This is a genomic window from Streptomyces gobitricini (assembly GCF_039532985.1).
GTDB lineage: Bacteria > Actinomycetota > Actinomycetes > Streptomycetales > Streptomycetaceae > Streptomyces > Streptomyces gobitricini.
In genome coordinates this window covers 115,344-173,014 of the sequence record NZ_BAAASR010000049.1, presented here as the reverse complement: position 1 = coordinate 173,014, position 57,671 = coordinate 115,344, and the positions used below count along the sequence as shown (strand labels likewise).

The window sequence follows — 57,671 nt, the reverse complement described above, 5'->3', positions numbered from 1 at the left end:
CGACCCGCAGACCCTGATCCGGCGCGCGGACGAGTACGTCGACGCCAAGATCAGCGCCTTCGAGGCCGTCCTCACCAAGACCCTGGAGGCGGTCGGCCGCGGCCGGCAGAAGCTGCACGGCCGGATCGCCAGCGATGAACTCGGTGCCCACATGGCGGCCCAGGACGCGGCGGCCGGCGGCCGGCGGCACACCAGCGACGCCGACTACCTGGCGGGCCTGGCCGAGCTGGCGGACCCGGAGCCGGGCAGGCGGGCCGCCCAGGACCCCGTACAGCCCACCGCGCACATCCCGGCCCAGCAGCCGGACCCGTACGCCTACCAGCAGCCCCAGGACGCGTACGCCTACCAGCAGGACCCGTACACCTACCAGGGGTACGACCAGGGCCAGGGCTACGCCCAGCAGCCCTACACGTACGACCAGCAGCAGCCCGCGCAGCCGCAGCAGGCCGCGGCGCTCGACGAGACCAGCTTCTTCGACACCAGCATGATCGACCTGGAGCAGCTCCGTCAGTACGAGCAGGGCCACGGCCACGGCCAGGGCCATGGTCAGGGGCACTGACCGGCCCGGATTGGGCTGTGGGCTGAGCGTCCAGTATCCTGGCTCTTCGGTCGCGAGTACGTCCGCGATCCCGCGTGCCCGCATCGGCTCCGATGCCGGGCCGCCCCCCTGGACGATCCGAAAGCAGGAAGAACCCTGAGTACGCGCCTCGACCACCGCAACCCCCTCGTGTTCGACACGCACGAGCTGGGTCGGCGTCCCGGTGCCCTCCAGCGGATCTCCCGCACGGTCGAGGCCCCCGCGGACCTCGGCATCGACGGGGTCATCGGCGTACCCCAGGGCTCGCCCGTCGAGCTCGGCCTCCGTCTCGAGTCGGTCATGGAAGGGGTGCTTGTCACAGGCACCGCCCGTGCGTCGGCCGAGGGGGAGTGCGTAAGGTGTCTGGAGCCGCTGCGCCAGGATGTCGCGGCGGACTTCCAGGAGATGTTCTCGTACCCCGACACCGACGACCGGGGCCACCGTCAGGCGGCCGCGGACGACGATGCCGAGGACGACGAGGACATGACCCCGCTCGAGGACGGCATGTTCGACCTCGAGCCCGTGCTGCGTGATGCGGTGGTGCTCGCACTGCCGATGCAGCCGGTGTGCCGGGAGGACTGTGCCGGGTTGTGCGCCGAATGCGGGGCCAACCTGAACGAGAACCCGGACCACCACCATGACGCCGTCGACATTCGTTGGGCGGCACTGCAGGGACTCGCCGATTCACTCGGGACCGGCGAGAAGGACAACATGAGCGGCGCCGAACCGGGCGTCGACGAGAAGCAGGAGAAGTAGCCGTGGCTGTTCCGAAGCGGAAGATGTCGCGCAGCAACACGCGCCACCGCCGGTCGCAGTGGAAGGCTGCGGTCCCCACCCTGGTTTCGTGTGAGCGTTGCCAGGAGCCGAAGCAGCAGCACATCGCGTGCCCGAGCTGCGGCACGTACAACAAGCGCCAGGTCCTCTCGGTCTGAGCGGGCTGGTGAGAGGCACCGTGTCCAGCCAGAAAACGGCAGAAGACGCCAAGAAGCAGGCGGAGAACACGGCCTCGTCCCACACGCTTCTGGAAGGGCGGCTCGGGTACCACCTCGAGTCCGCCCTTCTGGTGCGTGCGCTGACCCACCGTTCGTACGCGTACGAGAACGGCGGCCTGCCCACCAACGAGCGCCTGGAGTTCCTCGGGGACTCCGTGCTCGGCCTGGTGGTCACGGACACGCTGTACCGCACCCACCCCGACCTGCCGGAAGGCCAGCTGGCCAAACTGCGGGCCGCGGTGGTCAACTCGCGTGCGCTGGCGGAGGTCGGCCGCGGCCTCGACCTGGGCTCCTTCATCCGGCTCGGCCGGGGCGAGGAAGGCACCGGGGGCCGGGACAAGGCATCCATCCTCGCCGACACCCTCGAAGCGGTGATCGGCGCGGTCTATCTCGACCAGGGCCTCGGCGCGGCGTCCGAGCTGGTGCACCGGCTCTTCGACCCGCTGATCGAGAAGTCCTCGAACCTCGGCGCCGGCCTGGACTGGAAGACCAGCCTCCAGGAGCTCACCGCGGCCGAGGGCCTCGGCGTTCCGGAGTACCTGGTCACCGAGACCGGACCGGACCACGAGAAGACCTTCACTGCTGCTGCCCGCGTCGGTGGTGTCTCGTACGGCACCGGCACCGGCCGCAGCAAGAAGGAAGCGGAGCAGCAGGCGGCGGAGGCCGCCTGGCGCGCCATCCGGGCCGCCGCGGACGAGCGGGAGGCGGCGGCGAAGGCCGCGGCCGAATCCGGCTCGGACACCGGCGTGGCTCCCGGTACGGGCACGCGCAACGGCGACGGATCCGACGCCGCAGAGGTCGCCGACACCTCTTCGGTCTCCGAAGCCCCGCAGGCCACGGCCTGAGCTGCTCGTTCCTGCCCCGTCGCACTCCCCGTGCGGCGGGGTTTCCCCATGAGCCCGCGAGATCGTGAAGGAGCGCCGTGCCGGAGCTTCCCGAGGTCGAAGTCGTACGGCGCGGCCTGGAGCGCTGGGTCAGCGGCCGGACCGTCTCCGACGTCCAGGTCCTGCACCCGCGTGCCGTGCGGCGGCACCTCGCGGGCGACGAGGACTTCGCCGGCCGGCTGAGGGGGCACCGCTTCGGCGTCGCGCGGCGGCGCGGGAAGTACCTGTGGCTGCCGCTGGAGGACACCGACGCGTCCGTCCTCGGGCACCTGGGCATGAGCGGGCAGCTGCTCGTGCAGCCGGAGGACGCGGCGGACGAGAAGCACCTGCGGGTCCGTATCCGCTTCGGCGACGGACTCGGCACCGAGCTGCGCTTCGTCGACCAGCGCACCTTCGGCGGGCTCTCCCTGCACGAGAACACCCCCGACGGACTGCCCCTGGCCATCGCGCACATCGCCCGCGACCCCCTGGACCCCGAGTTCGACGAGGCCGCCTTCCACACGGCGCTGCGGCTGCGCCGTACGACCGTGAAACGCGCCCTGCTCGACCAGTCGCTGATCAGCGGCGTCGGCAACATTTACGCGGACGAGGCCCTGTGGCGCGCCCGCCTGCACTACGACCGGCCCACCGGGACGCTGACCCGCCCCCGGTCGGCCGAACTCCTCGGGCACGTACGGGACGTCATGACGGCCGCCCTCGCGGTCGGCGGCACCAGCTTCGACAGCCTGTACGTGAACGTCAACGGCGAGTCCGGATACTTCGACCGGTCCCTGGACGCCTACGGCCGCGAGGGCGAGCCCTGCCGGCGGTGCGGCACCCCGATGCGCCGCCGCCCCTGGATGAACCGGTCCAGCTACTTCTGCCCGCGCTGTCAGCGGCCGCCGCGTACCTCTCCGCCGCGCGCCCTGCCGTAGCGCTCCCGGCCGTCAGGACCACCGGCTCCCGGCCCCCGACCGGCCCGACCGCCCGGGAAGCCGCCCGGCGGCGACGTGCGGGCCGGAGCGGCGCCGCCCCGTGTCCGCCGCGCGCGGCGAACCGGTGGTCGCCGCGTGACGGACCCTCGGCCCCCCCCCGGCGTGACGGGCCCGTCGGCCGGGCGCCACGGTGGGCGAGGCCGCCCCGCCCCGGTGCCCCGCCGTCCCGTTCCGGGGCGTGCGGCGTCCGAGCGCGCGGGCACTGCCGGGAGGAGGCGCCGGACGCCGACCGGTCATCCACACCCGCCGGCCCGGCGTACCGCGCGTGGCCGGACGGTCAGAAGCCGAAGTTCTGGGTCCACCAGGGGCCGCCGTCGGCGAAGTGCACTCCGACGCCGAGCCGCGTGTAGTCGCAGTTGAGGATGTTGGCGCGGTGGCCGTCGCTGTTCATCCAGGACTCCATCACGGCCCGTGCGTCGGCCTGTCCGCGCGCGATGTTCTCCGCGGCGAGTCCTTCGACGCCCGCCTTGGCGGCGCGGTCCCAGGGCGATGCCCCGTCGGGGTCGGTGTGCGAGAAGAAGCCGCGCTCCGCCATGTCCTCGCTGTACGCGCCGGCCAGGGCCGACAGCCCGCGGGAGGCCCGCACCGGGACGCAGCCCACCTTGGCGCGCTCCGCGTTGACCAGGGCGAGCACCGCGGCCTCGGCGGCCGCCTCCCGGCCGGTGCCGGCGGCGGCAGGGGCCGAGGGCGGGACGGAGGGGACCCGGGGCCTCTCCACGGTCCGCTCGGGCGAGGGCGTGGCCGTACGCGTGGGCGGCGCGCTGCTGGGCGCCGTCTTCTTCGGCGCCGGGGCCTTCGTCCGCTTCGACGGTGCGGAGGCCGGCGGCGTGGACGGCGTGGCGGACGGCCTCGTCGAGGGGGCTGTGGAGGAGGGCGCCCGGGAGGGGGCCGACGTCCGCTCGGCGCTCCGGCTCGCGGCCGTCGAGGGCCGCTCGGGCGTGGCGCTGGAGCCGCCCTGCGCGTTCAGCTCGGGGGCGCCACCGACGTGTACGCGTCCGTCCGCGCCGCTGCCGCCGATGGTGAAGGTGTCGCCACCGGGCAGCAGGCCGGAGGTCACGGCGACGGCGCCGACCGCCATCGCGGCGGAGGCGCCGAGCAGCCCGGTGCGTACGGGCACCACGGCCCGCTTCTTCCGGTGGCGTCCCATCTCCTGTGCCTTCCTGCTCCGACGTCCCGTCCGTACGTCCGCGTCATTCGGTCACTCGCCCGAACGGGTGAGGCTCATTTCGTCGGGACTGTACGCCATGACGTGTGGGGGAGAAGTGCTCCGAGTGCAATTGGCCGGTTAGCGTGCGGGCATGAACGAAGACGTACGGCTCACCGCCTGGGTGCGCGGCCGAGTACAGGGAGTGGGCTTCCGCTGGTTCACCAGGGCGAATGCTCTGGAGATCGGAGGTCTTACCGGCTTCGCCCTCAATCTGGACGACGGGAGGGTGCAGGTGGTGGCCGAGGGGGCGAGTGAGAATTGCCACCGTTTGCTGGAGTGGCTTCGCTCCGGCGACACACCCGGGCACGTCGAAGGAGTCACGGAGATATGGGGCGCCCCGCGTGGCGGCTATGACGGCTTCGCCATCCGTTGACGATCTTGTCACCGACACCGGTCCGCGTCGGCGCGCCGGCGCCCGGCGGAGCTGCCGCGGGCATGTGCGAAGGCAGAAATGACCTGGTGGTTGCCAAGAATGGCCGGGCGTGCCAGGCTGCGCGGGTAAGGATGATCCAAAGGGCCCGAGAGGCTCTCCGAGGATCGCCCCGAACGCCCCTGGGCACCGCAGTGAGAGGCGCCGCCGCACGTTCGCGGTCACGCGCCCCCCGGTCGTCCCTTGATGCGGGGCGTGATCGTGTTGACCGTCAAACTTTTTGGTGAGACTCTGGAAGCCCCGCGCACCTTAGCTGTTTGGCAGTGAGAACCGCAGTGGCACCAAGCACTGCCGGACACCGCGGGTGCGAAAATCCCTCACGACCCAACCGCTTCGGTCGGTCACTCAGTGTGGAGGACCAAAAGTCATGGCAAAGGCGCTTCTCGGTTATGTCGGCGGTTCCGACCCGCGACTTCTCGCCGAGATGCGACGGCTTCAGCAGCGCGTCCAGGACCTCGAGTCCGAGCTCGTACGGATTCAGTCCGAGAACGATGCGCTGAACGCGGCCGCCGCTCACAGCGAGACGTTGCTCGACGGCATCGACATCGACGTACCCAAGGCGGAGCCTGCGCTCACCTGATCCCAGCCCTCGTCGGCATGGCCCGTACCGGCACTCCGCGGTACCGGGCAGGGTGAGAAACACTCTCGCGAGATATGCAAGGGACGCTTCGGCGTCCCTTCTTTCTTTTCCTTCCCCCCGCCGCCATCCGGCGTTCAACTGATCCTTACCGTCTGATGTGCCCTGCGCATTCATGGGTCAAACGGAAGGTGACAGGTAGAGTCCGGGGGCGTGCACCTCAAGGCCCTGACCCTGCGCGGTTTCAAATCGTTCGCCTCCGCCACCACCCTCCGGTTCGAACCGGGAATCACGTGCGTCGTGGGGCCGAACGGATCGGGCAAGTCCAATGTGGTGGACGCGCTCTCCTGGGTCATGGGTGAACAGGGGGCCAAGTCGCTGCGCGGCGGGAAGATGGAGGACGTCATCTTCGCCGGGACGACCGGGCGCCCGCCGCTCGGCCGGGCCGAGGTCTCCCTCACGATCGACAACTCCGACGGCGCCCTGCCCATCGACTACGCCGAAGTCACCATCACGCGGATCATGTTCCGGGGCGGCAGCAGCGAGTACCAGATCAACGGCGACACCTGCCGGCTGCTCGACATCCAGGATCTCCTCAGCGACTCCGGCATCGGCCGGGAGATGCACGTGATCGTCGGGCAGGGCCAGCTCGACTCCGTGCTGCACGCCGACCCGATGGGACGCCGGGCGTTCATCGAAGAGGCGGCCGGCGTGCTCAAGCACCGCAAGCGCAAGGAGAAGGCGCTGCGGAAGCTGGACGCGATGCAGGCCAACCTCGCCCGCGTGCAGGACCTCACCGACGAGCTGCGCCGCCAGCTCAAGCCGCTCGGGCGGCAGGCCGCCGTGGCGCGGCGGGCCGCCGTCATCCAGGCCGATCTGCGCGACGCCCGGCTCCGGCTGCTCGCCGACGACCTCGTACGCCTCCAGGAGGCGCTGAAGGCCGAGATCGCCGACGAGGCCGCGCTGAAGGAGCGCAAGGAGCGGGCGGAGGCCGAAGTCAAGGCGGCGCTCGGGCGCGAGGCGGAGCTTGAGGACGAGGTGCGGCGGCTCACGCCCCGGCTCCAGCGCGCCCAGCAGTCCTGGTACGAGCTGTCGCAGCTGGCCGAGCGGGTGCGCGGCACGGTCTCGCTGGCCGACGCGCGGGTGAAGAGCGCCACCGCCCCGCCGGTGGAGGAGCGGCGTGGCCGTGACCCCGAGGACCTGGAGCGCGAGGCCGCCCGGATCCGCGAGCAGGAGGCGGAGCTGGAGGCCGCGCTGGAGGCGGCCCAGCGGGCGCTGGAGGACACCGTGGCCCACCGCGCCGAGCTGGAGCGGGAGCTGGCGGTGGAGGAACGCCGCCTGAAGGACGTGGCACGGGCGATCGCCGACCGGCGCGAGGGGCTGGCCCGGCTGAGCGGGCAGGTGGGCGCCGCCCGCTCCCGCGCCGCCGCCGCCCAGGCCGAGATCGACCGGCTGGCCGCCGCCCGTGACGAGGCACAGGAGCGGGCCGTCGCCGCGCAGGAGGAGTACGAGGCGCTCAAGGCGGAGGTCGACGGGCTGGACGCCGGCGACGCCGAGCTCGCCGAGCGGCACGAGGCGGCCAAGCGGGAGCTGGCCGACGCGGAGGCCGCCCTGGGCGCCGCGCGGGAGGACGCCACCGCGGCGGAGCGGAAGCGGGCCGCCACCCAGGCCCGGCACGAGGCCCTGGCACTGGGGCTGCGCCGTAAGGACGGGACGGGCGCGCTGCTGGGCGCCGCGGACCGCCTCGCCGGCCTGCTGGGCCCCGCCGCCGAACTGCTCACCGTGACGCCCGGGCACGAGGTGCCGGTCGCCGCGGCCCTGGGCGCCGCCGCCGACGCGATCGCGGTGCGGGACCCGGCGACGGCCGCCGAGGCGATCCGGATGCTGCGCAAGCAGGACGCCGGGCGGGCCGCGCTGCTGCTGGGCGGCCTGCCGGTCGGGCCCGAGGACGGCGTACGGGACGAGGGCCGTACGTACGCCGTCGACCTGGTGCGCGGGCCCGCGGAGCTGATGCCCGCCGTGCGGCGCCTGCTGCGGGACGTCGTGGTCGTGGCGACCCTGGAGGACGCCGAGGACGTGGTGTACGCCCGCCCGGGGCTCGTCGCCGTCACCGCGGAGGGGGACGTTCTCGGGGCGCACCTCGCGCAGGGCGGCTCGGCCGGGGCGCCCAGCCTGCTGGAGGTCCAGGCGTCCGTCGACGAGGCCGCCGCCGATCTGGCCGAACTGGCCGTGCGGTGCGAGGAGCTGGCGGCCGCGCAGCAGGAGGCCGCCGAGCGGCGCCGCGTCTGCGCCGCCCGGGTCGAGGAGCTGACCGATCGGCGCCGGGCGGCCGACCGGGAGAAGTCGTCCGTCGCGCAGGCGCTCGGGCGGCTCGCCGGGCAGGCGCGCGGTGCCGCGGGCGAGGCGGAGAGGACCGCCGCGGCCGCCGCCCGGGCACAGGAGGCGCTGGAGCGGGCCACCGAGGAGGCCGAGGAGCTGGCCGAGCGGCTGCTGGTCGCCGAGGAGGCGGCCCACCACGGGGACGGAGGGGAGGAGGAGCCCGACACCTCCGTGCGGGACCGGCTCGCCGCCGACGGCGCCAACGCCCGGCAGACCGAGATGGAGGCCCGCCTCCAGGTCCGTACGCACGAGGAGCGGGTCAAGGGGCTGGCTGGCCGCGCCGACGGGCTCGACCGGGCCGCCCGCGCCGAACGGGAGGCACGCGCGCGTGCCGAGCGGCGCCGTGCCCGCCTGCGCCACGAGGCCGAGGTCGCCGCGGCCGTCGCGTCCGGCGCCCGGCAGCTCCTCGCGCACGTCGCGGTGTCCCTGGTACGGGCGGAGCGGGAGCGGACGGCCGCCGAGAGCGCGAAGGCGGCTCGCGAACGGGACCTGGCGGAGGCCCGCGCCCGGGGCCGTGACCTGAAGGGCGAGCTGGACAAGCTCACCGACTCGGTGCACCGGGGTGAGGTGCTGGGCGCCGAGAAGCGGTTGCGCATCGAGCAGCTGGAGACCAGGGCTCTGGAGGAGCTGGGCGTGGAGCCGGCGGCACTGGTGGCCGAGTACGGTCCGGACCAGCTCGTTCCGCCGTCGCTCCCGGCCGAGGGGGAGGAGCTGCCGGAGGACCCGGACCACCCGCGCAATCAGCCGAGACGTTTCGTCCGGGCCGAACAGGAGAAACGCCTGAAGTCGGCCGAACGGGCGTACCAACAGCTCGGGAAGGTGAATCCGCTGGCGCTGGAGGAGTTCGCGGCGCTGGAGGAGCGTCACCAGTTCCTCTCCGAGCAGCTCGAGGACCTGAAGAAGACGCGGGCCGACCTGCTTCAGGTGGTGAAGGAGGTGGACGAGCGCGTCGAGCAGGTCTTCACGGAGGCGTACCGCGACACGGCCCGGGAGTTCGAGGGGGTCTTCTCCCGGCTCTTCCCGGGGGGCGAGGGGCGGCTCGTGCTGACCGACCCGGACAACATGCTCACCACGGGTGTGGACGTCGAGGCGCGGCCGCCGGGCAAGAAGGTCAAGCGGCTGTCGCTGCTGTCGGGCGGCGAGAGGTCCCTGACGGCCGTCGCCATGCTGGTGTCGATCTTCAAGGCGCGGCCGAGTCCGTTCTACGTGATGGACGAGGTGGAGGCGGCGCTGGACGACACCAACCTCCAGCGGCTGATCAGGATCATGCAGGAGCTCCAGGAGAGTTCCCAGCTGATCGTGATCACCCACCAGAAGCGGACCATGGAGGTCGCGGACGCCCTGTACGGGGTGTCGATGCAGGGGGACGGCGTCTCGAAGGTCATCAGCCAGCGTCTTCGCTGAGGCGTCCCTGAGACGTACCCGAGACATCCCTGAGGCTGCGGCGCTCGCCGAAAATCTCTTCAAGTCGTGAACGCAAGCCGACACGCCGTGTACCCAGATTCATGGCCCTAGGACTCTTGACTTCGAAACTTGAAGGCATAGTCTCTGCAGCGTTGCTTTTACCTTCAAGTGGTGGGCGGCGTGAAGTTGTGCGCCACTGGAAGGGCTCGCCCCCCATGCCCGGCGACGGCGCCGGGTACCAGGAGTTCACGTGACCAGCACAGCGAAGCCGCCGGTGTCGGGGGCCCGTGAGGCCCACCCCGACCACCTCGGCCATGTCATCTTCATCACGGCCGCCGCCGCGATGGGCGGATTCCTCTTCGGCTACGACAGCTCCGTCATCAACGGCGCCGTCGAGGCCATCCGCCACCGGTACGACATCGGCTCCGGCACCCTCGCCCAGGTGATCGCCATCGCGCTGATCGGCTGTGCCATCGGCGCCGCGACCGCCGGCCGCATCGCCGACCGCATCGGCCGCATCCGCTGCATGCAGATCGCCGCGGTCCTCTTCACCGTCAGCGCCATCGGCTCCGCCCTGCCGTTCGCCCTCTGGGACCTCGCCATGTGGCGCGTGGTCGGTGGCTTCGCCATCGGTATGGCCTCGGTGATCGGCCCCGCGTACATCGCCGAGGTCGCCCCCGCCGCCTACCGCGGCCGGCTCGGCTCCTTCCAGCAGGCCGCCATCGTCGTGGGCATCGCCGTCTCCCAGCTGGTCAACTGGGCCATCCTCAACATGGCCGGCGGCGACCAGCGCGGCAAGATCGCCGGCCTGGAGGCCTGGCAGTGGATGCTCGGCGTCATGGTGATCCCGGCCGTGCTCTACGGCCTGCTCTCCTTCGCGATCCCGGAGTCGCCCCGCTTCCTGATCTCCGTCGGCCGCAAGGACAGGGCCAAGGAGGTGCTCGCGGAGGTCGAGGGCAAGGGCGTCGACCTGGACGCGCGCGTCCTCGAGATCGAGACCGCCATGCACCGCGAGCACAAGTCGTCCTTCCGCGACCTGCTCGGCAGCCGCTTCGGCTTCCTGCCGATCGTCTGGGTGGGCATCGGCCTGTCCGTATTCCAGCAGCTCGTCGGCATCAACGTGGCGTTCTACTACTCCGCGACCCTGTGGCAGTCGGTCGGCATCAACCCGTCGAGCTCCTTCTTCTACTCGTTCACCACGTCGATCATCAACATCATCGGCACGGTGATCGCGATGATCCTGGTGGACCGGGTCGGCCGGCGCCCGCTCGCCCTCGTCGGCTCGGCCGGTATGGCGATCGCCCTCGCCTTCGAGGCCTGGGCCTTCTCCGCCGACCTCGTCGACGGCAAGCTGCCGGAGACCCAGGGTGTCGTCGCCCTGGTCGCCGCCCACCTCTTCGTGCTCTTCTTCGCCCTCTCCTGGGGCGTGGTGGTCTGGGTCTTCCTCGGCGAGATGTTCCCGAACCGGATCCGCGCCGCCGCCCTCGGTGTCGCCGCCTCCGCGCAGTGGATCGCCAACTGGGCCATCACCGCGAGCTTCCCGTCCCTGGCGGACTGGAACCTCTCCGGCACGTACGTCATCTACACGGTCTTCGCCGTGCTCTCCATCCCCTTCGTGCTCAAGTACGTGAAGGAGACCAAGGGCAAGGCGTTGGAGGAGATGGGCTAATCCCCGCTGCCCCTCTCCTCGATACGGAAACTGCCCCGGCTCACGCGGTGAGCCGGGGCAGTACGCGTCCGTCCGCGTCCGTCCGGCGGACGCCGGGGCAGTACGCGTCCGTCCGCGTCCGTCCGGCGGACGCCGGGGCCCACCGCCTCACCCACGGGCGTCCGCCCCGCACCGGGGGCCTCACCGCGGCGGGGGAGGAGCGGTACGACGGTGCCGCCCCCGCCGAGCACCGGCGCCTGCGCGGACGCACCTCCCGGCGGCCCGTCCCCCCGCGGCCGCACCGCCGGCCGGAGCCGGCCGGGTGCCACGAGGCGTATGTCCCCCGCCGGCCGGACGCGGTCCGCGCGGACGCCGCACGCCTGCGTGGTCCGTTCCGGCGTACGGGGCCGGTTCCGGCGTACGCGGCTTCCCGGCACCGCCGCGGCCGCGAGCCGGAAAGGGAAAACCCCCTCCGCCGGGCGGTGAGCGCGGCGCAGGGGGCGGGGGAACGGCGTGACGTCAGACGGAGACGGCGGCCGCCCGGGGCTCCGCCTCCTGGGCGGCCACGACGGACCGGTCGCGCGGCAGCACCGCGTACAGCACGGCCGCCACCACGATCGTCACCAGCCAGCCCAGGCCGTTCGATCCCACCCAGGAGCCGGCGAGCGGCCCGGCGAACCAGTCGACCCTCGTGAAGAGCAGGCCCACCACCAGTGCGACGCCCCACGCCGTCATGGCCTGCCAGGCGAAACCGCCCCGGTACCAGTAGGCGCTCGTGCGCGTGGTGTCCAGCAGCGCCTCGCCGTCGTACGACCGACGGCGCAGCATGTCGACGCCGAAGACGCCGATCCACGCCGAGAACGCCACCGCCAGCAGCGTCAGGAAGGAGATGAAGGAGCCGATGAAGCTGGTCGCCACCACCATGAGCAGGAAGCCGAAGACGAGCGAGATCACGGCGTTCACGCTGACCGCCCAGGCGCGCGGCACCGTGATGCCCAGCGTCTGCGCGGTGAACCCGGCCGAGTACATCGACATCGAGTTGATCAGCAGCATGCCGATCAGCGCGATCACCAGGTACGGCACCGAGATCCACGCCGGCAGCAGCTCGCCGATGAACGACACCGGGTCCTGCGCGGACGCCAGGCTCGGCGTCGACACCGCCATCACCGCCCCCATCAGCACCATCGGCAGGACGACGATCCCGGCGCCGCCGACGGTGGAGGCCACCATCGCCCTCGACGAGGCGGTACGGGGCAGATAACGGGTGAAGTCCGGACCGGACGGCACCCAGCTGATGCCGCCCGCCGCGATCGTGCCGATGCCCGCGATCATCATCGCCGTCGAACCGGCCGGCTTGGCGAAGACGTCACTCCAGTCGGTGTTGGCGACCAGGTGGACCAGTACCAGGACCGAGAACGCGCCGAAGAGGTACGTCGACCACGTGCTGCACACGCGCAGGGCGTTGATGCCCAGGCCCGAGACGAGGAAGGTCGCCGCCACGAAGAGCAGCAGCGTGACGATGATCAGGGGGGTGCTGCTCCGGATGCCGAAGAGCAGGTCGAGAACGGTGAGGACGGCGTACGCGCCCGTCACCGCGTTGATCGTCTCCCAGCCCCAGCGGGCCACCCAGATCAGCGTTCCGGGAAAGAGGTTCCCGCGCTGCCCGAAGACCGCGCGGGACAGGGCCATGCCGGGCGAACCACCGCGCTTGCCCGCGATCGAGATCAGACCGACGATCCCGTACGAGAGCACCGGCGCGGCGACCGCGACGGTCAGCACCTGCCAGAAGTTCAGGCCGTTAAAGACGATCAGGCCCGCGCCCATGGTGAGCAGCAGCACACTGATGTTCGCCGCGACCCAGGTGGGGAACAGCTCCCGGACGTGACCGGTGCGTTCGGCATCGGGGACGGGCTCGAGACCGCGGGTCTCTATCGCGCCTTCGGACTCGGAGGCGTTGGGCATGGATCAACTCCGTGCGGGAGGAGAGGGACTCCCGCATCGTACGTTCCGCCGCAAAGAGGTCCAAACAGGGGCCTTGGGTCCGGGTGCACGCTCCGAGACCGCTCGCCCGGGTGGTCGTGGCCGATACTGGACGGGTTATGGAAATCCTCATCCTTGCTGTAGTCATCGCTCTGGTCGCGGTCGGCGCGATCAGCGGCCTCGTGGTCAGCAGCCGCAAGAAGAAGCAGCTGCCGCCGCCCCAGGCGCCGTCGAGCACGCCGACCATCACCGCTCCGCCCGCCGAGCCGCACGTCGGCGAGGAGGCGGAGACACCGCGGGAGGAACCGCGCCGCACCATCGAGGAGGTGGACCTCCCGACGGCCGAAGAGGCCTTGCAGGCCCCCGCCGCCGTGGAGGACCCGCTCGTCTCGGCCCCGCCCGCGCCCGAGATCGAGATCCCCGAGCCGACCGCCGGCCGGCTGATCCGGCTCCGCGCCCGGCTCGCCCGCTCGCAGAACAGCCTGGGCAAGGGCCTGCTGACGCTGTTGTCGCGGGAGCACCTCGACGAGGACACCTGGGAGGAGATCGAGGACACCCTCCTCACCGCCGACGTCGGCGTCACACCGACCCAGGAACTGGTCGAGCGCCTGCGCGAGCGGGTGCGCGTCCTCGGTACGCGGACGCCGGAGGACCTGCGCGGTCTGCTGCGCGAGGAACTGCTCACCCTGATCGGTACGGACCTGGACCGCACCGTCCACACCGAGAGCGACCTCGACACCCCGGGCATCGTCATGGTCGTCGGCGTCAACGGCACCGGCAAGACCACCACCACGGGCAAGCTGGCGCGGGTGCTGGTCGCCGACGGCAAGTCGGTCGTGCTCGGCGCGGCGGACACCTTCCGCGCCGCGGCCGCGGACCAGCTCCAGACCTGGGGCGAGCGGGTCGGTGCCCGCACCGTACGCGGGCCGGAGGCGGGCGACCCGGCGTCGGTCGCCTACGACGCGGTGAAGGAAGGCATCGCCGAGGGCGCCGACGTGGTCCTCATCGACACGGCGGGCCGGCTGCACACCAAGACGGGCCTGATGGACGAGCTCGGCAAGGTCAAGCGCGTCGTGGAGAAGCACGGCCCGCTGGACGAGATCCTGCTCGTCCTGGACGCCACGACCGGCCAGAACGGTCTCGTCCAGGCGCGGGTCTTCGCCGAGGTCGTCGACATCACCGGCATCGTCCTCACCAAGCTGGACGGCACCGCCAAGGGCGGCATCGTCGTCGCGGTCCAGCGCGAGCTGGGCGTTCCGGTGAAGCTGATCGGCCTGGGGGAGGGCCCGGACGACCTGGCGCCCTTCGAGCCGGAGGCCTTCGTCGACGCCCTGATCGGGGACTGACACGCGCGGCGTCCCGCACGGACGACCGGCCGGGGCGGCACCTCCCACGCGGAGGTGCCGCCCCGGCCGTGTTCAGTTCCCCGACCGGTGGCAGATGTACGCCAGCGTGCCCAGCAGCAGCCGGGCCTGGGGCGGGGCGCCCGCGTCCAGGGACGGCGGGCGGAGCCAGCGGCAGGGCCCCAGGCCCGCGTGGTCCGACGGGGGAGCGGTGATGTGGGCGCCCGGGCCGAGGCACCGCAGGTCCAGCTCCGCGTCGTCCCAGCCCATCCGGTACAGCAGCCGCGGCAGTTCGGCCGCCGCCCCCGGCGCCACGAAGAACTGCGCCCGGCCCGTCGGCGTGACGCACACCGGGCCCAGCGGGAGGCCCATCCGCTCCAGCCGCACCAGCGCCCGGCGGCCGGCCGTCTCCGCGACCTCCAGCACGTCGAACGTGCGGCCCACGGGCAGCAGCAGCGCCGCGCCCGGGAACTCCGACCACACGTCGGTGACCGTGTCGAGCGTTGAGCTCGCCGGGACCTCGCGCGCGAAGCCGAGCGGGTGCGCGCCCGGCGCCGGGCACGCCGGGCCCCCGCAGGAACAGCGGCCGGACGCGGCCCGGGCGCCGGGGACCACGTCCCAGCCCCACAGGCCGGTGTACTCCGCCACCACGGTGCACTCCGTGGCGCGGGTGCCGCGCCGCCGCGAACCGGACAGGATGCGGGTGCCGCCGATCGTGAAGCCCATGTCCCCTCCAACGGTGGAACTCGCCCGTGGTTACGACCCGGAGTTCCGGCGTGACGCTCCGTTGCCGCGTGGGCGCCCCGACGGGCGGCGTGCGGTGGCGCGAGGGGTGGTGCGCCCTCTCGCGCACGCCTGGCCGCGCTACGGTCCGCCGACTCCCGATCGTCGTAGTGTCAAGTGAATCGCGCCTGGCGGCAGGGGAGTTCATTCGAAGGGGTGGCGAATGGTGGCGTTTATGGAAACGGCCTCGCGGGACGGGTGATCGTAGGATTACTTTCGGTGCACGAACCCCGGGGGTAGTGCCCGCGCGGACGGGTATGCCGGAGGCGCGTCGGTACCTCGTTCGAAGGGTGCAACCTCCGGACGGGCGACCGTGATCGACGGCAAGCTGATACGGGTTCGCGCAAAAGCGATTCGGCGGATGGGGGCCTTCCAGTGGGCGGCAGTGGCGCAGACGGTACGAACGCCGGGAAGCGCCCGAACGAGCGGCTGAGCTCCTGGTTCGTGCGCAGCGGCTGGTCGAAGGGCGAACTCGCGCGTCAAGTGAACCGACGGGCGCGCCAGATGGGCGCACACCACATCAGCACCGACACCTCGCGCGTACGGCGTTGGCTCGACGGCGAGCAGCCGCGCGAGCCCATCCCGAGGATCCTCTCCGAGCTGTTCTCCGAGCGCTTCGGCAGCGTCGTCGCCGTCGAGGACCTCGGCCTGCGCACGGCGCACCAGTCACCCTCGGTGTCCGGCGTGGACCTCCCCTGGGCGGGCCCCCAGACCGTCGCCCTGCTCAGCGACTTCTCCCGCAGCGACCTGATGCTGGCCCGCCGCGGCTTCCTCGGCACCTCGCTCGCCCTGGCCGCCGGTCCCGCCCTCATCGAGCCGATGCAGCGCTGGCTCGTCCCCACCCCGGCCGCCGAGCCGGCCCGGGCGGACGCGGCCGCCCCGCGCCGCCCCACCCGGCTCTCCCGCGCGGAGCTGGACCTGCTCGAGACCACCACCGTGATGTTCCGTCAGTGGGACGCCCAATGCGGCGGCGGGCTGCGCCGCAAGGCGGTTGTCGGCCAACTTCACGAGGTCACCGACCTGTTGCAGGAGCCGCAGCCCTCGGGGACCGCGAAGCGCCTGTTCAAGTGCGCCGCCGAACTGGCCGAACTGGCCGGCTGGATGAGCTACGACGTGGGCCTCCAGCCCACCGCCCAGAAGTACTTCGTCCTCGCCCTGCACGCCGCCAAGGAGGCCGGTGACAAGCCGCTGGGCTCGTACATCCTCTCCTCCATGAGCCGCCAGATGATCCACCTCGGCCGGCCGGACGACGCGCTGGAGCTGATCCACCTCGCCCAGTACGGCAGCCGTGACTGCGCGACCGCCCGCACCCAGGCCATGCTGTATGCGATGGAGGCCCGGGCGTACGCGAACATGGGCCAGCCCAGCAAGTGCAAGCGCGCCGTACGCATGGCCGAGGACACCTTCGCCGACGTGGGCCTCGACGGTGAGCCCGAGCCCGACTGGATCCGCTTCTTCTCCGAGGCCGAGCTGAACGGGGAGAACGCCCACTCCTACCGCGACCTCGCCTATGTGGCCGGCCGCAGCCCCACCTACGCCTCCCTCGCGGAGCCGGTGATGCGGCGGGCCGTGCACCTCTTCTCCGAGGACGAGGACCACCAGCGTTCGTACGCGCTCAACCTGGTCGGCATGGCCACCGTGCACCTGCTCAAGCGTGAGCCCGAGGAGGCCACCCAGCTGGCCGAGTCCGCCCTCGGCGTCGCCCGGCGGATCCGCTCCGAGCGGGTCAACACCAGGCTGCGCAAGACCGTCGACACGGCGGCCCGCGACTTCGCGGACGTGCCCGAGGTCGCCAGGCTCACCGACATCCTCACCGCCCAGCTGCCCGAGGCAGCGGAAGCGGTCTGACCAGCCACGACACCAGACTCCGGCCGCGACCGTCACCCCGTACAGCCCGACTCGGCTCCCCCATTGCCAGGTCAGCAGGGTGACTGTCGCGGCCGGTCCGCGTCGTGCGCAGAGGGTACTCCCGTGACCCTCCCGTGACCCGGCGGTTCATGGTGACGTAACACACCGGCCCTCTTCGTCACTGCGGCGAAACATCGTGCGGCATCGGCCGAAACCGCGCTGCGCGAATCTCTGGCTCATAACCGGCCACCCCTCATAGCCGCGCAAGCCCGGCTCAGCCCCGCACAGGCCGTACCGACGACGAGGAGACGCCGATGCCCCCAGGCATCACGACCCTTGCCGCAGACGCACCCACGCTGTCTGCCGCCAACACCGGGTTCATGCTCATCTGTTCCGCCCTGGTGATGCTGATGACACCGGCCCTCGCCTTCTTCTACGGAGGCATGGTCCGCGTCAAGTCCACCCTCAACATGCTGATGATGAGTTTCATCAGCCTCGGGATCGTCACGATCCTGTGGGTGCTCTACGGATTCAGCATCGCCTTCGGCACCGACTCGGGCTCCGTCGTCGGATGGTCGTCCGACTACGTCGGGCTCAGCGGTATCGGCATCACCGAACTGTGGGACGGCTACACCATCCCGGTGTACGTCTTCGCCGTCTTCCAGCTGATGTTCGCGATCATCACGCCCGCCCTGATCAGCGGCGCCCTCGCCGACCGCGTGAAGTTCACCGCCTGGGCGCTGTTCGTCGCCCTGTGGGCCACCGTGGTCTACTTCCCCGTCGCCCACTGGGTGTGGGGCTCCGGCGGCTGGCTCTTCGAGATGGGCGTCATCGACTTCGCGGGCGGCACCGCCGTCCACATCAACGCCGGTGCCGCGGCCCTGGGCGTGATCCTGGTCATCGGCAAGCGCGTCGGCTTCAAGAAGGACCCGATGCGCCCGCACAGCCTCCCGCTGGTCATGCTCGGCGCCGGTCTGCTGTGGTTCGGCTGGTTCGGCTTCAACGCCGGCTCGTGGCTCGGCAACGACGACGGCGTCGGCGCGGTGATGTTCGTTAACACCCAGGTCGCCACCGCCGCCGCCATGCTCGCCTGGCTCGCCTACGAGAAGATCCGCCACGGCGCCTTCACCACCCTCGGTGCCGCGTCCGGCGCGGTCGCGGGCCTCGTCGCCATCACCCCGGCCGGTGGTTCCTGCTCGCCGCTCGGCGCGATCGCCATCGGCGCCGTCGCCGGTCTGCTGTGCGCCATGGCCGTCGGCCTGAAGTACCGGTTCGGCTACGACGACTCCCTCGACGTCATCGGCGTCCACCTGGTCGGCGGTGTGGCCGGCTCCCTGCTGGTCGGGTTCTTCGCCACCGGCGGTGTCCAGTCCGACGCCAAGGGCCTCTTCTACGGCGGCGGCCTGGAGCAGCTCGGCAAGCAGGCCATCGGTGTGATCGCGGTCTTCGCCTACTCCCTGGTGGTCTCCGCGCTGCTCGCCTTCGTCATCGACAAGGTGATGGGCATGCGCGTCAGCGAGGACGACGAGGTCCTGGGCATCGACCAGGTCGAGCACGCCGAGACGGCGTACGACTTCAGCGGGGCCGGCGGCGGCGCCGGGTCGCGCAAGGCCGTGCCGACCGGGACGGAGACTGTGGCAGCAGCTCAGCAGCAGAACAAGAAGGTGGACGCATGAAGCTCATCACCGCGGTCGTCAAGCCGCACCGGCTGGACGAGATCAAGGAGGCCCTCCAGGCCTTCGGAGTCCAGGGTCTGACCGTCACCGAGGCCAGCGGCTACGGACGGCAGCGCGGCCACACCGAGGTCTACCGGGGCGCCGAGTACACCGTCGACCTCGTCCCGAAGATCCGCATCGAGGTGCTGGTCGAGGACGATGACGCCGAACAGCTCATCGACGTGGTGGTGAAGGCGGCCCGGACCGGCAAGATCGGTGACGGGAAGGTGTGGAGCGTACCCGTCGAGACGGCCGTACGCGTCCGCACCGGCGAACGCGGACCCGACGCACTGTAAGGAGCCCCCGGGTGACGAGTACCGAAGTGACCGGCGAAGACTCGGGACCCAGCGGCTACGCGGCGGCCCGGCTGCGCCTCCTGCAACAGGAGGCGCCGTCCGGGCCGCCGCGGCGTGCCGCCCTGGCGCGGCTCACCGACGCATGGCTGGCGGCCCTCCACGCGGCCGCCGCCCCGCCCCGCGGCACCGCCCTCGTCGCCGTCGGCGGCTACGGACGCGGCGAGCTGTCCCCCCGCAGCGACCTCGACCTGCTCCTCCTCCACGACGGCACCGTCGACCACGCCACCGTCGCGGCGCTCGCCGACCGCGTCTGGTACCCCGTCTGGGACCTGGGCCTCGCCCTCGACCACTCCGTCCGCACCCCCGCCGAGGCCCGCCGGACCGCCGCCGACGACCTCAAGGTGCAGCTGGGCCTCCTCGACGCCCGCCACCTCGCGGGCGACCTCGCGCTGGTCACCGGAGTGCGGACGACCGTCCTCGCCGACTGGCGCAACCAGGCCGCCAAGAGGCTGCCCGAACTCGACGAGCTGTGCCGCGAGCGAGCCGAACGCCACGGCGAGCTCCAGTTCCTCCTCGAACCCGACCTCAAGGAGGCGCGCGGCGGACTGCGGGACGCCACCGCGCTGCGGGCGGTCGCCGCCTCCTGGCTCGCCGACGCCCCGCGCGAGGGGCTCGCCGAAGCACGCCGCACCCTCCTCGACACCCGCGACGCGCTCCACCTCGTCACCGGGCGGGCCACCGACCGCCTCGCCCTCCAGGAACAGGACCAGGTGGCCGGCGCGCTGGGCCTGCTGGACTCCGACACGCTGCTGCGCCACGTCTACGAAGCCGCCCGCACCATCTCGTACGCCGGCGACGTCACCTGGCGCGAGGTCAACCGCGTCCTGCGGGCCCGTTCCGCACGCCCCAGGCTGCGCGCGATGCTCGGCGGCAAACCACCCGTCGAACGCAGCCCGCTCGCCGAGGGGGTCGTGGAGATGGACGGCGAGGTCGTCCTCGCCCGCACCGCCCGGCCCGAACGCGACCCGGTCCTCCCCCTCCGGGCAGCCGCGGCCGCCGCCCAGTCCGCGCTGCCCCTCTCCCCGCACGCCGTACGCCGCCTCGCCGCCGCCGGCAAACCGCTGCCCGAACCCTGGCCCGCCGACGCCCGGGAGCAGCTCGTCACCCTCCTCGGCGCGGGCGAGTCCACCGTGCCCGTCTGGGAGGCGCTGGAGGCCGAGGGCCTCATCACCCGCCTCATCCCGGACTGGGAACGCGTCCGCTGCCGCCCGCAGCGCAACCCCGTCCACACCTGGACCGTCGACCGCCACCTGGTCGAGACCGCCGTACGCGCCGCCGCCCTCACCCGCCGCGTCGGTCGCCCCGACCTGCTGCTGGTCGCCGCGCTCCTCCACGACATCGGCAAGGGCTGGCCCGGTGACCACTCCGTCGCGGGCGAGACCATCGCCCGCGACGTCGCCGTCCGGATCGGCTTCGACCGGACCGACGCGGACGTGCTGGCCACCCTCGTACGCCACCACCTCCTCCTCGTCGAGACCGCCACCCGCCGCGACCTGGACGACCCGGCCACCATCCGGTCCGTCGCCACGGCCGTCGGCTCGCCCCCGACCCTGGAACTCCTGCACGCCCTCACCGAGGCCGACGCCCTCGCCACCGGCCCCGCCGCCTGGTCGACCTGGCGCGCCTCGCTCGTCGCCGACCTCGTCAAACGGGTCGCGGGCGTCCTCGCGGGCGGCACCCCGCCCGCCCCCCAGCCGACCGCACCCGGAGCCGAGGAGGAGCGCCTCGCGGTCGAGGCGCTCCGCACCGGCGAACCGGTCCTGACCCTCCACACCGAGCACCCCGCCGACCACACCGAACCGGAACCGGTCGGCGTCGAGCTGCTCATCGCCCTCCCCGACCAGCCGGGAGTCCTCCCGGCGGTCGCCGGGGTGCTGGCCCTGCACCGGCTGACCGTCCGTTCCGCCGACCTCCGCGCCATCGACCTGCCCACCGGACTCGGCCCCGCCGCCGTCCTCGTACTGAACTGGCGCGTCGCGGCCGAGTACGGATCCCTCCCGCAGGCCACCCGGCTCCGCGCCGACCTCGTCCGCACCCTCGACGGCTCCCTGGACATCGCCGGCCGGCTGGCCGAACGCGAAGCCGCCTACCCCCGCCGTCGCGGCGGCACCGCCCCGCCGCCGCGCGTCACGGTCGCGGCGGCCGGCTCGTCCCTGGCCACGGTCATCGAGGTCCGCGCCCACGACGCGCCCGGCCTCCTCCACCGCATCGGCCGTGCCCTGGAGACGGCCGCGATCCGCGTCCGCAGCGCCCACGTCTCGACACTCGGCGCCAACGCGGTGGACGCCTTCTACGTCACGGACGCGAAGGGCGCCCCGCTCCCGGCGGAGGAGGCGTCGGAGGTCGCCCGCGCCCTGGAGGCCGACCTCCGGAACCGGTAGGCGCACAACCGCTTCCGGGCGGGGCTGATACTCCACCGCGCGAGGCGGATACCCTGGGGGACGACCGTCCGCCTGCCCCCTACACCCGAGGATCCGCGACCGCCGTGTTCGATACCCTCTCCGACCGCCTTGCAGCGACATTCAAGAACCTCCGGGGCAAGGGCCGCCTCAGCGAGGCGGACATCGACGCCACGGCACGTGAGATCCGTATCGCGCTGCTGGAAGCCGACGTCGCGCTGCCCGTCGTGCGCGCCTTCATCAAGCAGGTCAAGGAGCGGGCGCTCGGGGCCGAGGTCTCGCAGGCGCTGAACCCCGCACAGCAGGTCATCAAGATCGTCAACGAGGAGCTCGTCGGCATCCTCGGTGGCGAGACGCGCCGTCTGCGGTTCGCCAAGACCGCGCCGACCGTGATCATGCTCGCCGGTCTCCAGGGCGCCGGTAAGACCACCCTCGCCGGAAAACTCGGCCTCTGGCTGAAGGGCCAGGGCCACTCCCCACTGCTCGTCGCCTGCGACCTCCAGCGGCCCAACGCCGTCAACCAGCTCTCGGTCGTCGCCGAGCGCGCCGGGGTCGGCGTCTACGCGCCGGAGCCGGGCAACGGCGTCGGTGACCCGGTCCGGGTCGCCGAGGACTCCATCGAGTACGCGCGCACCAAGCAGTACGACGTCGTCATCGTCGACACCGCCGGCCGCCTCGGCATCGACCAGGAGCTGATGCGGCAGGCCGCGGACATCCGCGACGCCGTCAGCCCCGACGAGGTCCTCTTCGTCGTCGACGCCATGATCGGCCAGGACGCGGTCAACACCGCCGAGGCCTTCCGTGACGGTGTCGGCTTCGACGGTGTCGTGCTGTCCAAGCTCGACGGCGACGCCCGCGGCGGTGCCGCCCTGTCGATCGCGCACGTCACCGGCCGCCAGATCATGTTCGCCTCCAACGGCGAGAAGCTGGACGACTTCGACGCGTTCCACCCGGACCGCATGGCGTCCCGCATCCTCGGCATGGGCGACGTGCTCTCGCTGATCGAGAAGGCCGAGCAGACCTTCAGCCAGGAAGAGGCCGCCAAGATGGCCTCCAAGCTGGCGAGCAGCAAGGGCAAGGATTTCACGCTCGACGACTTCCTGGCCCAGATGGAGCAGGTCAGGAAGATGGGCTCCATCTCCAAGCTGCTCGGCATGCTCCCGGGCATGGCCCAGATGAAGGAGCAGATCAACAACATCGACGAGCGTGACGTGGACCGTACGGCCGCGATCATCAAGTCGATGACGCCGGGTGAGCGCCAGGACCCGACGATCATCAACGGCTCCCGCCGGGCGCGTATCGCCCGTGGTTCCGGTGTCGAGGTCAGCGCGGTCAAGTCGCTGGTCGAGCGGTTCTTCGAGGCCCGCAAGATGATGTCCCGCATGGCCCAGGGCGGCGGTATGCCGGGCATGCCGGGGATCCCCGGCATGGGCGGCGGCCCGGGCCGGCAGAAGAAGCAGCAGAAGCAGGCCAAGGGCAAGCGCAAGAGCGGCAACCCCATGAAGCGCAAGGCCGAGGAGCAGGCCGAGGCCGCCCGCCGCGAACAGGCCCAGCAGGGCGGCGCCTTCGGGCTCCCGGCCGGGCAGCCGGGCCAGGACTTCGAGCTCCCGGACGAGTTCAAGAAGTTCATGGGCTGAACACCGGCCGTGTCATGAGGGGCGCCCACCGGTCGGTGGGCGCCCTTTCGCGTGTACCGGCCCCGCGGCCCCGTCGACGGACGTGTCCGTCGTGCCGGTCGCGTCCGGCTCTCGCATGATGGCTGCGTGGCCAATTCCGTCCCCCCGCGCGACCGCCCCGACCAGCCCTGGCGCTCCGAGGGCGCACCGCCGCCGGCCCCGCCGCGCCGGCGGGTGCCCGGCTGGCTCTGGCTGCTCCTCGCCGCCCTGGCCGTCTTCGGGCTGACCAATCTGGCCCTGACCGTCTTCGGCGAGGGGGACGGGCGGACCATCTCGTACACCGAATTCAGCCGACAGGTCTCGGACGGGAACGTCGCCAGGATCTACTCCAAGGGCGACGCCATCGAGGGCGAGCTCGAGAACAAGGAGCGCTTCACCACCCAGCGGCCGGCGTTCGCCGACGACGACCTGTGGGCACAGCTGACGAAGCAGAACGTCACCGTGACCGCCGAGCCGGTCCTCGAGAGGCCCAGCCTGCTCGCCAACCTGCTGTTCTCGCTGGCGCCGCTCCTGCTCCTGGTCGTGCTGTGGCTGTTCATCGCCCGGCGCGTGAGGGGCGGCGCCGGTTTCGGGGCGGGTGGCATGCTCGGCCGCAAGGGCCCGCCGAAGCCGGTCGAACCGGAGGCGGGCCGGCGCACCACGTTCGCCGACGTCGCGGGGATCGACGAGGTGGAGGGTGAACTCAACGACGTCGTCGACTTCCTGCGCAACCCACAGGCCTACCGGAGGATGGGCGCCAAGATGCCGCGCGGCGTGCTGCTGGCCGGACCGCCCGGCACCGGCAAGACGCTGCTGGCCCGGGCCGTGGCGGGCGAGGCGGGTGTGCCGTTCTTCTCCGCGTCCGCCTCCGAGTTCATCGAGATGATCGTCGGCGTCGGAGCCTCCCGTGTACGGGAGCTGTTCAACGAGGCGCGCAAGGTCGCACCGGCGATCGTCTTCATCGACGAGATCGACACCATCGGCCGCGCCAGAGGTGGCGGCGGGGCCATGGGCGGGCACGACGAGCGGGAACAGACGCTGAACCAGATCCTCACGGAGATGGACGGCTTCTCCGGCTCCGAGGGCGTCATCGTCATCGCGGCCACCAACCGCGCGGACGTCCTGGACCCGGCGCTGACCCGGCCCGGCCGCTTCGACCGGATCGTCCACGTCAGCCCGCCCGACCGGGGCGGCCGCGAGGCCATCCTCCGCATCCACACCCGCGACATCCCGCTCGCCGGCGACGTGGACCTCGCCCAGGTCGCCCGCACCACACCGGGCATGACCGGCGCCGAGCTGGCCAACCTCGCGAACGAGGCCGCCCTCCTCGCGGTCAGGCGCCGACAGCACCAGGTCACCCGTTCCGACTTCTCCCACGCCCTGGAGAAGATCCAGCTCGGCGCCGAACGCGCCCTGGTCATGCCCCTGGAGGAGCGGCGCCGCACCGCCTACCACGAAAGCGGCCACGCACTGCTCGGCATGCTCCAGCCCGGTGCCGACCCGGTCCGCAAGGTCACCATCGTCCCGCGCGGGCGGGCCCTCGGCGTGACCCTCTCGACGCCGGACGCCGACAAGTACGCGTACACGGAGGAGTACCTGCGCGGACGGATCATCGGGGCCCTCGGCGGAATGGCGGCCGAGCACGTCGTCTTCGGCGTCGTCACCACCGGCTCGGAGAGCGACCTGGAGCAGGTCACCGGCATCGCGCGCGGTATGGCGGGCCGCTGGGGCATGAGCGAGCGGGTCGGCCGGCTCAGCGCCATCCCCGGCGACGCGCAGCAGGCGTACGGGCTGTCGGCGGCCCCGGCGACGCTGGACGCGGTGGCCCACGAGACGCGCCGCATCGTCGACGAGTGCTACGCGAGCGCCTGTCGGCAGCTCCAGGAGCACCGCCCCAGGCTGGACGCTCTGGCGGCGGCGCTCCTGGAGAACGAGACGCTGGAGGAGGAAGCGGCCTACCGGGCCGCCGGCATCACCCGTCTCGCCAAGGAGTGACCCCGGGCGGGGACCGTCACGGCACCGGCACCCCGGCCACCGGCCGTCAGGGCGTCCTGGCGACCAGGTAGCGGAACACGTTGGGCATCCATACGGTCCCGTCGGGACGCACATGCGGGTGGAGGGCCTCGATGACCTCCTTCTCCACCGTCGCCTGGTCCGAGGCGGCCACCGCCGGGTCGAACAGGCCGGTCGAGAACAGTCCGCGTACGGCGCTCCCGATGTCCGCGTACCCGAACGGGCAGGCCACCCGCCCCGAGCCGTCCGGCCTCAGCCCGGCCCGCGCGGCCACCTCCTCCAGGTCGTCCCGGAGAGCGGGCCGCCAGGTGGCGCCCGTGCGCAGCCGTTCGGTCAGCCGGCCCGCCACGCGGAACACCGCAGAGGTGGCGCACCGCTCCGGCGGACCCCAGCCCGCCAGCACCACCGCGCTGCCCCGCTCCGCCAGCCGTACGGCCGTCGCGAGGGCGGGCGCCAGCCCGTCGGAGTCGTCGGCGGTGCAGCCGATCGGCTGGAAGGCCGTGATGAGGTTGTACGCCGGACGGGTGGCATCCGCGGCGTCGGCGGGCCCGCCGTAGAGCAGCTTGGTCTCGCCGCACCCGTGGGCCTCACGCCCGCCCGTGTCCGGCAGCAGCCGCTTGCGGGCCAGGTCCACGCGCGCGTGGTCCGTGTCGACGCCCGTGACCTGGGCGCCGCGCGCCGCGGCCATCAGCAGGGCCAGGCCCGAGCCGCATCCGAGACCGAGCAGCCGCGTACCGGTACCTACCTCCAGATGCTCGTACACCGCTTCGTAGAGCGGAACCAGCATCCGTTCCTGGATCTCCGCCCAGTCGCGGGCACGGCCGGGCGCATCCGAAGCCGGAGGGGCCGAGGCCGGGTGGGGGTGGTGCTGGACGAGCATAGGTGTCATCGAAAGCGCCCCAATCCGCCGAGAGGTCCATCTGTGCGTCTGTGCCCTGATTGACAGGCCCCCGTGTACGTGCGCTCGCACTCCCCGTAGCCAGGGAACTCCGCATCCGCCCCCAAGTCCAGGGGTCGGGGCGCAATGCTTGCGTGCCCCGGTCGTGCGCCCCCGAGTGCGGCGCGAGCCACCTCCCATAGTGGAGTGGGTCGGTGATTCCCGCCATGCCAGGGAACGGTCCCGGCCCCCGCCGCCCGTCCTGGCCTGCGGTTCCACCGGCCGTGGTGGCGCCCCGGCCGGGGCGGTGCCGCGTGCCGGGCACGGCCCCGGTACTGTCACCCACGGCGCGGGTCGGCATCCCGCTCCGCGCGCCCCGTCTCCGGGTCGGCGACCGGCGCGCAAGCAGCGACCACGCGCCGGGGCGTACGCGCCGCTACGTACCACCTTGTCGGCAGCTGAGCGGCTTCTCCGCAGATCAGCGCAGTGGCCCTCGTCAAGACGCATCAGCGGCAACTGACTGGTACGTGCAAATTATTTGGGATGCCCCGGAATGGAACCCGCGGGCACTCCGGCTCGTTGTCACGACGTGAGCACGACACCACCTGTTCTCGCCGCAGAGCTGGCACAGGCGTGGGCCGACATTCAGCGGCACCACCCCGAGCTGCCCGATCTTGCCGCGCCCGAATCCCTGATCGGAGAGTCGTCGTCCGCGTGTGGCGCCGAGCTCTCCTTCGAACGACTGCTCCATGAGGCAGTCCACGGCATCGCCGCCGCGCGGGGCGTCCGCGACACCTCGCGCGCCGGTCGCTACCACAACCGCAGATTCCTGGCGATCGCCGAGGAGATGGGCCTGGACCACTCCGAGGAACCGCACCCCAGCAGCGGCTTCTCCCTGGTCACGCTCAGCCCCGAGGCGAAGCGCCGGTACCGCCCGACGATCGAGCGGCTGCAGCGCGCCCTCAAGGCGCACACGGTCGCCACGGCGGCGGACACCAAGCGCTCCTTCCGCGGGCCGGCCGCCCGGCACGGCTCCTCCGGTGGCGGTGTGCGGGTCAAGGCCGTGTGCGACTGCGGCCGCAACGTCCGGGTCGTGCCCTCGGTCCTGGCGCAGGCGCCCATCGTGTGCGGCGGCTGCGGGAAGCCCTTCCGCATTCCGGAAGCCGTGGGCGCGGCGAGCTGACCCCGCGTGATGTGGCACAATGGCTAGCTGTACTCGACAGTCGAACAGGACCCCTCTCTCCTCCGGCTGACGCGTCCATCGGGCACTCGAGTACCGCAACCCCACGCGGCATCCCGTTGTGCCCAACCACGTCAAGACCAGGAGACACCACACCCGTGGCAGTCAAGATCAAGCTGAAGCGTCTGGGCAAGATCCGTTCGCCTCACTACCGCATCGTCGTCGCCGACTCCCGTACCCGCCGTGACGGCCGGGCCATCGAGGAGATCGGCCTGTACCACCCGGTGCAGAACCCGTCGCGCATCGAGGTCGACTCGGAGCGTGCGCAGTACTGGCTGTCCGTCGGCGCCCAGCCGACCGAGCCGGTCCTCGCGATCCTGAAGCTCACCGGCGACTGGCAGAAGGTGAAGGGCCTCCCGGCCCCGGAGAAGCCGCTGCTCGCCCCGGCGGCCAAGGAAGACAAGCGCGCCTCCTTCGACGCCTTCGCCAAGGCGCTCGAGGGCGACGACACGAAGGGTGAGGCCATCACCCCCAAGGCGAAGAAGGCCGACAAGAAGGCGGACGAGGCCGAGACTGAGTCTACGGCAGCGTCCACCGAGTCGACCGAGGCCTGAGCATGCTCGAGGAGGCTCTCGAGCACCTCGTGAAGGGCATCGTCGACAACCCCGACGACGTGCAGGTCGCCTCGCGCAACCTGCGCCGGGGGCGCGTGCTGGAGGTCAGGGTCCACCCCGACGACCTCGGCAAGGTGATCGGTCGCAACGGCCGCACCGCTCGCGCTCTGCGTACCGTCGTGGGCGCCATCGGCGGCCGGGGCATCCGCGTCGACCTCGTCGACGTGGACCAGGTCCGCTGAACGAGTTGGCTGTTTTACCTTAAATGCGCCGGCACGGGCCGGGGAGGGCTACGGCCCACCCCGGCCCGTTGTCGTAGGACAGGAGAGATGAAGACGTGCAGCTGGTAGTCGCACGGATCGGCCGCGCCCACGGGATCAAGGGCGAGGTCACCGTCGAGGTGCGTACGGACGAGCCCGAACTGCGGCTCGCGCCCGGTGCCGTACTGGCCACGGACCCGGCCTCCGCCGGACCGCTGACCATCGAGACCGGCCGGGTCCACAGCGGCCGGCTCCTGCTGCGCTTCGAGGGCGTACGGGACCGCAACGCCGCCGAGGCGCTGCGCAACACCCTGCTCATCGCCGACGTCGACCCGGACGAGCGTCCGGAGGAGCCCGACGAGTACTACGACCACCAGCTGATGGACCTGGACGTCGTCCTCGTCGACGGCACCCTGGTCGGCCGGATCACCGAGATCTCGCACCTGCCGTCCCAGGACCTGTTCGTGGTGGAACGGCCCGACGGGACCGAGGTCATGATCCCGTTCGTCGAGGAGATCGTCGCCGACATCGACCTCGACGCCCAGAAGGCCGTCATCACCCCTCCGCCCGGACTCATCGACGACCGCAGCGAGATCGCCTCGTCCAGGGACGCGGAGGACGAGAGCTGATGCGGCTCGACGTCGTCACGATCTTCCCCGAGTACCTGGAACCGCTGAACGTCTCCCTCGTCGGCAAGGCGCGCGCCCGCGGTCAGCTCGACGTCCACGTGCACGACCTGCGCCGGTGGACCTACGACCGGCACAACACGGTCGACGACACCCCCTACGGCGGCGGCCCCGGCATGGTCATGAAGACCGAGCCCTGGGGCGACGCCCTGGACGACGTGCTGGCCTCCGGTTACGAAGGCGGCTCGCACGGGCCGGCGCTGGTCGTCCCCACCCCCAGCGGGCGGCCGTTCACCCAGGAACTAGCCGTCGAGCTGTCCCGGCGCCCGTGGCTGGTCTTCATCCCCGCCCGGTACGAAGGCATCGACCGTCGCGTCATCGACGAGTACGCCACCCGGATACCGGTGTACGAGGTGTCCATCGGCGACTACGTGCTCGCCGGCGGGGAAGCCGCCGTCCTGGTCGTCACCGAAGCCGTGGCGCGGCTGCTGCCCGGTGTCCTGGGCAACGCCGAGTCCCACCGGGACGACTCCTTCGCCCCCGGCGCGATGGCGAACCTGCTGGAAGGCCCCGTCTACACCAAGCCGCCCGAGTGGCGCGGCCGCGGTATCCCCGACGTGCTGCTCAGCGGGCACCACGGGAGGATCGCCCGCTGGCGGAGGGACGAGGCGCTGCGGCGGACCGCCCGCAACAGGCCGGACCTGATCGAGCGCTGCGAGGCGTCCGCCTTCGACAAGAAGGACCGGGAGACCCTCTCCCTGCTGGGCTGGGCACCGGAACCCGGTGGCCGATTTTGGCGCAGGCCTCAGGCCGTGGAAGAATAGGCCGCTGCTGTACGTCCGGCGTGCGCCCCTGCCACAGGGGGACACGACGCCCGTCCGATGTGGCCAGCACCCTTTTCTCATCCCGATATTCCGTTGATGACCTGTGGCATCAGCGAGGAAGCAGACACACATGTCTCACGTGCTCGACGTCGTCAACTCCGCGTCGCTGCGGACCGACGTCCCCGCGTTCCGTCCCGGTGACACCGTGAACGTCCACGTTCGCGTCATCGAGGGCAACCGCTCCCGTATCCAGCAGTTCAAGGGCGTCGTCATCCGCCGCCAGGGCTCGGGCGTCAGCGAGACGTTCACCGTCCGCAAGGTCTCCTTCTCCGTCGGCGTCGAGCGCACCTTCCCGGTGCACAGCCCGATCTTCGAGAAGATCGAGCTCGTGACCCGCGGTGACGTCCGTCGCGCCAAGCTCTACTACCTGCGTGAGCTGCGCGGCAAGGCTGCCAAGATCAAGGAGAAGCGCGACAACTGAGCTCCGGCTCACGCCCGTCGCGCCACGGCTTCGCACCGAGTGTCACAGGAGGGCCGGATACCATCTGGCTCCGATGGACACCGAAGCACAGCACACCGAGCGCGACCGTTCCTCCGATCCGGAGGAGCGGTCGCGCTCCGTGCTTTTCCGGCGGCGGTTCGGTCTGACCGGCCTGGCCTGCGCGGTCTTCCTGCTGCTGCTGAGCCACTTCGTGCTGCAGCCCTTCCAGATCCCCAGCGGCTCCATGGAACCCACGCTGCGGATCGGTGACCGGGTGCTGGTGAACAAGCTGGCGTACCGTTTCGGTTCCGAGCCGGGGCGCGGGGACGTGATCGTCTTCGACGGCACCGGGTCCTTCGTCCGGGAGGCGCCGGAGGGGAATCCGGTCGCCGGACTGCTGCACGGGGCGGCCGCGGCCCTCGGCCTCGCCGAGCCGGCCGACACCGACTTCGTGAAACGCGTCGTGGGGGTGGGCGGCGACCGGGTGAAGTGCTGCGACAAGGGGGGCAGGGTCGAAGTGAACGGCGTACCCGTGGCCGAGGGCTACCTGTACCCCGGTGACGTGCCCTCCCAGGTGCCCTTCGACATCGTCGTACCCCACGGCACCCTGTGGGTGATGGGCGACCACCGGAGCCACTCCCGCGACTCCCGCGACCACCTGGGCTCCCCGGGCGGCGGCATGGTGCCCGTGGACCGGGTGATCGGGCGGGCGGACTGGATCGGCTGGCCGTTCGGACGCTGGTCGGAGGTACGGCCGACGGGCGCCTTCCGCGGCGTACCGGAGGCGGGGGCGGCGGGCGGGGGCCATGGGTAACCGGGGCAAGCAGGGGAGTCACCGGGCCGACACCCGGCTGCCCACCGGGACACGGCCCACGGACGGCGGCCGGTCCCTGCCGGGGCGCGCGGAGCGGCGCAAACTGGCCCGCAAGGTCAAGCGGCGCCGGCGCCGCTCGGCCGTCAAGGAGATACCTCTCCTCATCACGGTGGCGCTGCTCATCGCCCTCGTCCTGAAGACCTTCCTGGTGCAGGCCTTCGTCATCCCGTCCGGCTCCATGGAGCAGACGATCAGGATCGACGACCGGGTCCTGGTCGACAAGCTCACCCCGTGGTTCGGTTCGAAGCCCCGGCGCGGTGACGTCGTCGTGTTCAAGGACCCGGGCGGCTGGCTCCAGCAGGAGCAGACGCCCAAAGAGGACGATCCGGTGGTCGTCAAGCAGGTCAAGCAGGTGCTGACCTTCATCGGTCTGCTCCCGTCCGAGGACGAACAGGACCTGATCAAACGGGTCGTCGCGGTCGGCGGGGACACCGTCAGGTGCTGCGACGCGAACAAGAGGGTCACCGTCAACGGCGTACCGCTCGACGAGCCGTACCTGAACCCCGGAGACGTCCCTTCCACCATCCCGTTCGAGGTGAAGGTGCCGGCGGGACGGATCTTCGTGATGGGGGACCACCGGTCGAACTCGGCGGACTCCCGGTTCCACCTCAACGAGGCGTTCCAGGGGACGGTCTCGCAGAAGGAGGTCGTCGGGCGGGCGGTCGTCATCGCCTGGCCCCTCGACCACTGGCGCAGACTGGAGGAACCGGACACGTTCGCGTCCGTGCCGGACTCGCGGACGGGGACTGCGACCGCGCTCGCCGCGTCGCATAGTGTGTCCTCTCGGAATGTGAACGGATTGACCGGGCTCCCGACCCCTGCGGAACTCCCGCTCGTTATGGGAGTGGTGGGCCTGTCCCTGTGGTGGGGCAGGCGGTTGCACGGAGTGAGGAGTGGATGTGGGGGATGTGGCGGTCGGCGCACGATCCGGACACGACGAGCCCGAGGAGCGGCCCGAGCAGCCCGGACGGTCGTCCTCTTCCGGACCCGTCGAGGAGCCTCCCTCCGCGACCGGTCCGACTGAGCCCGGAGGCGCCGACGACGACGGTCCCGGTGAGCCCAGGCAGCAGCGTTCCTTCTGGAAGGAACTGCCGCTGCTGATCGGCATCGCGCTGCTGCTGGCGCTGTTGATCAAGACGTTCCTGGTGCAGGCGTTCTCGATCCCCTCGGACTCGATGATGAACACCCTGCAGCGCGGTGACCGGGTACTGGTCGACAAGCTGACCCCCTGGTTCGGTTCCGAGCCGGAGCGCGGCGAGGTCGTGGTCTTCCACGACCCGGGCGGCTGGCTGGAGGGTGAGCCCACCCCCGACCCCAACGTGGTGCAGAAGTTCCTGAGCTTCATCGGCCTGATGCCGTCCGCGGAGGAGAAGGACCTGATCAAGCGGGTCGTCGCGGTCGGTGGCGACACGGTCAGCTGCAAGAAGGGCGGCAAGGTCGTCGTCAACGGCAAGCCGCTGGACGAGACCTCGTACATCCACCCCGGCACCACGCCGTGCGACGACCAGCCGTTCGGGCCGATCAAGGTCCCCGAGGGCCGGATCTGGGTGATGGGCGACAACCGCCAGAACTCGCTGGACTCCCGCTACCACCAGGAGCTGCCCGGCAGCGGCACGGTCGCCAACGACCAGGTCGTCGGCCGCGCGATCGTGGTGGCCTGGCCGGTGACCCGCTGGTCCACCCTGCCGGTGCCGGACACGTTCGACCAGCCGGGGCTGAACGCGGCGGCGGCGTCGAGTGCCGTCGCCCGGATGGCGGGCCCCGGGGCCCTGGGCCTCGCCGTGGCGCTGCCCGTCGTCCTGTGGCGGCGGAAGCGGCGGGACGGCTGACCGCGCGCTGCCTCCGGTCGGCACGCGGCGGGCATACCGCCGGGTAGGGGACCGCGGGTAGGGTGCCGTCCCAGATCGTCGATCTCCGAAGGTGGGGAGCGCTGGGATGGGCAAGGACAACACCACGGACGACGGCCACGGCCGTCTCGGCAGCGCGCTGTCGGGGCTGGCCGTGGCCGTCGGCTGTGTGCTCTTCCTCGGCGGGTTCGTCTGGGGGGCCGTCCAGTACCAGCCGTACACCGTGCCGACCGACTCGATGTCCCCCACCATCGAGGTGGGGGACCGGGTGCTGGCGCAGCGGATCGACGGCGCCGAGGTGCGGCGCGGGGACGTCGTGGTCTTCGAGGACCCCGCCTGGGGCGATCTGCCGATGGTCAAGCGGGTCGTCGGCGTGGGCGGTGACAAGGTCGCCTGCTGCGACGGCGACGGCCGGCTCACGATCAATGGCAAGGCTGTCGAAGAACCGTATCTGCGCCCGGGTGGGCCGGCGTCCCTGACGGAGTTCTCGGCATCGGTGCCCGACGGGCAGATGTTCCTGCTCGGTGACGAGCGCGGGACCTCGCAGGACTCCCGCGTCCACCTCCAGGGACCCGGGCACGGCTCCGTGCCGCGCAGCGCGGTGAGCGGGCGGCTGGACGCCGTGGCGTGGCCGTCCACCGCGATGGTGGAGCGGCCGCGGAGCTTCGCGGCACTGCCGGGCGGCGTGTCGCGGCCCGGGCCGGTGAAGCTGGTGGTCGGGTCGGTGGTCGCCGGGGCCGTGCTGATCCTCGGCGGGGCGGCGTACGGGCCCATCGCCAGGGTGCTGTCCCGTACGCGGGGCCGCTCCGGGACGCGGGCCGGTGCCGGTGCCTGAGGAGACGCCGCTGCGCAGGGTGGCCCGGGTGGTACTGCTGGACCCGCGGGACCGGATCCTGCTGCTGCACGGCCACGAGCCGGACGACCCTTCCCACACCTGGTGGTTCACGCCCGGTGGCGGGGTCGAGGGCGACGAGACCCGGGAGCAGGCGGCGCTGCGGGAGCTCGCCGAGGAGACCGGCCTCACGGAGGTGGAGCTCGGACCGGTGGTCTGGCAGCGCGTCTGTTCCTTCCCCTTCGCGGGGCGGCGCTGGCACCAGGACGAGTGGTACTACCTGGCCCGTACGGCGCGGACCGAGGTGGCCCTCGGCACGCTGACGGAGCTCGAAACCCGCAGTGTCGCGGGGCTGAGGTGGTGGACTTCCGCCGAACTGTCGGCGGCCCGTGAGACGGTGTACCCGACACGACTCGCCGAGCTGCTCCGCACACTGCTCGACGAGGGACCCCCGAGTACGCCGGTGGTCCTGGCCCCCGAGATCGTCTAGGGGTGCGGGAGACCGGAGCACAATGGGGTGACGCACGGCTGAAGGGGAACATGCCATGAGCGCCGAGGACCTCGAGAAGTACGAGACCGAGATGGAGCTGAAGCTCTACCGGGAGTACCGCGATGTCGTCGGTCTGTTCAAATACGTGATCGAGACCGAGCGTCGCTTCTACCTCACCAACGATTACGAGATGCAGGTCCATTCGGTGCAGGGCGAGGTGTTCTTCGAGGTTTCCATGGCGGACGCCTGGGTCTGGGACATGTACCGGCCGGCGCGGTTCGTCAAGCAGGTGCGTGTGCTGACCTTCAAGGACGTCAACATCGAGGAGCTCAACAAGAGCGACCTGGAGCTGCCCGGCAGCTGAGCCCCGCCGGCGGTGGGCTGCGGTGGTGCGGTGCGGCTGTGCGGCGCGGTGGTGCGGTGGGCGCGCGGCTGTGCGGCGCGGTGGCGCGGCGGGCGCGCGGTTGTGCGGCCCGGTGGCGCGGTGGGCGCGCGGTGGTGCGGTGCGGCTGTGCGGTGGGCTGCGGCAGTGTGGTGGGTGCAGGCGGTCCGGTGGGCTGAGGCTGTCCGGGAGGTGGGCTCCGGTCGTCCGGGGGACGGCCTTCGCGGGTGGGCTCCAGGGATGGGCTTCCGCGGGTGGGTTGTGGCGGTAGGCCCCGGCAGCCGGGCGGGTGGGCTCCGGTCGTCCGGCGGGTGGGTCGCAGGGGTGATGGGCCGCGGCAGGGGAGCCCGGCCGCCGTCCTGGCGGTGGGCCGGTCCGGTGGCGGGCCGCGCGGGTGGCGTGTCTTTTCACTGCTGTGGGTGACGGGGTTATCCACAGGGCGTCGGTTATCCACCAAGATCCACAAGTCCGGCGCCGACGCGTCACAGTCGGTGCCGGAGGTGGTGCCGAATGAACGCGACGGGGGCCCTGGGGCGGTACGGGGAGGAGCTGGCGGTCCGCCGGCTCGGCGATGCCGGGATGGCGACGCTCGCCCGGAACTGGCGGTGCGGACGGCTCGGCGAGATCGACATCGTCGCCCGTGACGGCGACACGGTGGTCGTCTGCGAGGTGAAGACCCGCAGAGAGGGCGGTTTCGAACATCCCATGGCGGCGGTGACACCCGCCAAGGCCGAGCGTTTGCGGCGGCTGGCAGCCTGCTGGCTGGAGCGGCACGGCGGGCCACCGCCGGGCGGGCTGCGCATCGATCTGGTGGGGGTGCTGCTGCCCCGGCGCGGCGCACCCGTCGTCGAGCATGTGCGGGGAGTGGCCTGATGGGGTTCGCACGCACATGCGCGGTCGCCCTCGTCGGCGTCGAGGGCGTGGTCGTCGAGGTCCAGGCGGACCTGGAGCCGGGCGTCGCGACGTTCGCGCTGGTCGGGCTGCCGGACAAGAGCCTCACGGAGAGCCGTGACAGGGTGAGGGCGGCGATCGTCAACTCGGACGCCGAGTGGCCGCAGAAGAAACTGACGGTCGGGCTCAGCCCGGCCTCCGTACCGAAGAGTGGTTCGGGGTTCGATCTCGCCGTCGCGGCAGCGGTGCTGGGCGCAGCCGAGCGCCTCGACCCCCGGACCATCGCAGACCTGGTCCTCATCGGTGAGCTCGGGCTCGACGGACGGGTCAGACCCGTGCGGGGCGTCCTGCCGGCGGTTCTCGCCGCCGCGGAGGCCGGCTACCAGCAGGTCGTCGTCCCGGAGCAGACGGCGGGGGAGGCCGCGCTGGTGCCGGGCGTCTCAGTCCTCGGCGTCCGGACGCTGCGGCAACTGATCGCCGTACTCGCCGACGAGCCGGTTCCGGAGGAGGAGCCGGACGAGGCGGGGCGGCCCGATGCCATGCTCGCCGGACTGTTGGTCCCCGGTGCCGGCGTGGGCACCGGACTCGGTCCCGACCCGGTCGACGGACCCGACCTCGCGGACGTCGCCGGCCAGCGGGCGGCGCGTGTCGCCCTGGAGGTCGCGGCGGCGGGCGGGCACCACCTGCTGCTGTCCGGACCGCCGGGAGCGGGCAAGACCATGCTGGCCGAGCGGTTGCCGAGCGTCCTGCCGCCGCTGACCCGCCAGGAGGCCCTGGAGGTCACCGCGGTGCACTCCGTGGCGGGCCTCCTGCCGCCGGGCGAGCCGCTGGTGCACCGGCCGCCGTACTGCGCGCCGCACCACTCCGCGACCATGCAGTCGCTGGTCGGGGGCGGCAACGGGCTGCCGAGGCCGGGCGCCGTCTCCCTGGCTCATCGAGGAGTGCTCTTTCTGGACGAGGCGCCCGAGTTCTCCGGCAAGGCGCTGGACGCGCTGCGGCAGCCCCTGGAGTCCGGCCACGTGGTCGTGGCGCGCAGCGCGGGCGTGGTGCGGCTGCCGGCGCGGTTCCTGATGGCGCTCGCGGCCAATCCCTGCCCCTGCGGGCGGCACACCCTGCACGGGGCGGGCTGCGAATGCCCCGCATCGGTGATCCGCCGCTACCAGGCGCGGCTGTCGGGGCCGCTGCTCGACCGGGTCGACCTCCGTGTCGAGGTGGAACCAGTCACCCGCACCGACCTGCTCTCCCAGGGAGGGCGTGGCGAGACGACGGCGGAGGTGGCCGCGCGGGTGCGGGACGCCCGGGCGCGAGCCGCCGCCCGGCTGGACGGCACCCCCTGGAACGTCAACTGCGAAGTGCCCGGCCATGAGCTGCGCACCCGCTGGCAGGTCGCGCCCGGCGCCCTCGCCGCCGCCGAGCGGGACATCGAGCGGGGCCTGCTCACCGCGCGAGGACTGGACCGGGTGCTGAGGGTCGCCTGGACGGTCGCGGACCTCGCGGGACGTGACCGCCCAAGCGCCGATGACGTCCATCTGGCGCTGGAGCTGCGCACCGGGATCGCCCGGGGCGCGCCGATGCCGGTCCGGGAGCCGCTGTGACCCGCCGCGGCCGTCCCGCCCCCGGTCTGGCGGGGATGCCGGGGATGCCGGGGGTGCCACGGGTGCGTGCGAGGGCGGGTGCGGCCGCCGGTGGCGCGCCGGGGCGTCCGGTGAGCCGAAAAAACGGGCCGGGCAGGGGCGGCGGGGGCCGCACGGACACGGGAGGTGGACGGCATGGGACGGGGGAGCGGCATGGCCGGTGGGGTGACCGAGGAGGAGCGACGGGCGCGGGCGGCGTTGACGCGGGTCGTCGAACCGGGTGATGAGCACGGCGGGCGGTGGCTGCGCGAGCTGGGGGCCGTGGGGCTGTTGCGGCGGCTGACGTCCGTGCCGCTGACGTCCGTGCCGTACGAGGACGACGCGCTGACCGGTGTGAGCGACCAGCGCATCCAGGGGTACCGGACGCGGGCGGCCCGTGCCGACCCGGAGCGGGACTTGGCGGCGGTGGAGGCGTGCGGCGGGCGCTTCGTGGTGCCGGGCGACCCGGAGTGGCCGAGTCAGCTCGACGACCTCGGCGATGCCCGGCCCGTGGGGCTCTGGGTGCGTGGCCGGTACGACCTGCGTCGCTGGGCGCTGCGCTCCGTCGCGGTGGTCGGGGCGCGGGCGTGCACGCCCTACGGGGCGCACATGGCGGCGACCCTCGCCTCGGGGCTCGCCGAGCGCGGCTGGGTCGTCGTCTCCGGCGCGGCCTTCGGTGTCGACGGCGCCGCGCACCGGGGTGCCCTGGCCGCCGGCGGCGCGACCGTCGCCGTGCTGGCCTGCGGGGTCGACCGGGCCTATCCGCGTGGCCATGCCGAGCTGATCGGGCGCATCGCCGAACAGGGCCTGGTGGTGGGCGAGTTGCCGCCCGGCTCCCATCCCACCCCGAGCCGGTTCATCCTCCGCAACCGCGTGATCGCCGCCCTCACCCGGGGCACGGTCGTCGTCGAGGCGGAGTACCGCAGCGGGTCCCTGGTGACCGCCCGTGCCGCACAGCGGCTCGGCCGGTTCACCATGGGCGTCCCCGGCCCGGCCACCAGCGGTCTCTCCGCGGGTGTGCACGAGTTGCTGCGCGGCGAGGCGGAGCTGGTCACCGACGCCGCGGAAGTCGCGGAGCTGGTGGGGAACATCGGAGACCTGGCTCCGCAGCGGCGCGGGCCGGTCCTGCCCAGGGACCTCCTCGACCCGGCCGGCGCGCGGGTACTCGAAGCCCTGCCCGCGCGGGGGACGGCCGCCACCGCGAGCGACATCGCGCGTGACGCGGGTACCGCCGTTGACGAGACGCTCGGCAGGCTGTACGAACTCCACGCCCTGGGGTTCGTCGAACGCCACGGCGAGGGATGGCAGTTGACGCGTGAGGCCGTACGTCGCCCGAACACCCGGCGAGGCGGTGCTTGACCCGCAGCAATCGGGTGAAAAAGTGATACCGATGACCTCCGCGGCTCTCTCGGTCGATGCCCCGGGGCCGACGTGCCCGCAGTCGGCCCCGTGGGCCACATTCGAAGATGCGGCCGATGACGTGCACTCATGGAGTCACCATCCAGGGGCCTTCGCTCACCGCGACTCCTCAGTCACGCTACGCTCACCAGAATTACCCCCTCCGCATACCGTCCCCCATCCCCCATTCCCCCGTCCCCCCTCGCACTCAGCAGAACGGCTCAAGGCGACGCATGCCCCAGCACACCTCCGGGTCCGACCGCGCAGCGGTGCCCCCCGCCGCCCGGGGCACCGTGCGCCCGTCCGCGCCCTCGTCGCTCGACGAGCTGTGGCAGTCGTACAAGGACACGGGCGACGAGCGGCTGCGGGAACAGTTGATCCTGCACTACTCGCCGCTGGTGAAGTACGTCGCGGGCCGGGTGAGCGTCGGTCTGCCGTCCAACGTGGAGCAGGCGGACTTCGTGTCGTCCGGGGTCTTCGGGCTCATCGACGCGATCGAGAAGTTCGACATCGGGCGGTCGATCAAGTTCGAGACGTACGCCATCACCCGGATCCGCGGCGCGATGATCGACGAACTCCGGGCCCTGGACTGGATCCCGCGCTCGGTGCGGCAGAAGGCGCGGGCCGTGGAGCGCGCGTACGCCACCCTGGAGGCCCAGCTGCGGCGCACTCCGTCGGAGGGGGAGGTCGCCACGGAGATGGGCATCGCCCTGGAGGAACTGCACGCTGTTTTCAGCCAGTTGTCCCTGGCGAACGTGGTCGCCCTGGAGGAGCTGCTGCACGTCGGCGGCGAGGGCGGCGACCGGCTGAGCCTCATGGACACCCTGGAGGACACCGCCGCCGACGACCCCGTCGAGGTGGCCGAGGGCCGTGAGCTGCGACGGTTGCTGGCCCGTGCCATCAACACCCTGCCGGAGCGGGAGAAGACGGTCGTCACGCTGTACTACTACGAGGGCCTGACCCTGGCCGAGATCGGCAACGTGCTGGGGGTCACCGAGAGCCGTGTCAGCCAGATCCACACGAAGTCGGTCCTCCAGCTGAGAGCGAAGCTGGCCGATGTAGGGCGGTGACGGCGAAGGGGCGGTCGTAAAGTGGAGCCGTGCCCAGGATTCGAGCGGCCTCCGTGGCCGAGCACCGGACCATGCAGCGCGGCGCCCTGCTGGACGCCGCGCGTGCCCTGCTGTCCGAAGGAGGGACGGAGGCGCTGACCTTCCCCGCCCTCGCCGAGCGCACCGGCCTGGCCCGGTCCTCCGTGTACGAGTACTTCCGCTCGCGCGCCGCCGTCGTCGAGGAGCTGTGCGCGGTCGACTTCCCCCTCTGGGCCGCGGAGGTCGAGGCGGCCATGGAGCGGGCGGACACCCCCGACGGCAAGGTCGAGGCGTACGTCCGCGCCCAGCTCGACCTCGTCGGCGACCGGCGTCACCGGGCGGTCGTCGCGATCTCGGCGAGCGAACTGGACGACGGGGCGAGGGAGAAGATCCGCGCGGCCCACGGCGGGCTCGTCGCCATGATCGTCGAGGCGCTGGCCGATCTCGGTCAGGAACAGCCGCGGCTGGCCGCGATGCTGCTCCAGGGCGTGGTCGACGCGGCGGTGCGCCGCATCGAGCTCGGCGCGGCGGAGGACCCCTCGTCCATCGCCGACACGGCCGTCTCGATGGCGCTCCGGGGCGTACGCGGCATCTGACCGCCACCTCCCGAGGGGCCGCGCCGGTGCCCCCGCACGGCCCCCCGCCCGCCCGGTGCCGCCCCCCCCGGGCGGCTTCCGCCCCCGGGGCCTCGTCCACCGGCCCCCGCCGCCCCTGCGCGGCTTCCCCCGGGCCCCGCCCCGCACCGCCCGCCCCTGCGCGCCTCCCCCGGCGGGGGCGTTCCGCACGGCCGTCAGGCGGGGCCGGTCAGGGGCAGCAGGCGCGAGGGCGGGCGGCGGAGCAACGCCGGGGGCAGCAGGGACAAGGGGTCGAGGTAGGCGTCGCCCCGGCGCAGGCCCCAGTGGAGGCACCCGGCCGCGCAGTGTGAGCGGGCTCCGGCGGCCACGACGGCCACCACCTGCCCCGCCGCGACCTCGGCGCCCGGGCGGACCAGGGGGCGGACCGGTTCGTAGGTGGTGCGCAGCGGCGGGGCGCCGGTGGACGGGAGCGTGACCGACAGGACGCCCCGGCCCGCCACCGGGCCCGCGAACGAGACGCGGCCGGCCGCCGCCGCGCGGACCTCGGTGCCCGGCGGGGCGGCCAGGTCCACGCCGCGGTGGCCCGGACCGTACGCCGACGCGGGCGGCTCCCAGCCGCGCACGATCACCGGACGGGGCGGGCCCACCGGCCACACGGCGGGCGGGCCGGCGGCCGGCGGGGACAGGTGGGTCGGCGCGGACAGGTGGGTCAGCACGGACAGGACCAGGGCGAACGCGGTGGAAAGCATGCGCAGAATGTCGCGCAGACGTACGCCACCGCGCTGATCATGGACCCGGCCTGTGGACCACCGGCAGGTTGTGGACAACGCCGTCACCCGGCGCTGTCGTGGTCCCGTACACTTCTTCTGGCGACCCGGGCCACCGGGTCGACTTCGCACGCCCCGCCACCACCCTCAAAAGTCGTGGCAGCGCCCTTCGGTCCACTCGTGGCACGGCGCGTCGGGGCGTCAGGACACAACCGAGAACCAAGGAGATACGGCCATGGCCGTCGTCACGATGCGGGAGCTGCTGGAGAGCGGCGTCCACTTCGGTCACCAGACCCGTCGCTGGAACCCGAAGATGAAGCGCTTCATCTTCACCGAGCGCAACGGCATCTACATCATCGACCTGCTCCAGTCGCTGTCGTACATCGACCGCGCCTACGAGTTCGTCAAGGAGACCGTCGCCCACGGCGGCTCCATCATGTTCGTCGGTACCAAGAAGCAGGCGCAGGAGGCGATCGCCGAGCAGGCGACCCGCGTCGGCATGCCCTACGTCAACCAGCGCTGGCTGGGCGGCATGCTCACCAACTTCTCGACCGTCTACAAGCGCCTTCAGCGTCTGAAGGAGCTTGAGGCGATCGACTTCGAGGACGTCGCGGCCTCGGGTCTGACCAAGAAGGAGCTCCTGGTCCTCTCCCGCGAGAAGGCCAAGCTGGAGAAGACCCTCGGTGGTATCCGCGAGATGCAGAAGGTGCCCAGCGCCGTCTGGATCGTCGACACCAAGAAGGAGCACATCGCCGTCGGTGAGGCGCGCAAGCTCCACATCCCGGTCGTCGCGATCCTCGACACCAACTGCGACCCCGACGAGGTCGACTACAAGATCCCGGGCAACGACGACGCGATCCGCTCCGTCACCCTGCTCACCCGCGTGATCGCCGACGCCGTCGCCGAGGGCCTCATCGCCCGTTCCGGCGCCGCTGCCGGCGACCAGAAGCCGGGCGAGAAGGCCGCCGCCGAGCCGCTGGCCGAGTGGGAGCGCGACCTGCTCGAGGGCGAGAAGAAGGCGGACTCCGACGAGGCCGCCGAGAAGCCGGCCGAGGCCGCTGCGGAGGCTCCGGCCGAGGCCCCGGCCGCCGAGGCCACCGAGGCTGCTCCGGCCGCCGAGGCTCCCGCCGCCGAGGCTCAGGCCGCGGACGCCGAGCAGGCCTGACCTTCAGGGTTCGGATCGACGGCGGGGGCGCGTGTCGCCCCCGCCGTCCACCCGTAGATCTTCGTAGATCTTCCAGACTTCGAAAGAGACTCACAGATCATGGCGAACTACACCGCCGCTGACGTCAAGAAGCTCCGCGAGCTCACCGGCGCCGGCATGATGGACTGCAAGAAGGCGCTCGACGAGGCCGAGGGCAACGTCGACAAGGCCGTCGAGGCGCTCCGCATCAAGGGTCAGAAGGGCGTCGCCAAGCGCGAGGGCCGCTCCGCCGAGAACGGTGCCGTCGTCTCCGTGATCGCCGACGACAACACCTCCGGTGTCCTCGTCGAGCTGAAGTGCGAGACGGACTTCGTCGCCAAGGGCGAGAAGTTCCAGAGCGTCGCCAAGGCGCTCGCCGAGCACGTCGCCAAGACCGCCCCCGCCGACATCGAGGCGCTGCTCGCGTCCGAGATCGAGGCCGGCAAGACCGTCCAGGCGTACGTCGACGAGGCCAACGCCAACCTCGGCGAGAAGATCGTCCTGGACCGCTTCGCGCAGTTCTCCGGCGGTTACGTCGCGGCGTACATGCACCGCACCATGCCCGACCTGCCCCCGCAGATCGGTGTCCTCGTCGAGCTCGACAAGGAGAACGCCGAGATCGCCAAGGGTGTCGCGCAGCACATCGCCGCCTTCGCCCCGAAGTACCTCTCCAAGGACGACGTCCCGGCCGAGGTCGTCGAGGCCGAGCGCCGCGTCGCCGAGGAGACCACCCGCGCCGAGGGCAAGCCCGAGGCCGCGCTCCCGAAGATCGTCGAGGGTCGCCTCAACGGCTTCTTCAAGGACGCCACCCTCCTGGGTCAGCCGTACGCGCTGGACAACAAGAAGTCCGTCCAGAAGGTCCTGGACGAGGCCGGTGTCACCCTGAAGCGCTTCAGCCGCATCAAGGTCGGCATCTGAGCCGGTACGCGCTCGACACGGGATCCCGCTAGGGTTTTCCCAGTGGACGGTCGGTCGCGTCAGCGCCGGCCGGCCACAGATCTGACGAGGAGGCCATTGCCGTAGGGACAACAGCACCCACCGGCAATGGCCTTCTTCGTATGTGCACGAGGAGATCTCCATGAACCAGGGCGCCGCACAGGGCGACGACAACACCGGTAACAAGGCCGGCCGCTTCATGCTGAAGCTGTCCGGCGAGGCGTTCGCCGGCGGTGGTGGCCTCGGCGTCGATCCCGACGTCGTACACGCCATCGCACGCGAGATCGCCGCGGTCGTCCGCGACGGCGCGGAGATCGCGGTCGTGATCGGCGGCGGCAACTTCTTCCGCGGGGCGGAGCTTCAGGTGCGCGGCATGGACCGGGCCCGCTCCGACTACATGGGCATGCTCGGCACGGTCATGAACTGCCTCGCCCTCCAGGACTTCCTGGAGAAGGAGGGCATCGACTCCCGTGTCCAGACCGCCATCACCATGGGGCAGGTCGCGGAGCCGTACATCCCGCTGCGCGCGGTGCGGCACCTGGAGAAGGGCCGCGTCGTGATCTTCGGCGCGGGCATGGGCATGCCCTACTTCTCCACCGACACCACCGCGGCCCAGCGCGCCCTGGAGATCGACGCCGAAGCCCTCCTCATGGGCAAGAACGGGGTGGACGGGGTCTACGACTCCGACCCCAAGACCAACCCGGACGCGGTGAAGTTCGACGCGCTGGAGTACGGCGAGGTGCTCTCCCGCGACCTCAAGGTCGCGGACGCCACCGCCATCACCCTCTGCCGCGACAACAACCTCCCGATCCTCGTCTTCGAGCTGCTCGCGGCCGGCAATATCGCGCGTGCGGTGAAGGGTGAGAAGATCGGCACTCTCGTGAGCGACCAGGGCACCAGGACCTGATCCCGGGCACCAGTACCCGATCCCGGGTCCGGGAACTGCCCGGGGCGCCCCACGAGGGGATGGACAAAGCCCTGCCGGTCGGACACCGTGCAGGGAACAGACGCGACGCAGGTTCCGCAGCCCTTTGCACGCCGGGCCTACTCATAGACACGCAGGAGCAAGTGGTGATCGAAGAGACCCTCCTCGAAGCAGAGGAGAAGATGGAGAAGGCCGTCCTGGTCGCCAAGGAGGACTTCGCCGCGATCCGTACCGGGCGCGCCCACCCGGCCATGTTCAACAAGATCGTGGCCGACTACTACGGCGCCGTCACGCCGATCAACCAGCTGGCGTCGTTCTCCGTTCCGGAGCCCCGCATGGCCGTGGTGACCCCGTTCGACAAGAGCGCGCTGCGCAACATCGAGCAGGCCATCCGCGACTCGGACCTCGGCGTCAACCCGAGCAACGACGGCAACATCATCCGTGTGGTGTTCCCCGAGCTCACCGAGGAGCGCCGCCGCGAGTACATCAAGGTCGCCAAGGGCAAGGCCGAGGACGCCAAGATCTCGATCCGCTCGGTCCGCCGCAAGTCCAAGGAGACGATCGACAAGTTCGTCAAGGACGGCGAGGTCGGCGAGGACGAGGGCCGCCGTGCGGAGAAGGAGCTCGACGACACCACCGCGAAGTACGTCACGCAGGTGGACGAGCTGCTCAAGCACAAGGAAGCCGAGCTGCTCGAGGTCTGATGAACGACTCTTCCTGGGGGGCCCCGCCGAGAGGCGGTCAATGGGGTCCGCCCGACCAGGGGTACCACCCGGGGTTCGCTCCGGCAGCCCCGGCGGGTCCCGCCTACGACGGGCATGAGGCACAGCAGACTCGGCCCATGCCCATCGTGCCCGACGTTCCCGCCGGTGGAGACACCGGCGGAGACCAGGACGACCGCGACCGGGGGACCGCTCCGCTGAGCGGTCCCCCGTTCCGTGACGAGACGCAGCGGCCGGAGCAGGCGCCGTACGACAGGCGGGCGCCGTACGCGCCGGAGCCGCCGTACGCGCCGCGGCCGCAGCCGGAGAATCCGCAGGAGCCCATGCCCAGCCCGCAGTCGGGAGCGCCGCAGCCTCCGGAGCAGCCCGGCCCGCAGAGGAAGCAGAAGAAGCGGGCCGGCCGGGACCTGAGGGCCGCCATAGGGGTGGGCGTCGGTCTCGGCGCGGTGATCGTCGCGTCGCTCTTCGTCGTCAAGGCCGTGTTCGTCGGTGTGATAGCCGTCGCCGTCGTGGTCGGGCTCTGGGAGCTGACCTCCCGCCTTCAGGAGCGCAAGTCCATCAGGGCCCCGCTCGTGCCGCTCGCCGTCGGCGGCGCGGCCATGGTCGTGGCCGGGTACGTACGGGGGCCCGAGGGCGCCTGGGTGGCCATGGCGCTCACGGCGCTCGCGGTGCTCGTGTGGCGGATGACCGAGCCGCCCGAGGGCTATCTGAAGGACGTCACCGCCGGTGTGTTCGCCGCCTTCTACGTGCCGTTCCTGGCGACGTTCGTGGCGCTGATGCTCACCGCCGACGACGGTCCGTGGCGGGTGCTGACCTTCCTGCTCCTGACGGTGGTCAGCGACACCGGCGCGTACGCCGTCGGCTGGCGGTTCGGCAGGCACAAGCTCGCGCCGCGCATCAGCCCCGGCAAGACGCGTGAGGGGCTCCTGGGCGCGGTGGCGTTCGCGATGGCCGCCGGCGCGCTGTGCATGGAGTTCGCCATCGAGGGCGGCACCTGGTGGCAGGGGCTGCTGCTGGGCGTCGCCGTCGCGGCCAGCGCCACGCTGGGCGACCTCGGCGAGTCGATGATCAAGCGGGACCTCGGCATCAAGGACATGGGCACGCTGCTGCCCGGTCACGGCGGCATCATGGACCGGCTCGACTCGCTCCTGCCGACCGCCCCCGTGGTCTGGCTGCTGCTGGTGATCTTCGTCGGAACAGGCTGAACCGCGGTCCGGTTACCCTGGAAGGGCTCGTCGCACGGTCGCGGCGGGCCCTTTCGGCCCCGCGACCCGCGCGGGGATCATCCGGTGAGGTCACCCGGCTCCCGTACCGCGGCCTCGTCCTTGTTGAGGAGTACCAGGTCATGCCACGCCCCGCACCGGGAGAGCTCACCTTCGTCGCCCCGCGCGGAGCCAAGAAGCCACCGCGCCACCTCGCCGACCTGACGCCCGCCGAGCGCAAGGAGGCCGTCGCCGCGATCGGTGAGAAGCCGTTCCGCGCCAAGCAGCTGTCCCAGCACTACTTCGCGCGGTACGCGCACGACCCGGCCGAGTGGACGGACATCCCCGCCGCCTCCCGCGAGAAGCTCGCCGCGGAGCTGCTGCCCGACCTGATGTCGGTCGTCCGCCACATCTCGTGCGACGACGACACCACCCGTAAGACGCTGTGGCGACTGCACGACGGCACCCTCGTCGAGTCCGTCCTGATGCGGTATCCCGACCGCGTCACCATGTGCATCTCCTCCCAGGCCGGCTGCGGCATGAACTGTCCGTTCTGCGCCACCGGCCAGGCCGGGCTCGACCGGAACCTGTCCACGGCCGAGATCGTGCACCAGATCGTCGACGGGATGCGGGCGCTGCGGGACGGCGAGGTGCCGGGAGGACCCGCCCGCCTCTCCAACATCGTCTTCATGGGCATGGGCGAGCCGCTCGCCAATTACAAGCGCGTCGTCGGTGCCGTCCGCCGCCTCACCGACCCCGAGCCGGACGGGCTCGGGCTCTCGCAGCGCGGCATCACCGTCTCGACGGTCGGCCTCGTCCCCGCGATGCTCCGCTTCGCCGACGAGGGCTTCAAGTGCCGCCTCGCCGTGTCGCTGCACGCCCCCGACGACGAACTGCGCGACACCCTCGTCCCCGTGAACACGCGCTGGAAGGTCCGGGAGGTGCTCGACGCCGCCTGGGAGTACGCGGAGAAGTCCGGCCGCCGGGTGTCCATCGAGTACGCCCTGATCCGTGACATCAACGACCAGGCCTGGCGTGGCGACCTCCTGGGCCGGCTGCTCAAGGGCAAGCGCGTCCACGTCAACCTGATCCCGCTCAACCCCACCCCGGGGTCGAAGTGGACCGCGTCCCGGCCCGAGGACGAGAAGGCGTTCGTCGAGGCGATCGCCGCCCATGGCGTGCCGGTCACCGTCCGTGACACCCGTGGTCAGGAGATCGACGGTGCCTGTGGACAGCTCGCGGCCGCCGAGCGGTGAGCTTGTAGTCTGAGGTCGAACACACCTGCATATTCCGACAGGGGAGCGCCACAGCGCTGAGAGTGCGGCACCGTCAGGCCGCAGACCCTCTGAACCTCGCCCAGGTCATTCTGGGTAGGAAGTTCGGTCGTTACTCAAGCTGTTGCGCCCTGCCCACTCCCCGGAAAAGGGGGGTGGGCGGGGCCGCGTCTCTTCCTGGTCACACCCAGGAGGAATCTCAGTGAGCACCACCAGGAAAATCGCGGCCGGCACCCTCGCCGCCGCGCTCGGCGTCACGACACTCACCGCCTGCGGCGGTGACTCCGGCAAGGACGCCGGTGACGGCGGTACGAAGCCCAAGACCGTGACGCTCGTCAGCCACGACTCCTTCAACGCCACCCCGGCGGTCCTGAAGGAGTTCACCCGGCAGACCGGCTACACCGTCAAGGTCCTCAAGAGCGGCGACGCCGGCGAGGCCGTCAACAAGGCGATCCTCACCAAGGGCGCCCCGCAGGGCGACGTCTTCTTCGGCGTCGACAACACCCTCCTCTCCCGGGCGCTCGACCACGGTCTCTTCGAGCCGTACGAGGCCAAGGGCCTGGACCGGGTCCCCGAGGCCGTACAGCTGGACAAGGGCAAGCACCGCGTCACGCCCGTCGACACCGGCGAGATCTGCGTCAACTACGACAAGAAGTACTTCGCGGACAGGAAGCTCGCGCCGCCGCAGACCTTCGACGACCTCGCCGAGCCCGCCTACAAGGACCTGCTCGTCGTCGAGAATCCCGAGCGGTCCTCGCCCGGTCTGGGCTTCCTGCTCGGCACGGCCGCCCGGTACGGCGACGACGGCTGGCAGGACTACTGGAAGAAGCTGAAGGCCAACGGCGTCAAGGTCGTCGACAGCTGGGAGCTCGCCTACAACCAGGAGTTCTCCGGTTCGGCCGGCGGCAAGCAGGCCAAGGGCGACCGGCCGCTCGTCGTGTCCTACGCCTCCAGCCCGCCCGTCGAGGTGCTGTACGCCGAGCCGCAGCCCGCCGAGGCCCCGACCGGCGTCTCCACCGGCACGTGCTTCCAGCAGACCGAGTTCGCCGGTCTGCTGACCGGTGCGAAGAACCCCGACGGCGGCAAGGCCCTCATCGACTTCCTGATCGGAAAGAAGTTCCAGGAGGACATGCCGCTGCAGATGTTCGTGAACCCGGTGGCGAAGGACGCCGAGCTCCCGGAACTGTTCACCAAGCACGGCGCCCAGGTGGAGAAGGTGTACACCGTCGCGCCCGAGAAGATCGCCGAGAACCGTGACCAGTGGATCCAGACGTGGTCCTCGCTCGTCCTGAAGTAGGCACCTTCAAGCGCGGCGCGCCGCGGGCGGGACTCATGGTCCTGCCCGTAGTGTTCTTCGCCGTCTTCTTCGCCTACCCCGTCGCCGCGATCGTCGGGCGCGGGCTGAGGGCGGACGACGGCGGCTGGCGCTTCGGGCGGCTCGGCGAGGTGCTGGGCCGCCCCGACATCCTGGACGTGCTGTGGTTCACCACCTGGCAGGCGCTCGCCTCCACCGCGCTCACCCTGCTGATCGCGCTGCCCGGCGCGTACGTCTTCGCCCGCTTCGACTTCCCCGGCAAGGCGCTGCTGCGGGCGGTCGTCACCGTGCCGTTCGTCCTGCCGACCGTCGTCGTCGGCACCGCGTTCCTCGCGCTCCTCGGCCGGGGCGGGCTCCTCGACGAGCGGTGGGGCGTACGGCTCGACACGACCGTGTGGGCGATCCTCCTCGCGCACGTCTTCTTCAACTACGCGGTCGTCGTCCGGACGGTCGGCGGCCTCTGGTCCCAGCTCGACCCGCGCCAGGAGGAGGCCGCCCGGGTCCTCGGCGCCTCGCGCCTCGGCGCCTGGCGGCGGGTGACCCTGCCGGCGCTCGGGCCCGCCGTGGCCGCCGCCGCGCTGATGGTGTTCCTCTTCACGTACACCTCCTTCGGCATCGTGCAGATCCTCGGCGGGCCCGCGTACCGCACGCTGGAGGCGGAGGTCTACCGGCAGACCGCGCAGCTGCTCGACCTGCCGACGGCGGCCGTGCTCACGCTCGTGCAGTTCGCCGCGGTCGGCGCGATCCTCGCCGTCCACGCCTGGACGGTACGGAAGCGGGAGACCGCGCTGAGGCTGGTGGACGCGGGCTCGACCGCCCGCCGCCCGCGTGGTGCCGGGCAGTGGGCGCTGCTCGGCGCCGTCCTCGTGACGATCGTGCTGCTGCTCCTGCTGCCCCTCGGGGTGCTCGTCGAGCGGTCCTTCGACGGGGGCCTCGGCTATTACCGGGCGCTCCAGGACGTGGACGCGGCCGGCGGGACGTTCCTGGTGCCGCCCCTGGAGGCGGTCGGCAACTCGCTGGAGTACGCCGTCGCCGCGACCGGGATCGCCCTGCTGGTCGGCGGGCTCGCCGCCGCCGCGCTCGCCCGGCGGGCCGGGCGCCTCGTACGCGGCTTCGACGCGCTGCTGATGCTGCCGCTCGGCGTGTCCGCCGTGACCGTCGGCTTCGGGTTCCTGATCGCGCTGGACGAGCCGCCGCTCGACCTGCGCTCGTCGTGGATCCTGGTGCCGCTCGCCCAGGCCCTGGTCGGGGTGCCCTTCGTCGTCCGGACCATGCTGCCCGTACTGCGCGCCGTGGACGTGCGGCTGCGCGAGGCGGCGGCGGTGCTCGGCGCCTCGCCGTGGCGGGTGTGGCGCGAGGTGGACCTGCCGCTGGTGGGGCGGGCCCTCGCGGTGGCCGCCGGTTTCGCGTTCGCCGTGTCGCTGGGCGAGTTCGGGGCGACCGTGTTCATCGCCCGCCCCGACAACCCGACCCTCCCGGTCGCGGTCGCCCGGCTGCTCGGCCGGCCCGGCGAACTCAACTACGGCCAGGCCATGGCCCTGTCCACGATCCTGATGGTGGTGTGCGCGGTGGCCCTGCTGCTGCTCGAACGTATCCGTGTCAACCGGTCCGGGGAGTTCTGACCATGCTCGCTCTTCAGGACGTGACCGTACGCTTCGGAGCACGCGCCGCCGTGGACGCGGTGTCGCTGGACGTCGCCGACCACGAGATCGTGTGCGTGCTCGGGCCGAGCGGCAGCGGCAAGTCGACCCTGCTGCGGGTGGTGGCCGGGCTCCAGCCGGTGGACGCGGGCCGGGTGCTGCTGGACGGCGCCGACCAGACCGGCGTGCCGGTGCACCGGCGCGGCGTCGGGCTGATGTTCCAGGACCACCAGCTGTTCCCGCAGCGGGACGTGGCCGGCAACGTCGCGTTCGGGCTGCGCACCCGCGGCACCGCGCGCAAGGAGCAGGCCTCCCGGGTGACGGAGCTGCTGGACCTCGTCGGCCTGCCCGGCGCCGGACGGCGGGCCGTCGCCGCGCTGTCCGGTGGCGAGCAGCAGCGCGTCGCGCTCGCGCGGGCGCTGGCGCCCCGCCCCCGGCTGCTGATGCTCGACGAACCGCTCGGCCAGCTCGACCGGGGGCTGCGCGAGCGGCTCGTGGTCGAGCTGCGGCAGCTGTTCGGCCGGCTCGGCACCACGGTGCTCGCCGTCACGCACGACCAGGGCGAGGCGTTCGCGCTCGCCGACCGGGTCGTCGTCATGCGCGACGGACGCGTCGCCCAGAGCGGTACGCCGCTGGAGGTCTGGCAGCACCCGGCCTCCGAGTTCGTCGCCCGGTTCCTGGGCTTCGACAACGTGGTCGCGGCGACGGTGACCGGCGAGGCGGCCGACACGGTGTGGGGCAAGCTCCCGGTGCCGGGCGGGTCGGCGCGGGGAGCGGCCCAGGTGCTGGTGCGGCCCGCCGGCGTCCGGCTCGGCGACCCCGCCGACGGACTGCGGTGCACGGTCGAGGCCCGTACGTTCCGGGGCCACCACGTGGCGGTGCGGCTCCGGCCGGAGTCCGGCCCCGCCCTGGAGGCCACGTGCGCGCTGCGGGACGCGCCGGAGCAGGGGGCGGTGGTCGGCGTCACCTTCGCGGCGGACGAGGTCGTGGTCCTCGGCTGACCCGGTGCCGCGCGGGGGCGGCCGCGGTGATCGTGGCACCTGTCATGAGCCGCAGCCGGGGGCCCGTGAGGGCGCGGCTCAGCCCACGCGGGCGAGTTCCCCGGGCTCTTCCTCCGCACCGCGCGGCGGCTCGGACTCCGGCGCGCCGAACCACGCCACCGCGACCGCTCCCGCCACCGCCAGCACGAACCCCAGGACGGCCAGCCACGCGAGGCCCGGCCGGGACGCGTCCCCCAGCCACAGCACACCGATCATGCCCGGCAGCACCGTCTCGCCGACGACCAGCGCCGCCGTCGCCCCGTTGACTTGCGGCTACCGGGCCGGTGGGAAGGCCCGTCCGATGGCGCCGGGGACGTCAGCGGCGCAACAACGCCCGGACGAAGTCCTCCTGGACCTGGCGTCAACGTGCCAGCGGCTCCGGCGTCTCCTTGCTCAGCGCGTCGCCTCAGCGCTCACCGAGCCTGCGCAGGGCTTCCGGGGCCTCGGCAACGCTGTCGACCAGGGCGATGCGCGGCTCCATGGGGCGGCCCGCCGCGAGGGAGCGCAGCAGTGGCCAGGCGGGCAGGTGCTCGGTCCAGTGGGTCCGGTTGACCAGGACCATGGGGGTCGGTTCGCCGCGGGACTCGTAGTAGTTGGGGGTCGCGTTGTCGAAGATCTCCTGGACGGTGCCGGCGGCGCCGGGGAGGAAGACGACGCCCGCGTCGCAGCGGGCCAGCAGGCCGTCCTCCCGGGTGGCGTTGGCGAAGTACTTCGCGATGCGGGACGCGAACGCGTTCGGTGGCTCATGGCCGTAGAACCAGGTCGGGATGCCCACCGAGTCACCGCCCCCGGGCCAGCGGGACCGCACCTCGAAGGCCGCCCGCGCCCAGTCGCCCACGGACGGTACGAACGACGGCTCCTTGCCGAGCAGCAGCAACGCCTCCTCCAGCATGGCGTCGTCGAACGGTGCGGCGTACGCGCCCAGGTTGGCCGCCTCCATGGCGCCGGGCCCGCCGCCCGTGGCGACGGTCAGCCCGGCGCGGGCGAGGGTCCGGCCCAGCCGGGCGGCGCCGGCGTACGCGTCCGTGCCACGCGCCATGGCGTGGCCGCCCATCACCCCGACCACGCGCGCCCCGGCGAGGTGCTCGTCTAGCGCGTCGGAGACCGAGTCGTCGTGCACGGCCCGCAGCATCGACCCGAAGATGTCGCCGTCCGCCTTCGTCCGCTGGAACCAGGCGTACGCCAGAGCGTCCGGCGTCCCCTCGTACCCCTGCTCCGCGAGGCCCGCGAAGAGGTCGTCGGGGGAGTACAGCGTTCCCCGGTACGGGTCGAACGGCAGGTCCGGCACGGGCGGGAAGACGAGCGCCCCCTCGGCACGCGCCTTCGCCGCGGCGTCCGGCTCCATCCGGCAGCCTAGGAACACGGCGCCCGTCGCGGGGAGGGCGAGCAGCGCGCTCGTACGCTCCCTCAGGTCGACGGACTGGAGGCGGTACCCGACGAGGCTGCCGCGCGCGGCCACCTCGTCGAACTCCTGGAGCGTCTCGATCTCCCGGTCGTGGCCGTGCCTGGGTGTGTGCGCCATGCCGCCACGATAGTCACCGTCCTCCCGCCCCCGGTACGGCGGACGTCCGGCGCCGCGCCCGGCCCCCGAGGCCCCGGCACCCGGTCACACGGGCCGCCGCAGGGCCGCACGGCCCCCGGATCAGGGCTCCGGGGGTCCTACCGCCGCAGCGGCAGCGCCGCCAGTTCCGCGATCGCCCAGGTCAGGGGGGCGAACACCATCAGCAGCGCCAAGGCCCGCATGCCCACGGCCAGCCGGAGAGTGGAGGCCGAGGCACCCAGGCGCAGCAGCGCGTCCTTCGTGGAGACGCGGGTCTGCCGGGACTCCAGCGCCGCGGTCAGCAGCGTCGCCGTGGTGCACGCCATGACCAGCGCCGCGCCCAGCCCCGTCAGGGGGCCGAACGGCTGGGCGCCGCCCGTCCCGTACAGCGTCGTCGCCCCGATCGTCGCCGACGCCACCGCGCACGCCACACCCAGCGGTCGGCCGATGCGCCGCGCCTCGTCCATCAGCGCGCGGCCCGCCAGCAGCCGGGTCACACCCGGACGGAACGTCTGGAGCAGCCGCCCGGTCAGGTGCGTGAGGCCCGGCCCCGCGACGGCGAGGCCCACCGCGGTGAGCGCCCAGCCCGCCAGCACGCCCACCGGGCCGCCGCCGAGGCCCCCCGGCAGCGGCAGTGCCGCCGCCCCGCCGCCCTGCCCCCGGGAGGCGTACGTCTCGACCGCCACGCCCAGCGCGACCAGGGCCACGCCCCAGGGCAGCCCGTTCGGCGGGGCCGCCGGGGCGGGTTCGGCGGTGTCGGGGTCGTCGTCCAGGACCGCCTTGCGGCGCGGTCGCAGTGTCAGGGCGGCGGACGTGGACGCGACGACCGGCACGATCGCGAGCAGCGTCAGCGCGCCCGCGAGCGGCAGCGGCCGTCCCGCGCCCAGCAGTTCGGCGGCGGCGCCGTCGAACGGCAGGCCCGTGAGGTCGCCGCGCAGGTGCAGGAAGACGAGCAGCGCGACCATCGAGCCGAGGGTGCAGGACACGGCGGTCGACGCGGCGGCGACCGCGGCGAGCCGGGCCGGGCCCAGGCCGATCGCCGACAGCCCGGGGCGCGGCCGGGTGGTCGGGTCGGTACGGGCGACGGCGACCGCGAAGTGCACGGTGGCGGCGAGCGGCAGCACGCACCAGGCCAGGCGGGCCAGGGCCGCCCGCGACTCGCCGGGGTGCCCGACCGCGTACCCGAGGGTGCACAGCAGCAGGAAGCCGACCCCCGCCGACGCGGCCGCGACGAGCAGCCGGCGCAGGAGCACCAGGGGATGGGCGCCGCGGGCTAGACGGAGAGCGAGCACGCGTCGCGGCCCTCCGCTCCGTCGAGCTGTTGTACGGAGTTGACCCGTCGCCCGTCGAGCAGGTGCGCCGTGCGGTCGGCGAGGGCCGCGACCTGCGGGTCGTGCGTGGCGAGCAGGACGGTGATCCGGTGCGAGCGGGCCGCGGCCGTCAGGGTGCGCAGCACCTGGGCGCCGTCGGCGCGGTGGAGGGGCGCGGTCGGTTCGTCGGCGAACAGCACGGACGGCATGGTCACCAGGGCGCGGGCGATGGCGACGCGCTGGCGCTGGCCGTGGAGGAGGGCGTGCGGCCGTTTGCGGGCGCAGTCGCCGGCGTCGAGCCGCTCCAGCCAGTCGAGGGCGGCGGCCTTGGCGGCGCGGCGGGAGGTGCCGCGGAGCATCAGCGGCAGGGCGGTGTTCTCCCAGGCGGTGAGCTCCGGGACGAGGTCGGGGGCGGGGCCGATCCAGCCGAACCGGTCGCGGCGCAGCCGTTCGCGCTGGAGCGGGGTCATGGTGTGGACGGGGGCGCTGTTGAACCAGACTTCACCGTCGCGGGGGACGAGACGGCCGGACAGGCAGCGCAGGAGTGTCGTCTTGCCGCTTCCCCGGGGGCCGCTGACCGCGAGGATCTCGCCCTCGCGCACGCCGAGGGAGACGCCTTGGAGCGCGGGGGAGCCGTTGTGGGAGTGGTGCAGGGCGCGTGCCCAGAGCACGTCGTTGTCCGGCGGGGCCACCATGGCGTACACCTCGGTATCGGTTCTGATGTGTCGTTTCCCCGTACGGTGTTCCCCCGTACGGCGGAACGATGGTAGGGCGGATCGGTCACAGGAACCGTAGGTATTGGCGAGCCGGGTGTCAGGACAGCACACGGCCCGGGTCCGCCCATCTCACTCGGATGGGGCAGGACCCGGGCCGCGTTCAGCCTACGATCGGACGATCACGCCGAGGGTCACAGCTTCGTCCAGGCCTCGGTGAGGGTGGCCCGGAGGATCTGCTCGATCTCGTCGAACGTGGACTGGTCGGACACCAGCGGCGGCGCCAGCTGCACGACCGGGTCGCCGCGGTCGTCGGCGCGGCAGTACAGGCCGTTGTCGTACAGCGCCTTGGAGAGGAACCCGTACAGGACGCGCTCGGTCTCCTCGTCGTTGAACGACTCCTTGGTCGCCTTGTCCTTGACGAGCTCGATGCCGTAGAAGAAGCCGTTGCCGCGGACGTCGCCGACAATCGGCAGGTCGTACAGCTTCTCCAGCGTGGCGCGGAAGGCGCCCTCGTTGTCCAGGACGTGCTGGTTGAGGTTCTCGCGCTCGAAGATGTCGAGGTTGGCGAGGCCCACGGCCGCCGAGACCGGGTGGCCACCGAAGGTGTAGCCGTGCAGGAAGGTGTTGTCACCCTTGTAGAACGGCTCCGCGAGGCGGTCGGAGATGATGCACGCGCCGATCGGGGAGTAGCCCGAGGTCATGCCCTTGGCGCAGGTGATCATGTCCGGTACGTAGTCGAACTTGTCGCAGGCGAACATCGTGCCGAGGCGGCCGAAGGCGCAGATGACCTCGTCGGAGACGAGCAGCACGTCGTACTGGTCGCAGATCTCGCGCACGCGCTGGAAGTAGCCGGGCGGCGGCGGGAAACAGCCACCGGCGTTCTGCACCGGCTCCAGGAAGACCGCGGCGACGGTCTCCGGGCCCTCCATCAGGATCTGCTGCTCGATCTGGTCGGCGCACCAGCGGCCGTAGGCCTCCGGGTCGTCGCCGAAGAGCGGGGCGCGGTAGATGTTGGTGTTCGGCACCTTGTGCGCACCGGGCACCAGCGGCTCGAAGGGGGCCTTCAGGCCCGGCAGTCCGGTGATGGACAGGGCGCCCTGCGGGGTGCCGTGGTAGGCGACCGCACGGGAGATGACCTTGTGCTTGGTGGGCTTGCCCACCAGCTTGAAGTACTGCTTCGCCAGCTTCCAGGCGGTCTCGACCGCCTCGCCGCCGCCGGTGGTGAAGAAGACCTTGTTCAGGTCGCCGGGGGCGTGGTGCGCGATGCGCTCGGCCAGCTCGACGGCCTTCGGGTGGGCGTAGGACCACACCGGGAAGAAGGCAAGCTCCTGGGCCTGCTTGTAGGCCGTCTCGGCGAGCTCGGTCCGGCCGTGTCCGGCCTGGACCACGAACAGGCCGGCGAGGCCGTCGAGGTAGCGCTTGCCCTTGTCGTCGAAGATGTAGGTGCCCTCGCCGCGGACGATGGTCGGGACGGGGCTGTTCTCGTACGACGACATGCGGGTGAAGTGCATCCACAGGTGGTCGTAGGCGGTCTTGGAGAGGTCCTTGCTCACGGCTATCGGGTTCCCCACATATAGGTCTGCTTCTTGAGCTTGAGGTAGACGAAGCTCTCGGTGGAGCGCACGCCGGGGAGAGTGCGGATGCGCTTGTTGATCACATCCAGGAGGTGGTCGTCGTCCTCGCAGACGATCTCCACCATCAGGTCGAAGGAGCCCGCGGTCATCACCACGTACTCGCATTCGGCCATGGCCGTCACCGCGTCCGCCACCTGCTCCACGTCACCCTCGACGTTGATGCCGACCATCGCCTGACGGCGGAAGCCGACGGTGAGGGGGTCGGTGACGGCGACGATCTGCATGACGCCCTGATCGAGGAGCTTCTGGACGCGCTGTCGCACGGCCGCTTCGGACAGGCCCACGGCCTTGCCGATGGCGGCGTACGGACGGCGACCGTCCTCCTGGAGCTGTTCGATGATCGCCAGGGATACGGCGTCGATCGTCAGTGACGATCCGTTCCCGGTCCTGGAATCTGCGCTTCGACTGGCCACGTCTTCACTGTGCACCGAGTCTCGTCACTCGCGCAACCCCAGATCGAGGAAATTCGTTGTTCTGGAGATCGATTCCCACTGAATCCGAAGTCGTGGGGCGTCGGCCCTGTCGGAATCGTCGCCTCAGCGATTAGGGTGGGGCTGTCCACCACTTGGACACCTGAGCCACCGAGCACCACGAGACCGACAGGAGGGGTGGCAAGTGACCACCGAGCTGCGTCGTCTGCGCAACTACATCAACGGGGAGTTCCGGGACGCCGCCGACGGACGGACCATCGACGTGGTCAACCCGGCCACCGGCGAGGTGTACGCCACTTCTCCGCTCTCCGGCCAGGCCGACGTCGACGCCGCCATGGAGGCCGCCGCGGCCGCCTTCCCCGCCTGGCGCGACACCACGCCGGCCGAGCGCCAGAAGGTGCTCCTGAAGATCGCCGACGCCTTCGAGGAGCGCGCCGAGGACCTCATCGCCGCCGAGTCGGAGAACACCGGCAAGCCGATCGAGCTCACCCGCACCGAAGAGGTCCCCCCGATGGTGGACCAGGTCCGGTTCTTCGCGGGCGCCGCCCGGATGCTGGAGGGCAAGTCCGCCGGCGAGTACATGGAGGGCCTGACCTCGATCATCCGCCGCGAGCCGGTCGGCGTCTGCGCCCAGGTCGCGCCGTGGAACTACCCGATGATGATGGCCGTGTGGAAGTTCGCCCCCGCGCTCGCCGCGGGCAACACGGTCGTGCTCAAGCCGTCGGACACCACCCCGGCCTCCACCGTGCTGATCGCCGAGATCATCGGCTCGATCGTCCCCAAGGGCGTCTTCAACGTCATCTGCGGCGACCGCGAGACCGGCCGCGCCATGGTCGAGCACCCCACCCCCGCGATGGCCTCCATCACCGGTTCCGTACGCGCCGGCATGCAGGTCGCCGAGTCCGCCGCCAAGGACGTCAAGCGTGTCCACCTGGAGCTGGGCGGCAAGGCGCCGGTCGTCGTCTTCGAGGACACCGACATCGCCAAGGCTGTCGAGGACATCTCCGTGGCGGGCTTCTT

53 protein-coding genes and 1 pseudogene (2 of these 54 cut by a window edge) are annotated in these 57,671 nt (G+C 72.0%); 43 read left to right on the top strand and 11 right to left on the bottom strand.

The window, feature by feature from the left end; translation table 11 throughout:
* The 5 genes from ABD347_RS29155 to mutM all read left to right on the top strand — a co-directional run.
* On the top strand, positions 1–559 hold the 3' portion of the coding sequence (locus ABD347_RS29155) for a F0F1 ATP synthase subunit B (protein WP_344366813.1). It extends 497 nt beyond the left edge of the window; only the last 559 of its 1,056 coding nucleotides appear in the window; the start codon falls outside the window, past its left edge; its stop codon occupies positions 557–559.
* A gap of 168 nt (positions 560–727) precedes the next feature.
* Positions 728–1,333 carry a YceD family protein gene (locus ABD347_RS29150; protein ID WP_344366812.1) on the top strand — a complete coding sequence of 202 codons (606 nt, stop codon included), beginning with the start codon at positions 728–730 and terminating at the stop codon, positions 1,331–1,333.
* A gap of 2 nt (positions 1,334–1,335) precedes the next feature.
* Positions 1,336–1,509 carry a 50S ribosomal protein L32 gene (rpmF, locus tag ABD347_RS29145; RefSeq protein WP_030496967.1) on the top strand — a complete coding sequence of 58 codons (174 nt, stop codon included), beginning with the start codon at positions 1,336–1,338 and terminating at the stop codon, positions 1,507–1,509.
* Between the two features lie 20 nt (positions 1,510–1,529).
* Entirely contained in the window at positions 1,530–2,414 is an 885-nt protein-coding gene (gene rnc, locus ABD347_RS29140; RefSeq protein ID WP_425575790.1) for a ribonuclease III, read from the top strand.
* A gap of 77 nt (positions 2,415–2,491) precedes the next feature.
* Positions 2,492–3,367 carry a bifunctional DNA-formamidopyrimidine glycosylase/DNA-(apurinic or apyrimidinic site) lyase gene (gene mutM / locus ABD347_RS29135; RefSeq protein WP_344366807.1) on the top strand — a complete coding sequence of 292 codons (876 nt, stop codon included), beginning with the start codon at positions 2,492–2,494 and terminating at the stop codon, positions 3,365–3,367.
* Positions 3,368–3,704: 337 nt separating this feature from the next.
* Here the strand turns inward: mutM and ABD347_RS29130 are convergent, their stop codons facing one another.
* Positions 3,705–4,574 (bottom strand): CAP domain-containing protein, encoded by an 870-nt coding sequence (locus ABD347_RS29130; protein ID WP_344366805.1) that lies wholly within the window; start codon positions 4,572–4,574, stop codon positions 3,705–3,707.
* A 151-nt stretch (positions 4,575–4,725) separates the two neighbouring features.
* Between ABD347_RS29130 and ABD347_RS29125 the strand changes: the two genes are divergently transcribed.
* The 4 genes from ABD347_RS29125 (at position 4,726) to ABD347_RS29110 (ending at position 11,093) form a co-directional block, all read left to right on the top strand.
* A complete protein-coding gene (locus ABD347_RS29125; protein ID WP_344366803.1) occupies positions 4,726–5,007 on the top strand; it encodes an acylphosphatase in 282 nt (93 codons plus the stop codon).
* A 424-nt stretch (positions 5,008–5,431) separates the two neighbouring features.
* Positions 5,432–5,644, top strand: coding sequence for a hypothetical protein (locus ABD347_RS29120; RefSeq protein ID WP_344366801.1), 213 nt, complete (start codon positions 5,432–5,434; stop codon positions 5,642–5,644).
* Positions 5,645–5,854: 210 nt separating this feature from the next.
* Entirely contained in the window at positions 5,855–9,424 is a 3,570-nt protein-coding gene (gene smc, locus ABD347_RS29115) for a chromosome segregation protein SMC (protein ID WP_344366799.1), read from the top strand.
* Positions 9,425–9,674: 250 nt separating this feature from the next.
* A complete protein-coding gene (locus tag ABD347_RS29110; protein ID WP_344366798.1) occupies positions 9,675–11,093 on the top strand; it encodes a sugar porter family MFS transporter in 1,419 nt (472 codons plus the stop codon).
* Positions 11,094–11,591: 498 nt separating this feature from the next.
* On the opposite strand, the gene ABD347_RS29105 is transcribed toward ABD347_RS29110, so the two are convergent.
* A complete protein-coding gene (locus tag ABD347_RS29105; RefSeq protein WP_344366796.1) occupies positions 11,592–13,034 on the bottom strand; it encodes a cytosine permease in 1,443 nt (480 codons plus the stop codon).
* A gap of 137 nt (positions 13,035–13,171) precedes the next feature.
* Here ABD347_RS29105 and ftsY point away from each other — a divergent pair, with 137 nt between their 5' ends.
* Positions 13,172–14,398 (top strand): signal recognition particle-docking protein FtsY, encoded by a 1,227-nt coding sequence (ftsY, locus tag ABD347_RS29100; protein WP_344366794.1) that lies wholly within the window; start codon positions 13,172–13,174, stop codon positions 14,396–14,398.
* Positions 14,399–14,470: 72 nt separating this feature from the next.
* Here the strand turns inward: ftsY and ABD347_RS29095 are convergent, their stop codons facing one another.
* Positions 14,471–15,121 (bottom strand): bifunctional DNA primase/polymerase, encoded by a 651-nt coding sequence (locus tag ABD347_RS29095; RefSeq protein ID WP_344366792.1) that lies wholly within the window; start codon positions 15,119–15,121, stop codon positions 14,471–14,473.
* A 432-nt stretch (positions 15,122–15,553) separates the two neighbouring features.
* Here ABD347_RS29095 and nsdA point away from each other — a divergent pair, with 432 nt between their 5' ends.
* From nsdA to ftsH, 6 genes are all read left to right on the top strand, one after another.
* The gene (gene nsdA / locus ABD347_RS29090; protein WP_344366790.1) at positions 15,554–17,026 is read left to right on the top strand and encodes a transcriptional repressor NsdA; all 1,473 of its coding nucleotides are present in this window, start codon (positions 15,554–15,556) and stop codon (positions 17,024–17,026) included.
* 314 nt (positions 17,027–17,340) lie between these two features.
* Positions 17,341–18,702 (top strand): ammonium transporter, encoded by a 1,362-nt coding sequence (locus ABD347_RS29085; RefSeq protein ID WP_344366789.1) that lies wholly within the window; start codon positions 17,341–17,343, stop codon positions 18,700–18,702.
* Positions 18,699–19,037, top strand: coding sequence for a P-II family nitrogen regulator (locus ABD347_RS29080; RefSeq protein ID WP_101390346.1), 339 nt, complete (start codon positions 18,699–18,701; stop codon positions 19,035–19,037). The genes ABD347_RS29085 and ABD347_RS29080 overlap by 4 nt, the downstream gene beginning before the upstream one ends.
* A gap of 11 nt (positions 19,038–19,048) precedes the next feature.
* Complete coding sequence (locus tag ABD347_RS29075; protein WP_344366787.1) at positions 19,049–21,478, top strand: [protein-PII] uridylyltransferase; 2,430 nt, start codon at positions 19,049–19,051, stop codon at positions 21,476–21,478.
* Positions 21,479–21,582: 104 nt separating this feature from the next.
* Positions 21,583–23,133, top strand: a complete 1,551-nt coding sequence (gene ffh, locus ABD347_RS29070) for a signal recognition particle protein (protein ID WP_344366785.1) — start codon at positions 21,583–21,585, stop codon at positions 23,131–23,133.
* Positions 23,134–23,259: 126 nt separating this feature from the next.
* Complete coding sequence (ftsH, locus tag ABD347_RS29065) at positions 23,260–25,146, top strand: ATP-dependent zinc metalloprotease FtsH (protein ID WP_344366783.1); 1,887 nt, start codon at positions 23,260–23,262, stop codon at positions 25,144–25,146.
* A gap of 46 nt (positions 25,147–25,192) precedes the next feature.
* On the opposite strand, the gene ABD347_RS29060 is transcribed toward ftsH, so the two are convergent.
* Positions 25,193–26,053 carry a methyltransferase domain-containing protein gene (locus ABD347_RS29060; protein ID WP_344366781.1) on the bottom strand — a complete coding sequence of 287 codons (861 nt, stop codon included), beginning with the start codon at positions 26,051–26,053 and terminating at the stop codon, positions 25,193–25,195.
* Positions 26,054–26,630: 577 nt separating this feature from the next.
* Here ABD347_RS29060 and ABD347_RS29055 point away from each other — a divergent pair.
* The 17 genes from ABD347_RS29055 (at position 26,631) to ABD347_RS28975 (ending at position 40,037) form a co-directional block, all read left to right on the top strand.
* On the top strand, positions 26,631–27,224 hold the full coding sequence (locus ABD347_RS29055; RefSeq protein WP_198944041.1) for a hypothetical protein: 594 nt from the start codon (positions 26,631–26,633) through the stop codon (positions 27,222–27,224).
* A gap of 155 nt (positions 27,225–27,379) precedes the next feature.
* Positions 27,380–27,835, top strand: a complete 456-nt coding sequence (gene rpsP, locus ABD347_RS29050; protein WP_344366779.1) for a 30S ribosomal protein S16 — start codon at positions 27,380–27,382, stop codon at positions 27,833–27,835.
* Positions 27,836–27,837: 2 nt separating this feature from the next.
* Positions 27,838–28,077, top strand: coding sequence for an RNA-binding protein (locus ABD347_RS29045; RefSeq protein WP_005311361.1), 240 nt, complete (start codon positions 27,838–27,840; stop codon positions 28,075–28,077).
* Between the two features lie 95 nt (positions 28,078–28,172).
* The gene (gene rimM / locus ABD347_RS29040; protein ID WP_344366777.1) at positions 28,173–28,724 is read left to right on the top strand and encodes a ribosome maturation factor RimM; all 552 of its coding nucleotides are present in this window, start codon (positions 28,173–28,175) and stop codon (positions 28,722–28,724) included.
* On the top strand, positions 28,724–29,545 hold the full coding sequence (gene trmD, locus ABD347_RS29035; protein WP_344366775.1) for a tRNA (guanosine(37)-N1)-methyltransferase TrmD: 822 nt from the start codon (positions 28,724–28,726) through the stop codon (positions 29,543–29,545). Before rimM ends, trmD begins: the two co-directional genes overlap by 1 nt.
* 130 nt (positions 29,546–29,675) lie before the next feature.
* A complete protein-coding gene (rplS, locus tag ABD347_RS29030; protein WP_344366774.1) occupies positions 29,676–30,026 on the top strand; it encodes a 50S ribosomal protein L19 in 351 nt (116 codons plus the stop codon).
* A gap of 73 nt (positions 30,027–30,099) precedes the next feature.
* Positions 30,100–30,840, top strand: coding sequence for a signal peptidase I (gene lepB, locus ABD347_RS29025; RefSeq protein ID WP_344366772.1), 741 nt, complete (start codon positions 30,100–30,102; stop codon positions 30,838–30,840).
* Entirely contained in the window at positions 30,833–31,924 is a 1,092-nt protein-coding gene (lepB, locus tag ABD347_RS29020; RefSeq protein WP_344366771.1) for a signal peptidase I, read from the top strand. Before lepB (ABD347_RS29025) ends, lepB (ABD347_RS29020) begins: the two co-directional genes overlap by 8 nt.
* Positions 31,809–32,729, top strand: a complete 921-nt coding sequence (gene lepB, locus ABD347_RS29015; protein ID WP_344366914.1) for a signal peptidase I — start codon at positions 31,809–31,811, stop codon at positions 32,727–32,729. The genes lepB (ABD347_RS29020) and lepB (ABD347_RS29015) overlap by 116 nt, the downstream gene beginning before the upstream one ends.
* A gap of 106 nt (positions 32,730–32,835) precedes the next feature.
* Entirely contained in the window at positions 32,836–33,582 is a 747-nt protein-coding gene (lepB, locus tag ABD347_RS29010) for a signal peptidase I (RefSeq protein WP_344366770.1), read from the top strand.
* On the top strand, positions 33,575–34,069 hold the full coding sequence (locus tag ABD347_RS29005; protein ID WP_344366912.1) for an NUDIX hydrolase: 495 nt from the start codon (positions 33,575–33,577) through the stop codon (positions 34,067–34,069). The genes lepB (ABD347_RS29010) and ABD347_RS29005 overlap by 8 nt, the downstream gene beginning before the upstream one ends.
* A 55-nt stretch (positions 34,070–34,124) precedes the next feature.
* On the top strand, positions 34,125–34,433 hold the full coding sequence (locus tag ABD347_RS29000; RefSeq protein ID WP_005311352.1) for a DUF2469 domain-containing protein: 309 nt from the start codon (positions 34,125–34,127) through the stop codon (positions 34,431–34,433).
* Between the two features lie 528 nt (positions 34,434–34,961).
* Positions 34,962–35,324, top strand: coding sequence for a YraN family protein (locus ABD347_RS28995; RefSeq protein ID WP_344366768.1), 363 nt, complete (start codon positions 34,962–34,964; stop codon positions 35,322–35,324).
* Entirely contained in the window at positions 35,324–36,937 is a 1,614-nt protein-coding gene (locus tag ABD347_RS28990; protein ID WP_344366766.1) for a YifB family Mg chelatase-like AAA ATPase, read from the top strand. Before ABD347_RS28995 ends, ABD347_RS28990 begins: the two co-directional genes overlap by 1 nt.
* A gap of 174 nt (positions 36,938–37,111) precedes the next feature.
* On the top strand, positions 37,112–38,314 hold the full coding sequence (gene dprA, locus ABD347_RS28985; RefSeq protein ID WP_344366764.1) for a DNA-processing protein DprA: 1,203 nt from the start codon (positions 37,112–37,114) through the stop codon (positions 38,312–38,314).
* Positions 38,315–38,586: 272 nt separating this feature from the next.
* A complete protein-coding gene (gene whiG, locus ABD347_RS28980) occupies positions 38,587–39,423 on the top strand; it encodes an RNA polymerase sigma factor WhiG (protein ID WP_344366762.1) in 837 nt (278 codons plus the stop codon).
* 53 nt (positions 39,424–39,476) lie between these two features.
* Entirely contained in the window at positions 39,477–40,037 is a 561-nt protein-coding gene (locus ABD347_RS28975; protein ID WP_344366911.1) for a TetR/AcrR family transcriptional regulator, read from the top strand.
* Positions 40,038–40,231: 194 nt separating this feature from the next.
* Here the strand turns inward: ABD347_RS28975 and ABD347_RS28970 are convergent, their stop codons facing one another.
* Positions 40,232–40,765 carry a peptidoglycan DD-metalloendopeptidase family protein gene (locus ABD347_RS28970; RefSeq protein ID WP_344366761.1) on the bottom strand — a complete coding sequence of 178 codons (534 nt, stop codon included), beginning with the start codon at positions 40,763–40,765 and terminating at the stop codon, positions 40,232–40,234.
* A 253-nt stretch (positions 40,766–41,018) separates the two neighbouring features.
* On the opposite strand from ABD347_RS28970, the gene rpsB reads away from it, so the two are divergent.
* The 9 genes from rpsB (at position 41,019) to ABD347_RS28925 (ending at position 50,981) form a co-directional block, all read left to right on the top strand.
* Entirely contained in the window at positions 41,019–41,948 is a 930-nt protein-coding gene (rpsB, locus tag ABD347_RS28965; protein ID WP_344366759.1) for a 30S ribosomal protein S2, read from the top strand.
* A gap of 99 nt (positions 41,949–42,047) precedes the next feature.
* On the top strand, positions 42,048–42,884 hold the full coding sequence (tsf, locus tag ABD347_RS28960) for a translation elongation factor Ts (protein WP_344366757.1): 837 nt from the start codon (positions 42,048–42,050) through the stop codon (positions 42,882–42,884).
* A gap of 160 nt (positions 42,885–43,044) precedes the next feature.
* Positions 43,045–43,809: a UMP kinase gene (pyrH, locus tag ABD347_RS28955; RefSeq protein WP_344366755.1), complete on the top strand. Its 765-nt coding sequence runs from the start codon at positions 43,045–43,047 to the stop codon at positions 43,807–43,809.
* Between the two features lie 164 nt (positions 43,810–43,973).
* Positions 43,974–44,531 carry a ribosome recycling factor gene (frr, locus tag ABD347_RS28950; protein WP_344366754.1) on the top strand — a complete coding sequence of 186 codons (558 nt, stop codon included), beginning with the start codon at positions 43,974–43,976 and terminating at the stop codon, positions 44,529–44,531.
* The gene (locus tag ABD347_RS28945; protein WP_344366753.1) at positions 44,531–45,754 is read left to right on the top strand and encodes a phosphatidate cytidylyltransferase; all 1,224 of its coding nucleotides are present in this window, start codon (positions 44,531–44,533) and stop codon (positions 45,752–45,754) included. The genes frr and ABD347_RS28945 overlap by 1 nt, the downstream gene beginning before the upstream one ends.
* Before the next feature lie 140 nt (positions 45,755–45,894).
* Complete coding sequence (rlmN, locus tag ABD347_RS28940) at positions 45,895–47,007, top strand: dual-specificity RNA methyltransferase RlmN (protein ID WP_344366751.1); 1,113 nt, start codon at positions 45,895–45,897, stop codon at positions 47,005–47,007.
* Between the two features lie 220 nt (positions 47,008–47,227).
* Positions 47,228–48,322 carry a thiamine ABC transporter substrate-binding protein gene (locus ABD347_RS28935; protein WP_344366750.1) on the top strand — a complete coding sequence of 365 codons (1,095 nt, stop codon included), beginning with the start codon at positions 47,228–47,230 and terminating at the stop codon, positions 48,320–48,322.
* A 35-nt stretch (positions 48,323–48,357) separates the two neighbouring features.
* A complete protein-coding gene (locus ABD347_RS28930) occupies positions 48,358–49,962 on the top strand; it encodes an ABC transporter permease (protein ID WP_344366909.1) in 1,605 nt (534 codons plus the stop codon).
* 2 nt (positions 49,963–49,964) lie between these two features.
* Complete coding sequence (locus ABD347_RS28925; protein WP_344366748.1) at positions 49,965–50,981, top strand: ABC transporter ATP-binding protein; 1,017 nt, start codon at positions 49,965–49,967, stop codon at positions 50,979–50,981.
* A gap of 78 nt (positions 50,982–51,059) precedes the next feature.
* Here the strand turns inward: ABD347_RS28925 and ABD347_RS28920 are convergent.
* The 6 genes and pseudogenes from ABD347_RS28920 to ABD347_RS28895 form a co-directional block, all read right to left on the bottom strand.
* Positions 51,060–51,287, bottom strand: a pseudogene (locus ABD347_RS28920) (hypothetical protein); the annotation flags it as partial.
* Positions 51,288–51,426: 139 nt separating this feature from the next.
* Positions 51,427–52,542, bottom strand: coding sequence for an LOG family protein (locus tag ABD347_RS28915; protein ID WP_344366746.1), 1,116 nt, complete (start codon positions 52,540–52,542; stop codon positions 51,427–51,429).
* 137 nt (positions 52,543–52,679) lie between these two features.
* On the bottom strand, positions 52,680–53,852 hold the full coding sequence (locus tag ABD347_RS28910) for a hypothetical protein (protein ID WP_344366744.1): 1,173 nt from the start codon (positions 53,850–53,852) through the stop codon (positions 52,680–52,682).
* Positions 53,834–54,565 carry an ABC transporter ATP-binding protein gene (locus ABD347_RS28905; RefSeq protein WP_344366743.1) on the bottom strand — a complete coding sequence of 244 codons (732 nt, stop codon included), beginning with the start codon at positions 54,563–54,565 and terminating at the stop codon, positions 53,834–53,836. The genes ABD347_RS28910 and ABD347_RS28905 overlap by 19 nt, the downstream gene beginning before the upstream one ends.
* Before the next feature lie 212 nt (positions 54,566–54,777).
* Complete coding sequence (locus ABD347_RS28900) at positions 54,778–56,157, bottom strand: aspartate aminotransferase family protein (RefSeq protein WP_344366741.1); 1,380 nt, start codon at positions 56,155–56,157, stop codon at positions 54,778–54,780.
* Positions 56,142–56,648 carry an Lrp/AsnC family transcriptional regulator gene (locus ABD347_RS28895; RefSeq protein ID WP_344366739.1) on the bottom strand — a complete coding sequence of 169 codons (507 nt, stop codon included), beginning with the start codon at positions 56,646–56,648 and terminating at the stop codon, positions 56,142–56,144. Before ABD347_RS28895 ends, ABD347_RS28900 begins: the two co-directional genes overlap by 16 nt.
* A 187-nt stretch (positions 56,649–56,835) precedes the next feature.
* Here ABD347_RS28895 and ABD347_RS28890 point away from each other — a divergent pair, with 187 nt between their 5' ends.
* Positions 56,836–57,671: the 5' portion of a gamma-aminobutyraldehyde dehydrogenase gene (locus tag ABD347_RS28890; protein WP_344366737.1), read on the top strand. The gene runs 601 nt beyond the window's last position; only the first 836 of its 1,437 coding nucleotides appear in the window; its start codon is at positions 56,836–56,838; its stop codon lies beyond the right edge, outside the window.

Bases quoted from the DNA above. Each gene is read 5' to 3' on its own strand.
- ABD347_RS29130 (WP_344366805.1), bottom strand. From the start codon at position 4,574: ATGGGACGCCACCGGAAGAAGCGGGCCGTGGTGCCCGTACGCACCGGG.
- ABD347_RS29125 (WP_344366803.1), top strand. From the start codon at position 4,726: ATGAACGAAGACGTACGGCTCACCGCCTGGGTGCGCGGCCGAGTACAG.
- ABD347_RS29120 (WP_344366801.1), top strand. From the start codon at position 5,432: ATGGCAAAGGCGCTTCTCGGTTATGTCGGCGGTTCCGACCCGCGACTT.
- ABD347_RS29105 (WP_344366796.1), bottom strand. From the start codon at position 13,034: ATGCCCAACGCCTCCGAGTCCGAAGGCGCGATAGAGACCCGCGGTCTC.
- ftsY (WP_344366794.1), top strand. From the start codon at position 13,172: ATGGAAATCCTCATCCTTGCTGTAGTCATCGCTCTGGTCGCGGTCGGC.
- ABD347_RS29095 (WP_344366792.1), bottom strand. From the start codon at position 15,121: ATGGGCTTCACGATCGGCGGCACCCGCATCCTGTCCGGTTCGCGGCGG.
- ABD347_RS29085 (WP_344366789.1), top strand. From the start codon at position 17,341: ATGCCCCCAGGCATCACGACCCTTGCCGCAGACGCACCCACGCTGTCT.
- ABD347_RS29080 (WP_101390346.1), top strand. From the start codon at position 18,699: ATGAAGCTCATCACCGCGGTCGTCAAGCCGCACCGGCTGGACGAGATC.
- ABD347_RS29060 (WP_344366781.1), bottom strand. From the start codon at position 26,053: ATGACACCTATGCTCGTCCAGCACCACCCCCACCCGGCCTCGGCCCCT.
- ABD347_RS29045 (WP_005311361.1), top strand. From the start codon at position 27,838: ATGCTCGAGGAGGCTCTCGAGCACCTCGTGAAGGGCATCGTCGACAAC.
- trmD (WP_344366775.1), top strand. From the start codon at position 28,724: ATGCGGCTCGACGTCGTCACGATCTTCCCCGAGTACCTGGAACCGCTG.
- rplS (WP_344366774.1), top strand. From the start codon at position 29,676: ATGTCTCACGTGCTCGACGTCGTCAACTCCGCGTCGCTGCGGACCGAC.
- lepB (WP_344366772.1), top strand. From the start codon at position 30,100: ATGGACACCGAAGCACAGCACACCGAGCGCGACCGTTCCTCCGATCCG.
- lepB (WP_344366771.1), top strand. From the start codon at position 30,833: ATGGGTAACCGGGGCAAGCAGGGGAGTCACCGGGCCGACACCCGGCTG.
- lepB (WP_344366770.1), top strand. From the start codon at position 32,836: ATGGGCAAGGACAACACCACGGACGACGGCCACGGCCGTCTCGGCAGC.
- ABD347_RS29000 (WP_005311352.1), top strand. From the start codon at position 34,125: ATGAGCGCCGAGGACCTCGAGAAGTACGAGACCGAGATGGAGCTGAAG.
- ABD347_RS28995 (WP_344366768.1), top strand. From the start codon at position 34,962: ATGAACGCGACGGGGGCCCTGGGGCGGTACGGGGAGGAGCTGGCGGTC.
- ABD347_RS28990 (WP_344366766.1), top strand. From the start codon at position 35,324: ATGGGGTTCGCACGCACATGCGCGGTCGCCCTCGTCGGCGTCGAGGGC.
- dprA (WP_344366764.1), top strand. From the start codon at position 37,112: ATGGGACGGGGGAGCGGCATGGCCGGTGGGGTGACCGAGGAGGAGCGA.
- whiG (WP_344366762.1), top strand. From the start codon at position 38,587: ATGCCCCAGCACACCTCCGGGTCCGACCGCGCAGCGGTGCCCCCCGCC.
- ABD347_RS28970 (WP_344366761.1), bottom strand. From the start codon at position 40,765: ATGCTTTCCACCGCGTTCGCCCTGGTCCTGTCCGTGCTGACCCACCTG.
- rpsB (WP_344366759.1), top strand. From the start codon at position 41,019: ATGGCCGTCGTCACGATGCGGGAGCTGCTGGAGAGCGGCGTCCACTTC.
- tsf (WP_344366757.1), top strand. From the start codon at position 42,048: ATGGCGAACTACACCGCCGCTGACGTCAAGAAGCTCCGCGAGCTCACC.
- pyrH (WP_344366755.1), top strand. From the start codon at position 43,045: ATGAACCAGGGCGCCGCACAGGGCGACGACAACACCGGTAACAAGGCC.
- ABD347_RS28945 (WP_344366753.1), top strand. From the start codon at position 44,531: ATGAACGACTCTTCCTGGGGGGCCCCGCCGAGAGGCGGTCAATGGGGT.
- rlmN (WP_344366751.1), top strand. From the start codon at position 45,895: ATGCCACGCCCCGCACCGGGAGAGCTCACCTTCGTCGCCCCGCGCGGA.
- ABD347_RS28930 (WP_344366909.1), top strand. From the start codon at position 48,358: ATGGTCCTGCCCGTAGTGTTCTTCGCCGTCTTCTTCGCCTACCCCGTC.
- ABD347_RS28925 (WP_344366748.1), top strand. From the start codon at position 49,965: ATGCTCGCTCTTCAGGACGTGACCGTACGCTTCGGAGCACGCGCCGCC.
- ABD347_RS28915 (WP_344366746.1), bottom strand. From the start codon at position 52,542: ATGGCGCACACACCCAGGCACGGCCACGACCGGGAGATCGAGACGCTC.
- ABD347_RS28905 (WP_344366743.1), bottom strand. From the start codon at position 54,565: ATGGTGGCCCCGCCGGACAACGACGTGCTCTGGGCACGCGCCCTGCAC.